This window comes from Pseudomonas sp. 22515, assembly GCF_052044625.1.
Classification (GTDB): Bacteria; Pseudomonadota; Gammaproteobacteria; order Pseudomonadales; family Pseudomonadaceae; genus Aquipseudomonas; species Aquipseudomonas alloputida.
On sequence record NZ_JBQENN010000001.1, the window covers coordinates 370874 to 426833 of the forward strand.

Here is a 55960-nt window from a genome sequence, read left to right on the forward strand (position 1 = left end):
GCCCAAGGATGTTGAGGACTCTAGCAGTGACTTCCTGGCAAAGGTCGACTCTTCTAATCCTGAATACACTGGATGGCCTGCTTGGCTGGTTTCAACAAATTTCCACAACACCGCTGATCGTCCCTATAAGCGGGAGACGGCATGGGAGTCCTTGATTCTAGGTTCAGTCTCCGAGTCTCTTGATTTCTATCGTATGCATGCGCGTGGGGAGTTTTATCAATCACGGCTACTGCGTGACGACATGACTGACAGGGTAGAACCAGGTACAGCCCTAGACCCGCGCTTAGCAGCGTACTTTGTCGCCGAAGTCATCGCGGTGGGCCTTCGTTTCGTGAGCGCATTGAGTTTCGACGTCGATGCCAAGCTTGGTTTCATGTTTCGCTGGAATAGGTTACGCGGACGTCATATTGATCATTGGGTTGATCAGGGTTCGTATTCCCGCAACAAGGTTACCCGGGAAGATTCCATCGAAAGCTATGTCGAGGTGCCGGCTGATACTCCAGCCAGTAGTATTGCCCCTTACGTTCAGCGTGCTACCTCAAAGCTGTTCGGAAGCTTTGCTGGTTATGAGTTGAAACCCGATGCGATCGAGACCGAGGTTAACCGACTGCTGAAACGTAGTTGAGCAGAGATCAGGTGCTGCGTTCAGGCTGAGTGCGGAGCAGTAAGATGGCAGCATTTGCAGGGCGCATCAGGAGAAAGTCAGTGGGAATGCGCGCTTAGGTGCAAGATCTCGAGGATGCGCCCTACAAAGCTCTGCGAATGACACCGTTATTTGCAGTGTCCCTCCGAGAGACCCAGCCATGCTGGGTTTCGCCCAATGCATCTGCATGAACGCGCATCTAAGCTTCCAATCCGTCTTTAAAGCGATATGAGAATCGCTACAGGAGGCCGGGCTCTGCCCGGCCTCCTGTAGCGGGGGAATTCGGCCTTGTCCCATCCTCTTTAATAGTTAGCCATCTGTCAATGAAAAAGTCAACTAAGGGATAAGGTTCAACTGCGTGAGCACTGTTTTAGTCAGAGCGGTGGCGACACGGTGCAGTCAGAAACGGCATTGAAAACTATGGCAAAATGGCTCAATGCCCGCATGGGACTTGCCACAGGATGAAGAACATTTGACTGCATTGATGCCCCTTGCGCAGTTGTTTGATTATGCGACCGAGGATAAAGAGGTCTGCGTGCCGCACCCAGTCACCGGCTTGCTCACCTATGGCTACATCGAACCCTACGCGAGCCGTAACCTTACAGTGCCTGGCGGTGAGATCTACTTGCGGGTAGGCAAGCACCATGGCTTCAGTAAGGGCTTTGGTGTTCGCCATATTTGGGAGGGGCATGGCCACGAGCTGGCAAAGGTTGGCTGCTCTGCGATCGAGGATGTTCCAACCTTTGTGGCCGGTATCTTGTCGCAAGGCGCGCAGATTCTGTGTGAGGGATACCAGACCCGTGATGGCTACCGTTTGACGATTGTCAGGGGCGCGAAGGGCGTGGTTATCCTGTCACCGCAGCTGGATGCAGCTGGCGAGAATTTCTACTCTGTGGTGACGGCGTACAAAGTCTTGAAGAAGCAGAGTGCGATGAAAGTCGGCACCCTGAAAGCAAAAAAGACGCCGTAGGCGCCTTTTTAGAGAAGTCATTGAGGGCTGGTAGTCGCAGCGCTTGCTTAGCACGTCCAGACAAAGCTGCCTGAAAGGGGTCGGAAGCTAACCATTGTTGCCGGTTACCGCTACCGCACAGGTGGCGACCTGCGCAATCCACACTGATCTGCCAATATCGCCATGAACCAGATCAGCCCTGCTCTTATTGAGCCCTCGTTGATCATTTTTGAGCAACGGGACTTACTATGTCAACCACTTAAAGTGGAAAAGCCCCGCTTGGTGCCGGCGCTTTAACCCTGCTTTAGTCTCGTCAAGCGGCTTGACATTACCCTCCCTGCAGGAGACGGAATCCATGGGTGAGCCGGCGAAATAAGGCCTGGAGGACTTTCGAAGGGCTGAACCAGATATGGTCTGAGCCGCGATTTAGACCCTGTGTGAGTTCTCCACATATCGTGGAGTCCAGCATCTCAATTGGCCATCATGCGCAGGCTGCTCTGGCCAGGCTGATGGAAGCACCGCTTGCGTTGCCGAAGCGTTTCGAAACGGCTGACATTAGCCTTGGTATCTCGCAGTACGAATCGTGCCGATCACCACGTACCTGACGACGCTTCCGAGGTCATCGGTCGGTTGATTGATGGCGTGCGAGATGCTCGGTGCTGCAGACGATGCGATGCCTAAGTCGCTACTACGGACACGAAGTGGCCGCCTACCTGCTTAAACGGGCATGCCATGGGCGTATGGTCGATGCTAGCGATCTGATGCTAGGGTTCGCATTCCACTGAATCCACAGTACGCAGGGAACGCTATGCGATCACTCGGAATCCGCGCAGAGCCCAAAAAGGCGACCTTCGTCATCTACGACGATGAAGCGAAGCAAATCTTGAACGTCGAATCCTTGGTTATCCCGCAAATCCTGAACAAGCCAGAGCAGCTCAAATTTGCTCGTCACAGCATCCTCGACATCCTTCGGGAGTACCAGGTCGACGTAGCTGGCATCCGGGTCGCAGAGGGCAATTCTCAGAACCAGGATGCTGACCGGCTGTACCTTGAGGCTGTTTTCATGGAGTCGTTCGCGAGCAGCAGCATCAAGGGCTACTTCGTGGGGCGCAAAACCAGCATTGGGGCCCGGCTGGGTATCACTGCCACAGAATTCGCCTCGATCGTAAAATGTGAGTCAGAGCTAGAGGACGTTGAGGGTTGGCCGCCTGGTAAGGCAGCCGCAGTTCGAGAGGCCATCCTCGTTGCTGTAGGAGCGACCCGATGATTCCGTATCAAGCGGCTCAGGTGTCGTTCAGGAAGCAACAGCGCATCGGCGAAAACGGCGAGAACTCTGAGGTGTACGTCGTCCATGACGAACACTTGGATGCCGAGCTCGTGATCAAGCAGGTGAAGACCGATGGCTTCAACGAAGAGCGTTTCTTGCTCGAGGCTCAGCTGCTTTACAAGAGCATCCATCCCTACGTCGTGCAGGTGCTGTACGCGTGCAAGGACGGCCAGCACATCTACATCGCCATGCCGTATTACAGCAGAGGCTCGCTGCACCAGGTTGCTGAGGAACAAGCCCTGACCTGCAGGCAGCTCATACGTTACGCCATCCAGTTCCTGAGTGGTCTCAACAACATTCACTCCAAGGGGCTGCTCCATTTCGACATCAAGCCAGACAACATCCTGATCTCCGACACCGACGAAGCACTGCTGTCAGATTTTGGTTTTGCCAAGAACATGGACATCGATGGATATGCGACACCCGAAGCTACCTATCGCTTCCATCTGCCGCCCGAAAGCGCGTTGACCCGTGACTTCAACAACAGCGCAGACATCTATCAGGTGGGCTTGACCTTGTATCGTTTGCTGGTGGGGCTTGACTCTCTGCAGCAGCAGCTAGGGGCTTACGCGACTGGTGCCGAATTGGCGCGCGCTCAGCGCCTGGAAACCTATCCGGATTTGACGCAAATCCCGCGTCATGTGCCGAAAAAACTCAAGAGCATCATCAAGAAGTGCTTGAGATACGACCCTGACTCGCGCTATCAATCAGTAATGGATCTACTGAATGATCTGTCGTCCATCGAAGATGTAGGCCTGGATTGGCACTTCTCCACCGATGGGGGCGTCCGGCGCTGGGAAAGCATTTCGTCGGATGGAACAGGTCTTTTGGTAGAGGTGGCCGATAATGGCAAATGTATCGCCTCGAAAAAAACGTCGGGCGGCACCTATCGCAAGAAGCCCAAGCTCTGCGAAGAGAACGTAACCCCGGAGCGGATTCATGAAATCCTCATGTCATCAGAGTGGTAAGCCGGCAGGCAGGAAGGATGGGGACGGTTACCTGACCAGATCCCAGATCTCCACGGGACGTAGCCAGACTAGCTCTGGTCGCGTTCGCTCGTCCGTGCCTCTGGTGAAGGTCGAAGACCTGATGGGCGATTCGAAGATCATCTATCACAGCCGATAGCTACGACAGGCCTGCGCGGTGTTCCGTGCAGGCCTTTCTCTGAAGGTGTGTTTCCGGACGCTTCCACCAATCACGCAGGCGGGCAGCCTCACCAGCCTGCGTAATGAGTTACGAGCAGTCCCCACTCCCTTATCGCCCTTCCATCTGCTCGCAAAACTCCAAGTGCTTCAGCTGCAGAAATCTTGGTCGGGCAGCCACCTATCAGGTAGAAATCGTCCTTTCCTGGGGAATATAGGTGAAGCAGCGTAAGTACCATCACGCGTTGTAAAACGCTCATTTCTCTGTACGCCTGGCGCATCGCCTTTAACCCCTCAGGATCAGGCTCTGACCGATCATGATCGAAGCCGCAAGGACGCATGCTGTAATGACTACCTTGTTGGATCCCCCACGGCTTGCTTTGAGTGAAGCAGGCACCCAACTCGTATTTCTTAACGATGTGCCAAGCGACCTCTCCGAACTTTTCCCCTCGTTCCTCGGTTGACCAGTCAATCGGTGGAGGTACCTGGCAAACCTTCGCCAATGCGGCGAGTTCAGCGCCGTCCATACAACTCACTTTTTCAACCAGGTCGATCAGGGTGTATCCGGGAAAGCGACCGGCTGCAAACGTCGGGTTGATGGCGGCGTACGCAGCAAGAGCAACCGGCTGCTTAGAGTGATGCACATGGCCGTGGCTCGCGACATCGATGTCTACGAACGCCCAGATCCCCGAAGACACTTCATGGACTCCCAGTCGGTGTAGCAATGCTGTCGCTTTTTCCGATGGGTCGGCGAAGATTTCCATCTTGGGAGTGCTCCTGATAAGGGTGAGAGATGCTGATCTGCCTTCGCTGGTAAGCCCTCGCGAGCCTAGTCGCCTGTAGGTCATTTGCCCCTGAGCAGATTCAGCTCTTGCTCAAGAAGGTCAACGGCATCCCGCAGCTTGCTGATTTCGGAGGCCTGCTCGTTGATTTTGGTAAGCCGTTCTAATGCCAGCTTCATGTAGAAATTGCGGCTTGCCTCCGTCTCTTTGCTCGTCTTGGTCAGCGATGTATTCGAGGTTCTCGCATCTTGCAGCTGGGTGAACCAGTAGATCACTTCCAGACGACTCAGCTCCAGCAGCTCCTCGGGAGACCTCTTATCAGCTTTCGAGGAGGCTTCCTCTTCTTTCTGCAGGGCTCGCTTAGCCTTGATCTCGTTTAGCTTCTCCAGCGGCCATTTGCGGTTGTAGATGGTGTTTCGGTGCACGCCAGACAGCTTGGCCAGCGATGAGGCAGAGGCAGATAGCGTGGAGTCTTTCTCCAGCCTGCGCAGTGCGTCGTTGAGCTGTTGAGTGATAGCCGCTGCCAGCTCGGCATTCTTATCGTCGTAGGGGGCCGAACTCATACGGTCAAATCCTCACCAAGACCCAACAGGACTGCCTCCGCTTCAGCGATCGCTGCCTTCATCTGCGCGATCGACTTCGCAAAGCCATCATGAATCATCTGCCCGTTGGCTCCAGTCTGGGACTCCAACTGTCGGAGCGCGATTGTGTTTTGCACATATACCTCCCGCCATTTGGGGGCGTTCGCTTTCGTGACCACTGCGTTTTTACACCGATAGGGGTTGCAACGAAGCGAGCCAATGCAGGGAAGCGAAGCGTCGAAATCTTCCGTAGCATCACCATAGCAGTAGCCCTGTCCGACGTTGATGATCGCAAAGCCAACCTCAACCATCCGATCAAAGATCTCGTCTTTGGAGTATCCCGCCTCCAAATAGCCTTGGAAGAAGCTCCTCAGTCGTTGTCGGTGAGCTTCAGCATTCTCGCCGACATACCCTCCATCGGGGTCGCAAGCGTTCATGACGAACTCTTTTTCTGCGTCATGTCGGATCGAGTTGGTCGCTTCTCGACCGGAATCGGAGGTGAGTGCGGAGCCAATGTTTCCGTAATCAATGGTTACGGCGCTAACGCGATTCTGCGCAATGCCGCTGACCAGATTGCCAAAGTGCTTAAGCTGATAGGAAATGAAAGGCAGACCCACAGAGGCACGGAACATTTGGTGGGCCAGCGAGTGCCGAAGCGTATACGCTGAGACATCCAGTTCTTCAAGCTCTTCAGGCTCAAGCGCTTCGGCCAGGAATGCGCACAGAATGTAGGTGAAATTTCCGATAGCTTTCGCTTTCTCTTGCTCGCCTGGCCGAACGGTAATCATATTCGTCAACAGATAAGGGTGTTGCTTGAATCGATTGAGTATCTGCAAGGCTCTCACAGCATCTCTTACGATTGGGATCGCAGCCCATTTATCTCCGAAGAGCTTGCCAACAACCTCCTGGTTTTTTATGACTGTACTTACTATGAGGTGATGCCCGAAATCGTCGGTAGTAAGGCACCCTTCCGCCATAATCCCGGAAAGTTCAGAAGGTCTCATGCCAGTATACTGGCCAATGATGTAATAGGCACTGTTATTGATGTGCGTTAGGTATTGGTAAAATTCATCATCGATTTTGGCCCTGGTTAGCTTCCGCAGTCCTTCCTCGCCTTTGAATAACCCATGGCGTTGCGGTGACCAATATTCGCTGTCAGTTTGATATAAAAATGGTTCGATATCTTTGCCCGCGTAATCTCTTGACGATAGTCGAACGGCTACATATATATCGAAGTTTCTTCTCGTGAGATTCACCCGATACGCTTCGCAATAATCGTTTAGCTTGGCACGCTCAAGCCCATCCTTATCATGAACAGGCTCTTTCAAGGCTTTAAGGAAGTCGACAACTGCGAAAGTCGCCTGGCGAGAGCTTTTTTCGAAGATATGGTTATCAAAGTGCTTTTGTCGTTCGCGAACTTTAGGGCTCTTGATGCTATTCTGTTTCCACTCCAGAGATGCCATTTCCACATATGGCAAAGGTTTCGGAAAAAGATTCTCCGTCAAAAAATGTGAGCGAAGAATTTTAAAGCCAAGATCAGTCACCCCGCGATATGCACGGTCAAAAACTTTTGCCTCCTCGGCATAATCTTCTTCGCTAAAATCGGCGAGGCTGTAGTAAGATAGTTCAAAAAATTCGTCGCCTTGAGCACGACGCTTGCGCTCGCAAAGTTTGTCTATAAATGGAATGGCCGACTTGAATATGTCGATGATTGTGTGCGGTTTCGAAAGGGATATTTTCTTTTTGCCATGACGAACGATCCCTGGCATTTGGAGGGCGCACATGAACGCAATGCGCAGTTCGAACAAGATTGTCGAGTTCAGGTTTTGGTAGATCCCGAAGTCAATCCTAGATTTCCCACCCTCAACATTTCTTGCGAGAAGATGCGGCTCAAAGTTAAAGTCCCACACCATGTCCTTGAGGATGCTAACTTTGCTCACTGGCAGATTCATGAGTGCGTCGAAGGTCGTGAGCGCATTATATGTTGCGCTCGAACTTTTCAGGCTGGTGCCCCCAAGGCCTGCCGCGAGCACGTTCTGGGCACTCAGCAGCCGTACGAACTCTTCTCTCACTGGTTTGATCTGATAGATCAGCGTATCAATTGTGGCCATCAGAGGGTCATTCCTTCTACCAGAGTGCTCGTAAGGATATGTTCAGACAGTCGCTCAGCATGCTCTAGCTGTTCGGCATCAAAGCCCTGTGGAGAAGGGGTAAGGATGCTGTCCAGAGTTAGGAGATTCTCCCGAATAATGCGACCATACGGCGTCTGTGCAACAGCACTGGTTTCCATCATCACCAGGTAATCTCGGCGCATAGCAAAAAGATCAGGCAGATTGGAGACCGTGATGATGCAGTTACGGCAAGACAGACACTTGTTCAGCAAAGAACAAGGGTTACCTTCTTTGTAACCAGGCAGCTTTCTGATCTCTGGTGGCGGATCGTACGCGTTTCGGCATTCCACCAGTCCCGTCCTGATGATGACTGCAGGGGAGTCTGGGTTGTTCTGGGTATCGATGTTGCTTTTGGGCGCACTCGCGGCACTCGCCTCAGCCAGTACATATTCCTTATGGATCTTCTGGAGAGCCTCATCTACCACCTTCCGGGCCGCTTTGCTGAACTCCAACTTGTCCAGATAACCCACGGTGGTGGTTAGATGCTTGTGACCGAGAATCACCTGAATCTCCCGAATCGAGGCGCCTTGGTCTACCAGCGCAGCTACGAGGCTAGGCCTCAGCCGGGACGCAGAGATGGCTAGGTCTTCCCCATTTTCATTCTTCAAGCCATGTTCTTGAGCAAATTTATTCATGATGATGTTGATGACAATGGAGTCCTCAAGGGACTTCACCTTTCGGTACTCATTGTTCTTGCGCGACTCATAAATAAAAAGCCTATTCTTTACAGCCGGCTCCGCCCTCTCACGAATATGGCGCGTCAAGAAAATAACGTCATTAAAGATCTTTTCGACCTCAATGCTCTGTGCGACGCTCAGCCAGTTAAAGTCCGCTTTCATCAGATCCAGATGCAGAAGCTTTTCGCCATCGGATCGCTCTTTCCAATAACGTAGATATGGGCGCTTGGTGATTTCATGGCTCTTGATGAAATCATCGATATCAAGAGTCTTTAGCGGATCCGCATTGAGCCCCGTGATCTGTGCCAAGCGTATGACGTAAGGGGCAAGCAGGCGTGAGGTATACTCATAAATAATGCCCCAGCTCTCGTAGATGTCAACAATGCCCTCAGATGCGTAACCTATGATTTGGCAAAAGCCTTTTTCATATGGATCGCTCATGTTCGCAAACTTTTTGCTCAAACGTTGGCAGTTCAGCTTGTTCTCAAAGATCCATCGAGCATTGTCCAGAGTTCCATCGCCCCGGCGGATATTGCCGAGCTCATCGACAGGATCTTGGCCTCCGTTAAAATGAACATAGTCAGATGCAAGCTCGTTTGTACGCTTCATCTCCCGCTCACACGCATTCTTGATCTCGTCACGAATGTGCGCAGGGTAGGGACGGTACTCATCAGTGTCTCGTTGAGTATCAAAGCCTTCTACATCGACAAAAGATGTAAATCCTATACCTTTGATTTTCAGGGCACGCTTCATCATTTTTCGCGTGGTGGCCATAACGCCGTGTGCCACATGTGAGCCAATTGCTCCGCTGGCCCGTTGCTCAGTCAGGAAGTTCCGCAAGCGTGTGAGGTAGTTTGGGCCAATACATTCTAGAGCGTGCTCGCTTCCCGAAAACCCGACATCCTTCAAATGCTGGCTGACGAACCTGAAGCCTTCAACAAAATTACGTTGGCCGTCCTCAGTTCTCGTCCCCATAGATCCCGCGGCGAACAAGTGGAAGATTTGCACAAACGGTCGAGCGGGATCTACAGGCACCAAGTCATCAATGTGCGAAAGGGGGATGGCTCGCAGATCCTTTAGCTGTTTTTCCCAACTATCACCTCGAGGTGATGACTCTCTCTTTTTTTCGACCTCAAGATTACGCTCAGCAACAGTCTTATAGTTCGGATCGATAACTCCACGCTTTTCCAGGTCTGCAAGGATTTCATTGAAAGTTTGCTCGACCAGTGGAAGATTCATGCGGGCCCACTTGAGATTGCCCATCCCGGGCACATCGTTAAGGCATCGCCGTAAGGAAATGGTGTTGGCCACAATTGGGATGGCTTGTTTTTCATTGTCGGTCAGGCTTTCATACCACGCTAATAGTTTGCGTCTCCACTCGTTGGAGATAGAGTTGTGGCCTGGAACTATAATGCGCTCGTCAATCATTCTCTGAGTGACCGAGTTAAGGATTTCGGTTCTCGACTTAAAAACGCTGTGTTCGCATTCTAGCTCTTTCTGAAGATAGGTGGGTGCAATAGCCGGCTCCCCTTTCTGGCAAAGCTGTACACTGAGCAGATTATTTCTGCTGGACTTAATGTTCGTAGCCCAAACATCAATCTCTCGCGTGATATCGCTTTCCAAGCGCTTGCGCTTGGCTGGCTTCACTACTTCTTCTTGAAGCGTATCTTTGGGAGTTTCGTATTTCATTTTTTATCTCCCAGACGGATACGCTTGGTAGTTCTATTGCGCAGAAGTTCCATCTCGCTGGCCTTTGTCCTCATCACGGAGTTCGGCTCAGCAAGCATCTGATAAATATCCATAGGAATTAGCGTGTATCCCTCAGAGGTCTCCGGGTTCTTATGCCCCCAAGACTTCATGAGCGTGCCCATACGATCCAAGTAATCCTTGCCCAAGTCAGGACTATGGAGAATTGCATAGGCGCCTCCATGCCTTAGCTTATGGGGCGAGATTTGCCGTCTGATCGTTCCTTTCTTCATGGCGCGCTTGCTCACTCGCTCAAAAAGCTTCTCAACATTCTTCTTCGTGTATGGCTCACCCAAGGCGTTGAAGAAGGCAGGCGTTTCTTCCGGAGTCGGGTACTCCTTGGCGAACCTTCGATAGAGCGGCGTCTTGTGGTACTCCTCAATCCGCTCCAAGGTCGTTCTGCTCACCAAGGTTATTCGGGGATTGATCTGGTTCTTTTTCCCCTTGCTCCCCTGGATATGCAGCGGGCAATACGGAGCCTTCAGGGGGGGCACATCGCCTGTGGTGATGAACAGAAGCCTCTGAAAGTTGAGTGCATCCCGCACCGCCTGCAGCGTGATTCGCGGGACTTCAGACTTCCGTACCCCTGTGTCGTAGATCGCCTGGATCACGCACCGCTCACGTTCCCACTCAGCATGCAGAATCAGCTGCTCGAGCTCATCCATGCTGCAGGGTTGAACAATGCCCAAGGCGTTTGCCTTACCGCTCCAGATAAAGCCATCTGCGTATGGGTTGTCCTCTCTGAACGGAGGCCTCTCATCAAAGCGCTTGCACAGGTACTTATGAAAGAAGTGATGGTGCGCTGCGTCCCGGCCTTGGACTGTCTTCGGAGCAAGCCCCGCTTTATTAAGGTCGGCCAGGTACTGCTCAAGCCTACCTACCGAAACGCTCAGCAGTGCTTCATCTCGATCGCTCCCTTCGAACTCAACCTGGGTTTTCAGGTAATCCAACAGGTAGGAGAGACGGCTTGCATAGCTCGTAGTGCTTTCATCGGCCAGCAGGTTCTTACGGAGGTTGCGGCACAGGTAGTCAGAGCTCAGGGGTTGCAGCTGCTCATCACTCCCTATCAACACGCACCCTGTTACCTCTACTCGAGGATTCTGGGCTTCGGGCTGAGCAAGGAACTGTTCCCGGTACTCTCCTTGAGCAAGGATTGAGTCACTCAGGTCTAGGGGTTTCGCTTTGACTGTGACCACCTTCATTTCGCACCACCTTTTGGATTCCGTTCCAGCCTTTTGGGGAACAGGCGATGTGCATTATGGGTGGGGAAGTATGATAGGGGAAAGGGGGTGGGGCGGGGTGTACAGAGGGGGTTGTGCAGTTTAGTGTAGGGGGGTAGAAATCACCGCCTCGGCGGCGTGGTCGGTTCCGATCACCAGACCTGCGCGGGCGCCAGCGATGGTGTACTGGGCGACCATCCGGGTACGTGCCTTGACGTTGCCAACCACGAAGTCCACCAACGTCGGCGAGCCATTCTTCAGCGCCGCCACTTCAGCTGCCAATGCACGCACTGCCGGGGCGATATCCACCGTGTGAACTTCATCTGCCTTGATCACATCCAGGCATGCCTGGGCGTCATGCTCGTCATGCTGTACCTGGTACGGCAGGCGCACGGCAATGAACGTGTAGGCCTTGTCGCCGGTCTCGGCGCGCAGCTCGTTGATGGCGCGCTGGGCGAGCAGGGCGGCAGTCAGTGAGTCGACGCCACCGCTGATGCCCAGCACCAAGGTCTTGAGTCGAGCATTGGCCAGACAGTCCTTGATGAACGCCACCCGTCGGGCGACTTCGGCCTCGAGCGCTGCCGCGTTGGCGAACGGCGGCTGTACCTTCAGCGCCTGGGCAATCTCTTGCTGAACCGCTTGCATGGGTTACTCCTTGCTGGGGACTTTGAATACGTGACGCATGTAGGCGACGAAGTTCTCGTCGCGGCACTGGGTCTTGGCGGCTTCGTCAGAGATCTTGGCCACCGGCGCGCCGTTGCAGTCGGTCATTTTAAGCACGATGCTCATGGGTGCCACACCAGGGATGTCGCAGGTCAGGTTGGTGCCAATGCCAAAGCTGACGTTGATGCGGCCGCGCAGGGCGCGGAAAATTTCCAGCGAGCGGGTCAGGTTGAGGCCGTCGGAAAACACCAAGGTCTTGGTCATCGGGTCGATACCCAGTTTCTGGTAATGGGCAATGGCCTTTTCCGCCCAGGCTACTGGCTCGCCCGAATCATGGCGCAGGCCGTCGAACAGCTTGGCGAAGTACAGGTCGAAATCGCCGAGGAAGGCATCCATGGTGATGCAGTCGGTCAGGGCGATGCCGAGCAAGCCGCGGTACTCGCGTACCCAGCAGTCCAGCGCGGCGATCTGGCTGTCGATCAGCCGGGGGCCGAGCTGCTGGTGGGCCATGATCCACTCGTGGGCCATGGTGCCCAGTGGTTTGATATCCAGTTTCCATGCCAGGTCGACGTTGCTGGTGCCGACAAAACGGCCGGGGAAGTCGTTGCGCAGCACCCTTACCACTTCCTCCTGCACGCGGCTGGAAAAGCGCCGGCGGGTGCCGAAGTCGGCCACCTGCAGTTCGGCCAGCTCGTCGTCGCTGGCATGTGCACGCAGCCAGTCAAACTTGCGGTACAACTGATCCCGCGCCTCGGCCAGGCGCATGTGCGGGTGCAGATTGCGGTTGCGTACTTCACTGATGATGGCCAGCAGCGGCACTTCGAACAGGATCACATGCAGCCACGGACCTTTCAGGCGCAGGAACAGCTGATCATTTTCGATGCCGACGTGCACGTAACGCAGGTTGAAGCGGAACAGGCGCAGAAAGCGTAAAAAGTCGGGCTTGAGGAAGCTGATGCGTTCGAGGAAGGCCAGCTGGCCATCGTCCAGGGTGAGGTCGCCAAGCCGCTCGAGCTCATTGCGAATTTCGCCGAGGTAGGGGCGCAGATCCTCACCGTTGCGGCAGCGGAATTCCCATTCGACGTCGGCGTCCGGGTAGTTGTGCAGCACGCCCTGCATCATGGTGAGTTTGTAGAAGTCGGTGTCGAGCAAGTTGTGCACGATGCGCTCGGCGAATGCGCTTTCGCTCATCAAGGGGGCTCCGGAAGCGGCGATTGGCGGCCATTGTGCCAGCCTTTTACCCCTTGTGTGGCTGTTCCGGCCTCTTCATGGCAAGCCCGCCCCTACACGGTGCGGGGACTTGTTCCTATTTTAGGCGCGGGCGTGCCCGCGAAGAGGCCGAAACAGCCAAAACAGAGGTGTTTTTCCGTGCACCAGCTAGCCTTGAAACGGTGCCGCCTGTAGCAGTCGCGCACCAGCGGTGTGCAGTTCGGTGACGTCCGCTGTTACAGGGCGGTTGCACGTAAACACTTGCCAGGGTTGCAATGATGGCACTCGACGGTTGCTCCTTGTCTGTACGTGTGGTGGCGCCTGCCGCGTGGCAGACGGTTGCACGCTCAATAAAGAAAAGGCCGCCCGTCGCCTACAGGCACCCTGCACAGTGTGTTTTCCCGGAAGACAAAACCGATGGCACGGCCCTTGCTCTGAGCACAGGGCTGAGTAGTTGTAGTGCCAACCAAAAAAACTCTAGGAGCACCACCTCATGTCGCAGACGTTTTACAAGAAAGGTTTCCTGGCTCTGGCCGTAGCTACGGCGCTGGGTGTTTCTTCGTATGTTCAGGCCGACGTCAAGATCGGTGTAGCGGGCCCAATGACCGGTGCCAACGCAGCGTTTGGCGAGCAGTACATGAAAGGTGCGCAGGCAGCGGCCGACAAGATCAACGCCGCCGGTGGCGTGAATGGCGAGAAAATCGTCCTGGTCAAAGGCGATGACGCCTGTGAGCCGAAGCAAGCCGTGGCCGTGGCCAACCGACTGGTCGACCAGGACAAGGTGATCGGCGTAGTGGGCCACTTCTGTTCCTCCAACACGATCCCGGCGTCCGAGGTATATGACGAGGCGGGCGTGATCGCCATCACCCCAGGCTCCACCAACCCAGCGGTCACGGAGCGCGGCCTGAGCGCCATGTTCCGCATGTGCGGCCGTGACGACCAGCAGGGTATCGTCGCTGGCGACTACATCGTCGACGTGCTCAAGGGCAAGAAGGTCGCGGTGTTGCACGACAAGGACACCTACGGCCAAGGCCTGGCTGACGCGACCAAGGCTCAGCTGAAGAAACGCGGCGTGGAGCCTGTGCTGTACGAAGGCCTCACCCGGGGCGAGAAAGACTTCAGCGCTGTGGTCACCAAGATCCGCTCTACCGGTGCCGACGTGGTCTATTTCGGCGGCCTGCACCCGGAAGCCGGCCCGCTGGTACGCCAGCTGCGCGAGCAGGGCCTGAAGGACGTCAAGTTCATGTCCGATGATGGCATCGTCACCGACGAACTGGTGTCTACCGCCGGCGGCGCGCAATACGTTGACGGCGTGTACATGACTTTCGGTGCCGACCCGCGCCTGCTGCCAGACAGCAAGGCGGTGGTGGAGGAGTTCCGCAAGGCCGGCACCGAACCTGAGGGCTACACCCTGTACGCCTACGCTTCGCTGCAGGCTCTGGCTGCCGCGTTCAATGGCGCGAAGTCGAACAAGGGCGAGGACGCTGCCAAGTGGCTCAAGGCCAACCCGGTGCAGACCGTCATGGGTGAGAAGAAGTGGGACAGCAAGGGCGACCTGACCGTGTCCGACTACGTGGTCTACCAGTGGGACAAGACCGGTAAATACCACCAGCTGGAAAAACAAAAATAACAACGGCCCGCGGCCCGGGCGGTTGCTCGGGCCCAAGCCCCGCGGTACCTGTCTTTATTCGTAGATCTGCACAGTTCTGCGCTGCGAGGGCCCCGCACAGGTGGCCCGCGCCGTGGTCGGCGCTCGTGCAATCTCAATCAGGTGAGATTGCGTTATGGATGGTATTTTCCTGCAGCAACTGGTCAACGGCCTGACCCTCGGGTCGGTCTATGGCCTGATCGCCATCGGCTACACAATGGTCTATGGCATTATCGGCATGATCAACTTCGCGCACGGCGAGGTGTACATGATCTCCGCTTACCTCGCGGCGATCAGCCTGGCATTGCTGGCTTACTTCGGTGTCGAATCGTTCCCCCTGCTGATGCTGGGCACCTTGTTGTTCACCATCGTCGTCACCGGCGTTTATGGTTTCACCATCGAGCGCATCGCCTACAAACCGCTGCGTAACTCCACCCGCCTGGCACCGCTGATCAGTGCCATCGGCATTTCGCTGATCCTGCAGAACTACGCACAGATCAGCCAGGGCGCCCGCCAGCAAGGCGTGCCAACCCTGCTGGAAGGGGCTATGCGTGTCGAAGTCGGGTCCGGCTTCGTGCAACTGACTTATACCAAGATCTTCATCCTGGTGGCGGCCTTTGTCGGCATGGGCCTGCTGACCTACGTGATCAAGTACACCAAGCTCGGCCGCATGTGCCGTGCTACCCAGCAAGACCGCAAGATGGCCTCGATCCTGGGTATCAACACCGACCGGGTAATCTCCTACGTGTTCGTCATCGGTGCAGTGATGGCCGCCCTGGCCGGCGTGCTCATCACCATGAACTACGGCACCTTCGACTTCTACGCCGGCTTCATCATCGGTATCAAGGCGTTCACCGCCGCTGTGCTCGGTGGCATCGGCTCGCTGCCTGGCGCGATGCTCGGCGGGATCATCCTGGGTATTTCCGAGTCGCTGTTCTCCGGCCTGATCAACTCCGACTACAAGGACGTGTTCAGCTTCTCGCTGCTGGTGATGATCCTTATCTTCCGCCCACAAGGCCTGCTGGGTCGCCCGCTCGTGGCTAAGGTGTGAACATGTCCGTTGCCAAAACTGCCTCTCTTAGCGAAACCAAGGGTTTCGACCTTAAACGCAGCCTGCTGGAGACCATTGTCGCTGGCCTGCTGGCACTTATCGTGTTTGGTCCGGTCGTTGGTGTGGTGCTCGACGGCTACACCTTCAATGCCGAGCCGCGCCGCGTGGCCTGGCTGGTCGGCGGTGTGATGGTGGGGCGCTTCCTGCTCAGCCTGTTCCTGCAGACTGCCCCTGGGCTGCGCATGCTCCAGGGCTTCGACAGCGGGGGATCGGGCGTGCATGTGAGCGCCCCGGACTACAAGTCACGCCTGCGCTATATCATCCCCGCGCTGATCGTGATTGCCATCGTCTTCCCGATCTTCGCCAACAAGTACCTGCTGACCGTGGTCATCCTCGGCCTGATCTACGTATTGCTGGGCCTTGGCCTGAACATCGTGGTCGGCCTGGCCGGCCTGCTCGACCTGGGTTACGTGGCGTTCTATGCCATCGGTGCCTACGGCCTGGCGCTGGGTTATCAATACCTGGGGCTGGGCTTCTGGAGCGTGCTGCCGCTGGCGGCCATCGCTGCGGCGCTGGCGGGGTGCATCCTCGGCTTCCCGGTGTTGCGCATGCACGGTGACTACCTGGCGATCGTGACGCTGGGCTTTGGCGAGATCATCCGCCTGGTGCTGAACAACTGGCTATCGTTCACCGGTGGCCCCAACGGCATGCCGGCACCTTCACCCACCTTCTTCGGCCTTGAGTTCGGCCGCCGGGCCAAGGATGGCGGGGTGCCGATCCATGAGTTCTTCGGCTTCGAATACAACGCCAACCTCAAGTTCGTGTTCATCTATGCGGTGCTGTTCATGGTCGTGCTGGCGGTGCTGTACATCAAGCACCGCCTGACCCGCATGCCGGTCGGCCGGGCCTGGGAAGCGCTGCGCGAAGACGAGATCGCTTGCCGTTCGATGGGCCTGAACCACGTATTGGTCAAGCTCTCGGCGTTTACCCTTGGCGCCTCTACCGCCGGCCTGGCCGGGGTGTTCTTTGCCACCTACCAGGGTTTCGTCAACCCGTCTTCATTCACCTTCTTCGAGTCGGCGTTGATCCTCGCCATTGTCGTACTGGGGGGTATGGGCTCGACCGTGGGCGTGGTCATTGCGGCGTTCGTGCTGACCGTGGCGCCAGAGCTGCTGCGCAGCTTCTCCGAATACCGGGTGCTGCTGTTCGGCGTGCTGATGGTGCTGATGATGATCTGGCGACCGCGTGGGCTGATCCGCATCAGCCGTACCGGTGTGACCCCGCGTAAAGGAGTGGCGCCATGAGCGACGATATCATTCTCTCGGTCGACAACCTGATGATGCAGTTCGGTGGCATCAAGGCGCTCAGCGATGTCAGCCTGAAGGTCCGGCGCAACCAGATCTTCGCCCTGATCGGCCCCAATGGCGCCGGCAAGACTACGGTGTTCAACTGCCTGACCGGCTTTTACAAGGCCAGTGGCGGGCGCATCGAGCTGAACGTGCGCGGCAGCCATACCAACGTGATCCAGCTGCTCGGTGAGCGCTTCCAGCCGGCCGACTTCGTTTCGCCTGCGCGCTTTGCCAACCGCATGTACTACAAGATGTTCGGCGGTACCCATTTGGTCAACCGCGCCGGCCTGGCACGCACCTTCCAGAACATCCGGCTGTTCAAGGAAATGTCGGTGGTGGAGAACCTGCTGGTGGCGCAGCACATGTGGGTCAACCGAAACCTGCTGGCAGGTGTGTTCAACACCAAGGCCTATCGCAAGGCGGAGAGCGATGCGCTGGACCACGCCTTCTACTGGCTGGAAGTAGTGGACCTGGTCGATTGTGCCAACCGCTTGGCCGGCGAACTGTCGTACGGCCAGCAGCGCCGCCTGGAAATTGCCCGGGCCATGTGCACGCGGCCGAAGATCATCTGCCTGGACGAACCGGCGGCGGGCCTGAACCCTCAGGAAACCGAAGCACTCAGCCGCATGATCCGTGTGCTGCGTGACGAGCACGACATCACTGTGGTGCTGATCGAGCACGACATGGGCATGGTCATGAGCATCTCCGACCATATCGTGGTGCTGGACCACGGCAATGTGATTGCCGAAGGTGCGCCGCAGGACATCCGCCACAACCCGACGGTGATTGCCGCCTACCTGGGTGCAGACGAAGAGGAACTGGTATGAGTGCACCCATTCTCGAGCTGAAAGACCTGGACGTGTTCTATGGGCCGATCCAGGCACTGAAGAAAGTCTCGATGCACATCAACGAGGGCGAGACGGTAAGCCTGATCGGCGCCAACGGTGCCGGCAAGTCGACCCTGCTGATGTCGATTTTCGGCCAGCCGCGGGCGGCATCTGGGCATATCGTGTACCGCGGCACCGACATTACCCGCAAATCCTCGCACTACATCGCCTCCAACGGCATTGCCCAGTCGCCGGAGGGGCGCCGGGTGTTTCCCGACATGACCGTCGAGGAAAACCTGATGATGGGTACCATCCCCATCGGCGACAAGCATGCCGACGAAGACATGCAGCGCATGTACGAGCTGTTCCCGCGGTTGAAGGAGCGGCGTAACCAGCGGGCCATGACCATGTCGGGTGGCGAGCAGCAAATGCTGGCGATTGCCCGGGCGCTGATGAGCCGGCCGAAGTTGTTGTTGCTGGACGAGCCCTCGCTGGGGCTGGCGCCGATCGTGGTCAAACAGATTTTCTCGACCCTGCGAGAACTGGCCAAGACCGGGATGACCATCTTCCTCGTGGAACAGAACGCCAACCATGCGCTGAAACTGTCGGACCGGGCCTATGTGATGGTCAACGGGCAGATTCGCATGACCGGGACCGGGCAGGAACTGTTGGTCAATGAGGAAGTGCGTAACGCTTATCTGGGCGGGCACTGAGTTGTATGCAGGGGCTGCAATGCAGCCCCCTTCTCAATGTGGAAAACTTGTCGTTCCCTTCTCCCGAAACACACCCATATTCCTTCGCAAGCCATTGTTTCCACAGGCCAACTCTTTTCCACGGATAGTGTGGAGCCGCCTGTGGAAAACATGGTGGCATATCGCTCAAGGCCTTGAGTATCAAGGCCTGTAGCGATTTGATCATTTTTTGTTCATATCCCCGTTGTGGATGATTTTCCCAAGCTTTCAAAATCTCTGCGTGCGCTTCAAGTGCAGTGCCAATCCTGTGGATAACTCTGTGTAAAAACCTTGGACAGACCGCTGCAGGCGGCATGTTTGAAAGCCTTGCGCCATCACCGCCAAGATATCCACCGACCACAATCCGCTGAAAGGGTTCCGTGCAGTGGACAAGTTGCCCCCAATCCGTGGGGAAAGCCTTGTGGATAACATGCGCATACCTGGCGGCGAGCCTTCTGCTGCAAGGGTTTGCAGAATATGAACAAAAAATGAACAGCCCCTGAACGGCTTGCTGCCAAGGCCAGGCGCGGGCATGCTGCAAAGCTGCCATGACAACCTACCGTGAGGAACACAGCATGACGTCCACCGTATTCATCACTGGCGCGACTTCCGGTTTCGGCGAGGCCACCGCCCGCCGCTTTGCAGAAGCCGGCTGGAAGCTGGTACTCACTGGGCGCCGCAAAGAGCGCCTGGACGCCCTGTGCGCTGAACTGTCGGCCAAGACCGAAGTGCATGGCCTGGTGCTGGACGTGCGTGACCGCAAAGCCATGGAGCAGGCTATTGCCAATCTGCCGGCCGGCTTTGAAAAAATTCGCGGTCTGGTCAACAACGCCGGCTTGGCGCTGGGTGTGGATGCTGCGCAGAACTGCAGCCTGGACGACTGGGAAACCATGGTCGACACCAACATCAAGGGCCTGATGTACACCACTCGCCTGCTGCTGCCACGGCTCATCGCCCATGGCCGCGGCGCGTCGATCCTGAACGTCGGGTCGGTGGCGGGCAACTACCCGTACCCGGGCAGCAACGTGTATGGCGGCACCAAGGCCTTCGTCGGCCAGTTCTCGCTGAGCCTGCGTTGCGACCTGCGCGGTACCGGCGTGCGTGTGAGCAACATCGAGCCGGGTCTGTGCGAGAGCGAGTTCTCGCTGGTGCGCTTCGGGGGTGACCAGGCCAAGTACGATGCTACCTACGCGGGTGCGGAGCCGATCCAGCCACAGGATATTGCCGAGACCATCTTCTGGATCCTCAACCAGCCGGCGCACATCAATATCAACAGCCTGGAACTGATGCCGGTGAGCCAGGACTGGGCAGGGTTCTCGATCGACCGATCAAAAGGCTAAGCAAGAGGCGCGAACCGGAAAGATCCGGTTCGCGAAGCAACGCATCGCTCAGTTGATATAGTAAAAGCTGGTTCTTTCTTTAGGAATGATGCCTAACGCTTGAAGGACATCGTTGATGGCGTCATGCCGGCCCATGTCCTCGGCCGTTGCTTTGCAATTGATGACACGGCGCAGGCTTAGCAGGTAGCTGAGTTTGCCATGGGAGTGCTCGTCATAGCGGTGGCCGTGATCGATTATCTTCTGTGCCGCTCGGTTGATCTGCTCTTCGACAAATGCCTTGAAGGCTTCTGCTTCCATGTTGGTTACTCCTGAACGTTCGAGAAAGGAGCACCAACATAGGCGTGGGGAGATGCTTCCGGCAGAGGGAAACGCTCACCCCTGACAGATTCTTTAGGTGTTCAACTGATTCAGCCCTTCCAGGCAGGTAGCCAAGTGATAAGGCGTGGTCGATGGCATGTCATCCCTGCTCACCGCGCCGTCACCCCCTCGGCACTCATACCAGCCGGCGTCACGCAGGAACCGCGCTGAAAGGGCGCCCAACTGCCCAGCGAGCTTTGCTTCACTGCCTTCACGCAATGTAAGCGCCCGCAGGTACTCGGCCTGCGCCCAGATACGCTGGGAGGCATCAAGCACCCGGCCATCCACATTCAGCATGGCCAGTACGGCCGCATCCTTCACCCCGAATTGCTCGGCAAAGCCGAAGGCCCGGTCTATCGACGCATGCAGCGGCGTGTCACGCAGCAGCGGGGAGGTATGCAGCAGATAGAACCACTCGAACTGGTGCCCAGGCTCGAACCAGTTATCCACAGCCCCGTGTGGCTTTTCCAGCATCAGGCCATGGGCCGGTTCAATGAAATGTGCCTCGAGCGCCTGACACAATTGCAGCAGTGACTGGCGGACATGTTCGTCGCCACGCACAGCCATTACTTGCAGGAACGCTTCGGCCAGGTGCATCTGCGGGTTTTGCAGCGGGCCACTGCCGAGGTCGGCCCAGTCTTCGCCCAGGCAGGCTTCGTACAGGCCATCGTCACGGGCGAACTGCTGGTCGATGATGTCCAGCGCGGCATTCAACGTGGACTCCACCAGGTTTTCGCGCACTTTGCCCCAGTAGTGCGCGCAGGCGAACACGATGAAGGCGTGGGTATACAGGTCCTTGCGCCGGTCCAGCGGCTTGCCGTGGGCGTCGATGCTGTAGAACCAGCCCCCGTGCTCGGCATCGTGGAAGTGCTTTTGCAGCGAGCGAAACAGGGCTGCGGCGCGTTCGGCGGCGCCCGGTTGCCCGATACGGCTGCTGAACACATACAGCTGGCGTGCACAGGCCATGGCCCGGTAGCGCTGCACCGGCAACGGATGGTGCTGGGCGTCCAGTGCTTCGTAGGGCAGGGCCATGTCGGCGTTCCAGCCCGGGCCTTGCCACAGCGGCACGATGCGTTCGGCGAAGTGCTGGTTGAAGCGGGCCAGTTCGGGCAGGGTGGGGCGGGGGTCGGACATTTCGGCGCTCGTCGCTGTCGGGCAGGGCGCCATGGTAGCAGAAGTGGGGTTTTCAGTAGCCTGGGTTGCCGAGCCCCTGCCAATGCCGCGCTCCGACAAAGATGAAGCGCAACTGCTGGGTGATCTTTTCCTGGGGCGTCAGGGCCTGTGGATAACCCGCTTCCGGGTTGTCGATAAGCTCGGGCAGGGTGGCGAACACGGTCTTCACCACCAGGTCGGCCATCACCGCAAGCGCGGCGCTGTCCAGGTGTTGCCAGCGCTTCATCCGTGCAAGGTCGGTGGCAAGGTCGTCGCTGATATCCTGGCGCAGGCGGGCAATGGCCTGGCGCACGGCCTGCGCACCGCCGTACTGCTCGCGGGCCAGGAACAGGAACTGCGCGCGGTGGGCGGCGACCACGTCGAGGAAGATGCGCACCGAGGCGTCGGTGATGCCGCCCAGTTCGAATTCGTTCTGGCGCACCAGGCGGATGGTCTGGCGGAAGGTGGTGTCGATTTCGGCGACAAGGGCCAGGCCCAGAGCGTCCATGTCGGAGAAATGCCGATAGAAGCCGGTCGGCACGATGCCAGCTGTCTTCGCCACTTCGCGCAGGCTGATACTGCCGAAACCACGGCCACTCTCCATGAGCAGGCAGGCGGCATCGAGCAGGGCCTGGCGGGTCTGTAGCTTCTGTTCGGCGCGCGGCAGCATGATGCGGGCTTCTGTAACGGTCAGGCTGGGCACTCTAGATAAAAAAACAAAGCCCGGTCAATGGACCGGGCCTGGAGGGGAGCAAGCGTTGTGACAGAAGTTGTTCTTTTCGGCCATGGCGATCAGCTCACACGGCTGAGTTCAACCAAGCGATCCGAGCCACCTTCAGCAACGCGGCCAGAACGTTCGATCAGGCGATCGGAGCCGCCTTCGGCAACACGGCCAGCTTGTTCGATCAGGCGATCGGAGCCACCTTCGGCAACACGGCCAGAACGTTCGATCAGGCGATCGGAGCCACCTTCAGCAACGCGGCCAGAACGTTCGATCAGGCGATCGGAGCCACCTTCGGCAACACGGCCGGAACGTTCGATCAGGCGATCAGAGCCGCCTTCGGCAACGCGGCCGGAACGTTCGATCAGGCGATCAGCGCCACCTTCGGCAACGCGGCCGGAACGTTCGATCAGGCGATCGGAGCCGCCTTCAGCGACGGTTTTCAGCGGCTGGGCGATTTCGGCAGCGCTGGAGCGCGCTTCGGACGTCAGGTGTTGCTCGGACGCCGGCAAGGCGAAAGCGTTGGCGGCCAGAAGGGACAGGGTTAGGGTCAGCAGATGGCGTTTCATGATTTCGGTGCTCCTCTCGGGGGCTGGAAAGTGGGTACGAAGCCAATGCTACGCCGCGTAACGCCAGAGAGAAGTTCATACGGGTAATGGTAACAATCGACCATATTGATAGAGGTTTTCAGGGCGTCTATTCCGGCCATTGCAGCCATGCAGACCATCCCCGTGCCCGGTTGGCGGTGGGTAACATGTGCAGTCTGGTAAGAAAAATTTCTGAGCAAGAGGCCAGGAAAAACTTCGCTATCATGGCGCCACCGATAAAACCTCACGGGTTTTCATCAGTCGGAGTTATTGAGGCCATCGCTGCGCCTGTTTTCTGTCATGCCGCAAGGAGAAATACGCAATGACGCGTCCCGCCAGAATCCTCGTCTGGACCCTCGCCAGCCTGCTTACCGTGCTGGCGATCCTGGTGGTAGTGATTGCCACCTTCGACTGGAACCGCGTCAAGCCACTGCTCAACGAGAAGGTCTCCGAAGCCTTGCATCGGCCCTTCGCGATCAACGGCAACCTCGCCGTGCACTGGCGTACCGAGCCCGAAGAGGGCGGTTGGCGTGCCTGGGTGCCTTGGCCGCACTTTATTGCCGAAGACCTGACGCTGGGCAACCCCGAGTGGCTCAAGGAGCCGAAGATGGTCGGCCTTGAGCGCGTGGAGTTTCGCCTGGCGCCGCTGCCGCTGGTGTTCCAGCAGATCAGCATACCCCGCATCAACCTCACCAAGCCCACTGCCAGCCTCACTCGCCTGGCCGATGGCCGCGCCAACTGGGTCTTCGACTTCGGCCCCAAGGATGAAAACGCTGAACCTTCCAAATGGCAGCTGGACATCGGCGCCATCGGCTTTGACCAAGGCAACGTCAGCTTCGACGACCAGACCCTCAAAACCAGCATGAAGGTGCAGATCGACCCGCTTGGCAAGCCAATCCCGTTCAGTGAGATTGTCGGCAAGGCCAGCGCCGAGAAGGCCAGCGGTGCGCAGGACTATGCCTTCGGCCTCAAGGCCCAGGGCCGCTACAAAGGCCAGCCAGTGTCCGGCACCGGCAAGATCGGCGGCCTGCTGGCCCTGCAGGACGCCAGCCAGCCGTTCCCGCTGCAGGCCGACGTGCGCATCGCCGACACCCATGTGGTGCTCGCCGGCACCCTCACCGACCCGCGCAACCTTGGTGCCCTCGACCTGCGCCTGCGTTTGTCGGGTGCCAGCCTGGGCAACCTCTACCCATTGACCGGCGTCACCTTGCCTGACACCCCGGCCTATTCCACCGACGGCCGCCTAAGCGCCAACCTGCAGGCGGCGCAAGGGGCGTCGTTCAATTACCAGGGCTTCAACGGCAAGATCGGCGACAGCGATATCCATGGGGACCTGGCCTTCGTTGCCAGCCAGCCACGGCCCAGACTGTCCGGCAACCTGGTATCGAACCAGTTGCTGTTCAAGGACCTGGCGCCGCTGATCGGTGCCGACTCCAATGCCGAACAGAAGGCCCGCGGCGGTGCCAGCAAGCAGCCTGCAGGCAAGGTGCTGCCAGTGGAGGCGTTTCGCACCGAGCGTTGGCGGGCAATGGACGCTGATGTCACCTTTGCTGGCAAGCGCATCGTGCACAGCGCGCAACTGCCGTTCACTGACCTGTCGGCCCATGTGGTGCTCGAAGACGGCCTGTTACGCCTGGAGCCCCTGCGCTTTGGCGTGGCCGGCGGCAGCCTGGCCTCCAACATCCGCCTGGACGGGCGCAGTGTGCCCTTGCAGGGGCGCGCGAAGTTGACTGCGCGTGGCTTCAAGCTCAAGCAACTGTTCCCTACCTTCGCGCCAATGCAGACCAGCTTTGGTGAGCTCAATGGCGACGCGGACATCAGCGGCCGTGGCAACTCGGTAGCCGCCTTGCTGGGTACAGCCAATGGCGACTTGCGCATGCTGATCAACGATGGCGCCATCAGCCGCAGCCTGATGGAAATTGCCGGCTTGAACGTGGGCAACTATGTGGTCGGCAAGCTGTTTGGTGATGAGGACGTGAAAATCAACTGTGCGGCGGCCGATGTGGGCATCAAGGATGGCCTGGCGACTACGCGGCTGTTCATCTTCGATACCGAGAACGCGATCATCTACATCGACGGCACGGCGAACTTCGCTTCCGAGCAACTGGATTTGAACATCACCCCGGAATCGAAAGGGCTGCGGTTGTTCTCGCTGCGTTCCCCCCTGTATGTGCGCGGACCGTTTGCCAAACCGAACGCCGGTGTGCAGGCATTGCCGCTGGCGTTGCGTGGCGCAGGCATGGTTGCGCTGGGTGTGGTGGCAGGGCCGGCGGCGGGGTTGCTGGCGCTGATTGCGCCCAGCAGCGGCGATGACCCGAACCAGTGCACACCGTTGTTGCAGCAGATGAAGGCAGGCAAGGCGCCGGCAGCGGTGAAAGCGCGGAAATAGCAAGGGGCCGCAAAAGCGGCCCCTTGAGGGTGTCAGAAATCAAAGGCCTTGCAACAGGTCGGACATATCGTCCGCGTGCTCCTCTTCCTGCGCCAGGATATCTTCGAAGATACGACGGGTAGTCGGGTCTTTATCCCCGATGTACTGAATGATCTCGCGGTAGCTGTCGATGGCAATGCGCTCTGCCACCAGGTCTTCCAGCACCATCTCTTTCAGCGAATTGCCGGCCACGTACTGGGCATGCGAGTGCTTGGTGAGGTTGTCGGGGTTGAAGTCCGGCTCCCCGCCCAGTTGCACGATGCGTTCGGCCAGCTTGTCGGCATGTTCGGCTTCCTGGTTGGCATGTTCCAGAAACTCCGCGGCAGCCACGCTGGCTTTAATGCCGCTGGCCATGAAGTAATGGCGCTTGTAGCGCAGCACACAGACCAGCTCGGTGGCCAGCGATTCATTAAGCAGGCGCAGGATCTGTTCACGGTCGGCGTGGTATCCCTCGGTCACTGCGCCTTGCTCCACATGCTGGCGTGCACGCTCGCGCAGGGTTTTCACATCGGTCAGTTCAACATTGCTCATGGTTATCTCCAGCAGGGGTCAGGGTCGGGTCGGAACACAGGCTTATGCGCCATGCAGGGCGTCGCTGTCCTCCTGGCGTTGCTTGCAGGTCTTGAAGCCTTTGGCATCGACATGGCCGGTGGCATCGAAGCGCACGTAATAGGGCTGCTGCTTGCCGTCGCGGTTGAGGATGTAGTCGTTGCAGGTGCCCCCGTGCGGCAGGTCGATCACGCTCGACGGGCTGCCGCCAATGGCGATGACCTTCTGCATGGTCATACCGTTCTCCACCTGCTTGACCAGCGGCTCATCGCGGTAGGTGACGTAATCCACCGGGTTTTCCGGGCGGCTGCCGCAGGCGGCCAGGGTGGCGCTTGCCAGAAGGATTGCCAGGGTCTGCTTGTACATGGTCCCGCTCCTTGCAAAGGGTCTGTGTGGTTTTGAACCACAACGCGCGCCGGGAGTTCGATTGCGATAGTCATGATGGCCGCTGTAGTGTTGGCCCGTCGTACAGCAAAGGAGCTGCGGGAATGCAGCAGGATTTGGCCACGCGATACCCGCTGGTGCTGGTGCCAGGCATGCTCGGGTTTGTCCGGATGGTGCTCTACCCCTACTGGTTCGGCATTGTGCCGGCCCTGCGCAAGGGCGGGGCGCAGGTGTTTCCGGTGCAGGTTTCGCCGCTGCATTCCAGCGAGGTGCGCGGCGAGCAGTTGCTGGCGATCATCGACGATATCTGCCAACGTACCGGCGTCGACAAGGTCAACCTCATCGGCCACAGCCAGGGCGCCCTGAGCGCGCGTTACGCTGCGGCCAAACGGCCGGGGCGGGTGGCGTCGGTCACCTCGGTGGCGGGGCCCAATCATGGCTCCGAGCTGGCCGACCACCTGGAACGTACGGCACCGGGCGATTCACCCCAGGGGCGCATCCTCAAGGCCGTGCTGCATGGGTTTGCCGTGCTGCTGGTTTGGCTGGAAACCGGCTGGCGTCGTGACCCGCTGCCTGTAGATGTGCACGCCTCGCACCAGTCGCTGACCAGCGCCGGGGTGGCACTGTTCAACCAGGCTTATCCACAGGGCCTGCCGCAAACCTGGGGTGGGGAAGGGGCCTATGAGGTCAATGGCGTCCGCTATTACTCCTGGTCCGGCACCTTGCAACCCGGCCTGACAGACCAGGGGCGCAACCGCTTTGACGGCAGCAGCCGCTTCTGCCGCCTGTTCGCACGCAGTTTCATCAAGGAAAAGGGCCATTGCGACGGCATGGTCGGGCGTTTCAGTTCGCACCTGGGGCAGGTGATCGGCGACGATTACCCGCTCGATCACCTGGACATCGTCAACCAGTCGCTCGGTGCCGTGGGCAAAGGCGCGGAGCCGGTGCGGCTGTTCACCGAACATGCCGCCCGGCTCAAGGCGGCGGGGCTTTAGCTCAAGTGCCTTGGCGGCGGATCGGCGTGGTCCAGCGTTCGGCCAGCACTACGCCGGCCAGGGTCAGCAAGCCGCCGACCAGGTGGTAACTGGCCAGTTGCTCGTCGAGCACCACGGCGGCGATCAGCGCAGTGACCAGCGGCAGCAAGTTGAAGAACAGTGTGGTGCGGCTGGGCCCCAGGCGGTGCACGGCCTGCATCCACACCAGTGGCGCGATCATCGAGGCCAGTACGCAGGCATACAGGACCAGGCCGATGTTGTGGCTGTTCAGGCCGGTCTTGTCCGACAGCAAGAACAGCGGTAGCAACACGACTATGGCCACCAGAACCTGCAGGTACAGCAGCTGCATCGGCGGCAGGCGCAGCTGCCATTTCTTCAGCAGGAAGCTGTACAGCGCATAGGCCAATGTAGCCACCAGCATCAACAGGTCGCCGCTGTTCAGCCCATGCTGCAGCAGGCTGGCGGGGTGGCCGGCACTGACCACTTCAAGCACGCCAAAGAATGACACCACTGCGCCCAGCAGGGCACCGTAGCTCAGGCGCTGGCCCAGCCAGGCGATGGACAGCGCCAGTGACATCAGCGGCATCAGCGAGAGGATGATGCCCATATTGGTGGCACTGGTGATGCCGGCGGCGAAGTAGGCCAGGCTCTGGTACATCGCCATGCCCAGCACGCCGAGCACGAACACCTGGGTCAGGTGCGGGCGGATGGCTGCGCGGTTGCGCCACACGGCGGGCAGCATGAACGGCGTGAACAGCAAGGCGGCCAGCAACCAGCGGTAGAAACCGATCTCCGCAGGGTGGATGGCGCCGGCGGACATCTTGGTGACCACGGTGTTGCCGGCCCAGATGAGGATGGCGGTGAGGGGGAACAGGTAGTTCATGCAGCAGGGTACTCGTTGGGGGCTGGATTGGGGCTGCTTTGCAGCCCTTCGCGGGTGAACCCGCTCCTACGGATACGCAGGCCTGGAGGCTGGCGCAGATCCTGTGGGAGCGGGCGAGCCCGCGAAGGCCTGCGAGGCAGGCCCTCGATAGGCCTGTATTATCGAATGTCTGTCCACAAGCCTATACTTCTATCCAGACAACCGACCCTGCAAAGCAGACAGCATGCCGCGCAAATACCTCGATATCCCCCAGTTCACCCAACTGCCGGCCCCGGTGTACTTCCGCCACGATGAGTTCGTTGCCGACACCCACAGCGCCGTGCACCAACACGCCTGGGGCCAGCTGAACTACACCGCCCACGGCGTAATGCATCTGGATGTGGCCGGCCAGCGCTTCCTGTCGCCGCCGCACTACGCCGTTTGGGTGCCGCCCGACACCGAGCATGGCTGCTACAACCCCCAGGCCATCGTCTACCGTTCTATCTACCTCGACCGCAGCCTGTGCGCAGCGCTGCCATCGCACCCGTGCAGCCTGATGATCAGTGACATCCTCAAGGCCATCCTCGGTGACTTCGCCCGGCGCAATCTCAAGGTGGCCGAGGACGAGCGTGACCAGCGCCTGGTACAGGTACTGCTTGACCAGTTGCTGCTGGCGCCCACCCTGGCCTGCTACCTGCCGTTTGGCCACAGCGATGGCTTGCGCCAGGTGCTCGACGCGCTCAGCGCCGAGCCGGGGGACAACCGCCCGCTGGCCGACTGGGCCGCCCGCGTGCACGTCAGCGAACGCACCCTGGCCCGCCAGTTTCTGCGCGAGCTGGGCATCAGCTTTGGCGAATGGCGCCTGCGCCTGCGTTTTCTGCGTGCCATCGAAGCGCTGGAAGCCGGCCTGCCGATTCAGGCCATCGCCTTCGACCTCGGCTACAGCAGCGCTTCGGCCTTCATCGCCATGTTCCAGCGTCAGGCCCGGTGTACGCCTGAGCAGTACCGCCGGCAGGCGCGGGCGGGGCGCTGAACATTCTTGGCTACACTCAGCTCGACCCCCGTGCATCGGGCGCGGAGCCAAGGAGACCACTCCATGAAAGTGCTGCAAATTCCGTTACTGGCGCTGGCGGTGTTGTTCAGTGCCCAAGGTTTCGCTGCCAATACCGCGCAGCAGGAAAAGATGAAAACCTGTAACGCCGACGCCACCGCCAAGGCCCTCAAGGGCGATGAACGCAAAGCGTTCATGAGCACCTGCCTGAAAAAGGATGTGCCACAAACCCAGCAAGACAAAATGAAGACCTGCAATGCTGACGCCACCACCAAAGCCCTCAAGGGGGATGAGCGCAAGGCCTTCATGAGCGATTGCCTGAAGAAGAAATGACCTGCGCCTATGCCTGCGCCGCCAAGGCTGGCAGACTGCGGCATTCCCGCTGTCTGCCGTCGAGGCTGTATGACCTTTACCCCCCGTCAGATCACTCTGGCCAGCTTGATCATCGTCATGGCTGGGCTGCTGCTGGCCTTGCCCCTGAAGTTACTGCCCAGCCTGCTGGCCGGTCTGCTGGTGTTCGAACTGGTCAACATGCTGACCCCTCGCCTGCAACCGCTGCTTGCTGGCCAACGCGCGCGCTGGCTGGCCGTGGCGCTGCTCGGCACGTTGGTGGTCAGCACCCTGACACTGCTGATTGCCGGTGCCTTCAGCTTCCTGCTGCACGAGGCGGAAAACCCCGGCGCCTCGCTGGACAAGTTCATGGCCTTGGTCGAGCGTGCTCGCGGCCAGCTGCCACCCTTCATCGAGGGTTACCTGCCTGCCAGTGCCGCAGAGTTCAAGGTGGCCATCGGTGACTGGATCAAGAGCCACCTGAGCGATTTGCAGCTGGTGGGCAAGGGTATGGCCCACATGTTTGTGACGATGCTGATCGGCATGATCCTCGGCGCCATCATCGCTTTGCAGCGTATTCCCGATATCTCCCGGCGCAAGCCCTTGGCGGCGGCGCTGTTCGAACGTCTTAGCCTGCTGGTGAAGGCGTTTCGCAACATCGTGTTCGCGCAAATCAAGATCTCGCTGCTCAATACGATCTTCACCGGCATTTTCCTGGCCGTGGTGATGCCACTGTTCGACGTGCACCTGCCGCTGACCAAGACGCTGATCGTGCTGACCTTCCTGCTGGGCTTGCTGCCGGTGATCGGCAACTTGATGTCCAACACCTTGATCACCATCGTCGGTCTGTCGCTGTCGATCTGGGTGGCGGCGGCGGCGCTGGGTTACCTGATCGTCATCCACAAGGTCGAGTACTTCCTCAACGCGCGGATCGTGGGTGGGCAGATCAGTGCCAAGGCGTGGGAATTGCTGCTGGCGATGCTGGTATTCGAGGCGGCGTTCGGGCTGCCCGGTGTCGTGGCGGGGCCCATCTACTATGCCTATCTGAAGAGTGAGCTGAAGCGGGCGGAACTGGTCTGATCATGCAGTGGCCTGTACCGGCCCTTTCGCGGGTAAACCCGCTCCTACGACGGCCTGTGGCCAATCACCGATGTGTGTCCACCCCCGATCGGTGTGGAGGAGCGGGTTTACCCGCGAATACGGTAGCGGCAGCAACGGTGAACGACTGGTGGAGATTGGCCAGCAGGCCCGGCCCGTTCGCGGCTACAAGCTAAACGACAAATCAGGCCGCGCCGTAACGCTTGCGCGCCTCGATGGCCAGCCCGCTACCAATGCTGCCAAAGATGTTGCCTTCCACATGCCGCGCATTCGGCAGCATCGCCGAAACACTGTTGCGCAGCGCCGGAATGCCGCTTGAACCACCGGTGAAGAACACCGTATCGACCTGGTCTTCGCTTACCCCAGCCTTGGCCAGCAGTTCGGTCACGCTACCGCGCACGCGCTCCAGCAGGCCTTCGATCGCCTCTTCGAACAGCGCGCGGGTCAGTTCCGCAGTCAGCTCGGGCTCGACGCGGCGCAGGTCGATGTGGCGGCTGTCATGCTCGGTCAGCTCGATCTTGCTGGCTTCTACTTCCATCGCCAGCCAGTGCCCAGCGCGCTGCTCGATCAGTTTGAACAGGCGATCGATGCCGAAGCTGTCCTCGATGTCATAGCGCATGCTACCCAGCGCCAACTGTGATTTCTGCGAATACAAGGCGTTGATGGTGTGCCAGGTGGCCAGGTTGAGGTGGTAGCTGGTCGGCATCAGCGCACCGCTCTTCATGCGGCTGCCGTAGCCAAACAACGGCATCACGCCCTGAAGGCTCAGTTGCTTGTCGAAGTCGGTACCGCCAATGTGCACACCGCCCGTGGCGAGGATGTCGCTTTGGCGCTCGGCGACCCGATGGCGCTCGGGCGACAGGCGGATCAGGGTGAAGTCCGAGGTACCACCGCCGATGTCGACGATCAGCACCAGCTCTTCGCGGCTGATGCTCGACTCATAGTCGAAGGCTGCGGCAATCGGTTCGTACTGGAACGACACGTCCTTGAAGCCGATTTTGCGCGCCACTTCGGCCAAGGTGTCCTCGGCCTCCTGGTCGGCAGCCGGGTCTTCGTCGACGAAGAACACCGGGCGGCCCAGCACCACCTGGTCGAATTCACGGCCAGCGGCCGCTTCAGCGCGCTTCTTGAGCTCGCCGATGAACATGCCCAGCAGGTCCTTGAACGGCAGGGCGCTGCCCAGCACGCTGGTGTCGTGCTTGATCAGCTTCGAGCCCAGCAGGCTTTTCAGCGAGCGCATCAGGCGGCCTTCGTAGCCTTCCAGGTACTCGTGCAGCGCCAGGCGGCCATACACCGGGCGCCGCTCTTCGATATTGAAGAACACCACCGAGGGCAAGGTGATCTTGCCGTCTTCCAGGGCAATCAGCGACTCGACGCCAGGCCGGTGCCAACCGACCGTGGAGTTGGAGGTGCCAAAGTCGATGCCCAGGGCGCGGGCCGGGGATACGTCAGACATGGGAAATGGGCTTCCGGAGGCAAAACGGCCGCGCAGTGTATGCCAGTTGGCTACAGAATCAAGACCAGTCGTCTGCCTTGAGGCAAACCCAAGTCGGTCTTGAAAGGCTATGCTTGACCCCTATCTTCAGTTGCAACACGCACATTCACATTGGTGATCCACAAATGGACTTCAAAGACTATTACAAGATACTCGGCGTAGAGCCCACTGCGGACGAAAAGGCGATCAAGGCCGCGTACCGCAAACTGGCGCGCAAGTATCACCCCGATGTCAGTAAGGAGCGCGACGCCGAGGAGAAATTCAAGGAGGCCAACGAGGCCTATGAGGTGCTGGGCGACGCGCAGAAACGTGCCGAGTTCGATGAAATCCGCAAATACGGCGGCCAGCATGGCCGGCCGTTCCAGGCCCCACCGGGTTGGGAAAACCGTGGCGGTGGCGGCGGCTTCGAAGGCGGCGACTTCTCCGACTTCTTCAGCTCGATCTTCGGTGGGCGCAGTGCGGGTGGCAACCCCTTCGGTGGCGCCCGGCAGCAGCAACGCAGTGCCGGCAGGCGGGGGCAGGACGTGGAGCTTGAACTGGCAGTGTTCCTTGAGGAGACCCTGAGCAAGGAGTCCAAGCAGATCAGCTTCCAGGTGCCGCAAACCAATGCCATGGGCCAGCGCACCGGCTTCACCACCAAGACCTTGAACGTGAGGATTCCGGCTGGGGTGACCGACGGCGAGCGCATCCGCCTCAAGGGCCAGGGTGCGCCGGGCAGCGGTGGCGGGGTCAACGGTGACCTGTTCCTGACCATCCGCATGGCACCGCACCCGCTGTTCGATGTCGAAGGTCATGACCTGATCATCACTGTGCCGTTGGCACCGTGGGAGGCGGCCCTGGGCGCCAAGGTGGCGGTTCCGACCCTGGATGGCAAGATCAACCTGACCATCCGTCCTGACAGCCAGAGCGGCCAGCGCCTGCGTGTACCGGGCAAGGGCCTGGTCAACAAGCAGGGAGCGCGCGGCAACCTTTATGCGCAGCTCAAGGTGGTGATGCCGCCTGCGTCGGACGAATCTGCCCGCGAACTCTGGACCAAGCTTTCCGAGAAAGCTGCGTTCAACCCGAGGACACAATGGAGTAAGTGATCATGAGCAGCACCCTGATCGTTCAACTGGACATGCGTACCCTGTGTCAGGAAGCCGATGTCACGGCTGAATGCGTGATCGAAATCGTCGAACATGGCATTGTCGAACCTTCCGGGCGAACGCCGGAGGACTGGCTGTTTGACGATCAGGCGCCGCTGGTGACCAAACGAGCGGTGAAGCTGCACCAGGAGCTGGAACTGGAGTGGGAAGGGGTGGCGCTGGCGCTGGAGCTACTGCAGGAGGTGCAGCAGTTGCGCAGTGAGAACAACATGCTGAAGCAGCGGCTGGGCCGGTTTATTCAGATGTAGGTTCCCTTGCCGGCATCTGTGGGAGCGGCCTTGTGTCGCGATGGGCTGTGCAGCAGCCCCAGATCTTTGCTCCACCNTGCTTTGCAGCCCGTTCGCGACACAAGGCCGCTCCCACAATGGACCGCATTTCAGGTCGGTCCGGCGCCCGGGTTCAACCTTCCGGGCGAACGCCGGAGGACTGGCTGTTTGACGATCAGGCCTTGCCGGTATCTGTGGGCCTTGTGTCGCGATGGGCTGTGCAGCAGCCCCAGATCTTTGTTTCACCGAAAAATTGCCAGGGCTGCTTTGCAGCCCGTTCGCGACCCAAGGTTGCGCCCGCAATGGACCGTATTTCAGGTCGGTTCGGCGCCCGGGTTCAGCACCAGTTGCATGAAGGTCAGATCAAGCCAGCGGCCAAACTTTACCCCCACCTGCGGCATCTGGCCGGTCACCACGAAGCCCAGCCGCTCATGCAGGCGAACCGACGCCGCATTGCCACTCTCGATGGCCGCCACCATCACATGCTTGCCGCACCCCTTCGCACGCTCGATCAGCGCGGCCATCAACACCGGCCCCACTCCCTTGCCCCGTTGGTCGCCACGGACATACACCGAGTGCTCCACAGTCAGGCGAAAGCCCTCGAACGGCCGCCAGTCGCCAAACGAGGCATACCCCAGCACGCCCGTCTCATCTGTAGCTACCAAAATCGGGTAGCCCTGCTGCGCCCGCGCTTCAAACCAGGCCTGGCGGTTGCCGAGGTCCACTGGGGTTTCGTTCCAGATCGCTGTGGTGTTGAGCACCGCGTCGTTGTAGATGTCCAGTATGCCCGGCACATCGGTGGGCCGGGCATCGCGAATTTCGTAGCTCATGACAGCGTCTCGCAAAGTCGTTGTTCGCAGATTAAATGGTTACCAGCCCGTGTACACCTTCGGCTTGCATGTTTTCGCCGCGGCCGCGCTGGATGATTTCGCCGCGGGCCATGACCAGGTACTGGTCAGCCAGCGCTTCGGCAAAGTCGTAGAACTGCTCCACCAGCAAAATTGCCATGTCGCCACGCTCGGCCAAGCGGCGGATGACCGCGCCGATCTCCTTGATCACCGACGGCTGGATGCCTTCGGTCGGCTCGTCGAGAATCAGCAAGCGTGGGCGGCTGGCCAGGGCGCGGCCGATGGCCAGCTGTTGCTGCTGGCCGCCAGACAGGTCGCCACCGCGGCGTTGTTTCATCTGCTCCAGCACAGGGAACAGCTCGTAGATGAAGGCCGGGACCTCGCGGGCTTCGCGGGCGGGGAAGCGCGACAGGCCCATCAGCAGGTTTTCCTCGACGGTCAGGCGCGGGAAGATCTCGCGGCCCTGGGGCACGTAGGCGATGCCGGCCTGCACCCGTTGCTGTGGTTTGAACGCGGTGATCGGCTTGCCTTCCCATTCGATGCTGCCGTCGCGGGCGGGCACCAGGCCCATCAGGCAGCGCAGCAAGGTGGTCTTGCCCACGCCGTTGCGGCCCAGCAGGCAGGTCACTTCGCCGACCTTGGCTTCGAAGGACAGGCCGCGCAGGATGTGGCTGCCGCCGTAGTACTGGTGCAGGGTGTCGATCTTGAGCATGTGAGAGTTCCTGAAAGGGATGCTGTGCCTAAGCCGGCCTTTTCGCGGGCAAGCCCGCTCCTACGACGGGAACCGCCCCATGGCATTACGCCCCCTGTAGGAGCGGGTTTACCCGCGAAGAGGCCGGCACAGGCGCCAAAAATTTCAAATCCGGTCACCGGCCCAGATACACCTCGACCACCCGCTCATCTGCCTGCACCTGCTCCAGCGAGCCTTCCGCCAGCACGCTCCCCTGGTGCAGCACGGTCACATGGTCGGCAATGCTGCCGACGAAGCCCATGTCATGCTCCACCACCATCAGCGAATGCTTGCCAGCCAGGCCCTTGAACAGCTCGGCGGTAAATTCGGTCTCGGCATCGGTCATGCCGGCCACCGGTTCATCGAGCAGCAGCAGTTGCGGCTCCTGCACCAGCAGCATGCCGATCTCCAGAAACTGCTTCTGCCCATGCGACAGCAAGCCGGCCTGGCGCTGCGCCAGCGGCAGCAGGCGCAAGGTGGTCAGCACGTCCTCGATACGCTGGCGCTGGTCACCGCTCAGGCGCGCGGCCAGGCTGGCCCACACCGACTTGTCGGTCTTCAGCGCCAGTTCCAGGTTCTCGAACACGGTCAGCGCTTCGAACACTGTGGGCTTCTGGAACTTGCGGCCAATGCCGGCCTGGGCGATCTGGTATTCGCTCATGCGGGTCAGGTCGAGGGTATCGCCGAAGTAAGCCGTGCCGCTGTCGGGGCGGGTCTTGCCGGTGATTACGTCCATCATCGTGGTCTTGCCGGCGCCGTTGGGGCCGATGATGCAGCGCAGCTCGCCCACCCCGATGTACAGGTTCAGCGCGTTGAGCGCCTTGAAACCATCGAAGCTGACGCTGATGTCTTCCAGGCTCAGCACCGTACCGTGGCGGGTATCCAGGCCGGCCTTGCGGCTGTGGCCCAGGCCGATGGCATCGCGCCCGGCGCCGAGGTTGTCGAATACCGGTTCCAGCATGAACTCCGGGTGGACTGGGGGCACGCCTCTCATGGCTGGCTCCTTTTCTTCAACAGGCCGACCACGCCCTTGGGCAGGTACAGGGTAACGAGGATGAACAACGCGCCGAGGAAGAACAGCCAGAACTCGGGGAAGGCCACGGTGAACCAGCTTTTCATACCGTTGACCAGGCCGGCACCGAGCAGCGGGCCGATCAGCGTGCCGCGCCCGCCCAAGGCTACCCAGACGGCGGCTTCGATCGAGTTGGTCGGCGACATCTCGCTGGGGTTGATGATGCCCACCTGCGGCACGTACAGCGCACCGGCCAGGCCACACAGCACGGCGCTCAGTACCCACACCAGCAACTTGAAGCCGCGCGGGTCATAGCCACAGAACATCATGCGGTTTTCAGCGTCACGCACCGCGGTGAGCAGGCGGCCGAACTTGCTGCGGGTCAGGCGCCAGCACAGGTACAGGCTGGCAAGCAGCAGGGCCACGGTCAGCAGGAACAACACCGCGCGGGTGCCCTGGGCTGCAATGTCGAAGCCGAGGATGGTGCGGAAGCTGGTGAAGCCGTTGTTGCCACCGAAGCCGGTTTCGTTGCGGAAGAACAGCAGCATGCCGGCAAAGGTCAGGGCCTGGGTCATGATCGAGAAGTACACGCCTTTGATCCGCGAGCGGAAAGCGAACCAGCCGAACACCAGCGCCAGCAGCCCGGGCGCCAGCACCACCAGGCACAGGGCCCAGGCGAAATGCTGGGTACCGGCCCAGTACCAGGGCAGCTCGGTCCACGACAGGAATGTCATGAACCCGGGCAGGCCGTCGCCGGCGGCCTGCCGCATCAGGTACATGCCCATGGCATAGCCGCCCAAGGCGAAGAACAGGCCATGGCCCAGTGACAGCAGCCCGGCATAGCCCCAAACCAGGTCCAGGGCCAAGGCGACGATGGCGTAACAAAGAATCTTGCCGACCAGGGTCAGGGTGTAGGCCGACACCTGTAGAGCATGGTCTGCCGGCAGCAGTGAGCACAGTGGCAAAGCCACCAGCAGCAGGACGACGACGGCACCGAGGGTAAGGGTCAGGCGTGGGCCGGCCTTTTGCGTAGCAGTGACAAGCAGTGGCTGGTTCATCAGTCGATTACCCGTCCCTTGAGGGCGAACAGGCCTTGCGGGCGTTTCTGGATGAACAGAATGATCAACGCAAGGATGAGGATCTTGCCGAGTACGGCACCGATCTGCGGCTCCAGCAGCTTGTTGGCGATGCCCAGGCCGAACGCGGCCCAGAGGCTACCGGCCAGTTGCCCGACGCCGCCGAGCACCACCACCAGGAATGAATCGATGATGTAGCTTTGGCCCAGGTCCGGGCCGACATTGCCCACCTGGCTCAAGGCCACGCCACCGAGCCCTGCGATGCCCGAGCCAAGGCCAAAGGCGAGCATGTCGACGCGCCCGGTGGACACGCCGCAGCAGGCGGCCATGTTGCGGTTCTGGGTGACTGCGCGCACGTTCAGACCCAACCGGGTACGGTTGAGCAGCAGCCAGGTGAGCAGCACCACGGCCAGGGCGAAGCCGATGATGACCAGGCGGTTGTATGGCAGCACCAGGTTGGGCAGCAGCTGGATGCCGCCAGACAGCCAGGCTGGGTTGCTCACCTCGACGTTCTGCGCGCCGAACAGCAGGCGGATGGCCTGGATCAGGATCAGGCTGATGCCCCAGGTGGCCAGCAGGGTTTCCAGTGGCCGGCCGTACAGGTGGCGGATCACCGTGCGCTCCAGCGCCATGCCTACCCCGGCACTGACGGCGAACGCCACCGGCAGGGCAATCAGCGGGTAGAACTCGATGGCGCCTGGGGCGAAGCGCTGCAGCAGTACCTGGACCATGTAGGTGCTGTAGGCGCCGAGCATCAACATCTCGCCATGGGCCATGTTGATCACCCCAAGCAGGCCGAAGGTGATCGCAAGGCCCAGCGCTGCCAGCAGCAGGACCGAACCCAGCGACAGGCCGCTGAAGGCCTGGCCGAGCAGTTCGCCTACCAGCAGTTTGCGCTTGACCTGGGCCAGGCTCGTTTCGGCGGCTGTGCGCACGCCCGGGTCGCGTTCCGCATCGGGCTGCAGCAGGGCTTCGAGGCGCGTGCGGGCCAGCGGGTCGCCGGTTTCACCCAGCAGGCGCACGGCGGCCAGGCGCACTGCTGGCTCGCTGGCGCCCAGTTGCAGGTTGGCCAGGGCCAGGCCGAGGGCGGCCTGTACAGCGGCGTCCGGCTCGGCGGCGAAGCGCCGGTCGAGGAAGGCCATTTGCGCGGGTTGTGCGCTTTTCTGCAATTGCTGGGCCGCGGCCAGGCGGGTGTCGCTGTTGTCGCTGAGCAACTGGTGGCTGGCCAGGGCGTTGTCGATCAGGCCGCGCAGGCGGTTGTTCAGGCGCACCTTGCGGGTGTCGTCGGCAGCGATGCGGCCTTGGCGCAGGTTTTCCAGCAGCGGCAGGCGCGCAGCATCGGGTTGTGCTGCCCAACCTTCGAGCAGGCGGCCTTGCTCGGCGGGCTTGGCGGTGAGAAAGAATTCGCCCTCGCTGGCGTGGGTTGCCAGGGGCATTAGCAGGAGAAGGGTGAGCAGGAGTCTGAGCATGCGGGCAATCCTGGAAATCGGTGTTGGATTCTTCGCGGGTGAACCCGCGCCTACACAGGGACGGTGCAAGGTTTGAAACCTGCGCGGTCCTTGTAGGAGCGGGTTCACCCGCGAATGGGCTGCAAAGCAGCCCCATGCACTCAGTTACCTTTCACGGCGTAATCTGGCCGCTTCTCATTGCCCGGAATGAACGGGCTCCATGGCTGCGCCCGCAGTGGCTGCTCGGTTTCCCACACCACGCTGAACTGGCCGTCATCCTGAATCTCGCCGATCATCACCGGCTTGTGCAGGTGGTGGTTAGTCTTGTCCATGGTCAGGGTGAAGCCCGACGGCGCCTCGAAGCTCTGCCCGGCCAGTGCTTCGCGGACCTTGTCAACGTCAGTGGACTTGGCTTTCTCGACAGCCTGGGCCCACATGTGGATGCCCACGTAGGTGGCTTCCATGGGGTCGTTGGTCACGGCCTTGTCGGCACCCGGCAGGCCCTTGGCCTTGGCGTAGGCCTTCCAGTCGGCGACGAATTTCTGGTTGACCGGGTTATCCACCGATTCGAAGTAGTTCCACGCCGCCAGGTGGCCCACCAGCGGTTTGGTGTCGATGCCGCGCAGTTCCTCCTCGCCCACCGAGAAGGCCACCACCGGCACGTCGGTGGCCTTCAGGCCCTGGTTGGCCAGTTCCTTGTAGAACGGCACGTTGGAGTCACCGTTGACTGTGGATATGACAGCGGTCTTGCCGCCGGCGGAGAACTTTTTGATGCTGGCGACAATGGTCTGGTAATCAGCGTGGCCAAAGGGCGTGTACACCTCTTCGATGTCCTTGTCGGCCACGCCTTTGCTGTGCAGGAATGCGCGCAGGATCTTGTTGGTGGTGCGCGGGTAGACGTAATCGGTGCCCAACAGGAAGAAGCGCTTGGCGCTGCCGCCGTCCTCGCTCATCAGGTATTCCACGGCCGGGATGGCCTGCTGGTTCGGGGCGGCGCCCGTGTAGAACACGTTCGGCGACATCTCTTCGCCCTCATACTGCACCGGGTAGAACAGCAGGCCGTTGAGTTCTTCGAACACCGGCAGAACGGACTTGCGCGACACGGAGGTCCAGCAGCCGAACACCACGGCCACTTTGTCTTGGGTCAGCAGTTGGCGGCTCTTTTCAGCGAACAGCGGCCAGTTGGACGCCGGGTCGACCACCACCGGTTCCAGCATCTTGCCGTTCACGCCACCCTTGGCGTTGATCTGCTCGATGGTCATCAGCGCCATGTCCTTGAGCGATGTCTCGGAAATGGCCATGGTCCCGGAAAGCGAATGCAGGATACCGACCTTGATGGTCTCGGCGGCCTGGATACTCCAGCTCAGGCCCATCGCCGCAATCGATGCGCTGAGGGTAAGGGCCTTGATCAGACTGCGACGCTTCATGTGCTCTCTCCGCTGAGTTTTTTATGGTGTTGGGCAAGCGGGGAGGGCGTTGCAAGGGGTGTGCCTAGTGGCAAAAGGTACGGTTTAGAGGGGCTGTGCGAGGTGTTGGGGCGTTGGTTGGATCCAGGTTGGTGCCTGATGGAATTGTGTGCACAGGATTGGGGCCGCGGTGCGGCCCATCGCGACACAAGGCCGCTCCCACAGGGAAGGCGCCAGCTTTTAGAAATTGAGCAAGACAGTTGCTCCCACATCGGACGGCGTACACCGTGCCTTCGTGGGAGCTGCCCCCGAGGCCATCAGCCGTTACGCACGGCCGTGCGGGGATGGCGCCTGCTGCGTACGAGCTGGTAGGTCACCGCCAGCACCACAAACCAGATCGGCGTCACCACCAGCGCTGAACGGGTATCCGCTTCCAGGCTCAGCAACACCAGGATGAAAGCGAAGAACGACAGGCACACGTAGCACATGAAGCGCCCGCCCGGCATCTTGTAGTTCGATGCCTGGTGCAGCGCCGCGCGGTCTTTGCGGTACTTCAGGTATGACAGCAGAATCAGCGTCCACACGAACATGAACAGTACCGCCGACACGGTGGTGACCAGGGTGAATGCCTCGACCACGTTCGGCACCAGGTAGATCAGCACCGCACCGAGCAACAGGCAGGTGCACGAGAAGTACAGGCCGTTGGCCGGCACCGAACGGCTCGACAGTTTTTCAAAGGCCTTGGGCGCGTCACCTTCCTGCGACAGGCCGTAGAGCATGCGGCTGGTGGAGAATACGCCGCTGTTGGCCGAGGAGGCTGCCGAGGTCAGCACCACGAAGTTGATGATGCTCGCTGCCGCCGGCAGGCCTGCCAGCACGAACAACTCAACGAACGGGCTCTTGCCTGGCACCACGTCGCGCCACGGGGTCACGGCCATGATCGCGATCAGCGCCAGCACATAGAACACGATGATGCGGATCGGGATCGAATTGATCGCCCGCGGCAGGGTGCGTTCCGGGTTCTTCGCTTCGGCGGCGGTGGTACCCACCAGCTCGATGCCGACGAAGGCGAACACGGCGATCTGGAAACCGGCGAAGAAGCCCATCAGGCCATGGGGGAACATGCCGCCGTCATTCCACAGGTTGGCCAGCTGGGCGGTGCGCCCGCTGGGCGAGGTGAAGCCGGTGATGACCATGTATAGGCCGGTCGCGACCAGACCGAGGATGGCAACGATCTTGACCAGGGCGAACCAGAACTCCATTTCGCCGAACATTTTTACGGTGACCAGGTTCAGCGACAGCAGCAGCCCTACGCAGGTCAGCGCCGGTATCCACTGCGGCAAGTCAGGGAACCAGAACTGCGTGTAGGCGGCGATGGCGACCACATCGGCAATGCCGGTGACCACCCAGCAGAACCAGTAGGTCCAGCCAGTAAAGTAGCCGGCCCAGGGGCCGAGCAGGCCGGCGGAAAAGTCGATGAACGATTTGTAGTTCAGGTTCGACAGCAGCAGTTCGCCCATGGCGCGCATGACAAAGAACAGCATGAAGCCGATAATCATGTAGACGAAGATGATCGATGGCCCGGCCAGGCTGATGGTCTTGCCTGAGCCCATGAACAGACCGGTACCGATCGCGCCGCCGATGGCGATCAGCTGGATGTGGCGGTTGGTCAGGTTGCGTTGCAGGTGCGGTTCATCTGTCGCTATGGGTGAGGTTTGCGTCATAGGCTGCATTCCCTTGTAAAGGCCAGTCTTCTTGTCAGAGGTAGCCGGCTAGGCTAACACGCGCGTTCCAGTTCGGGGCGCGACAGATCGACTCTCCATTTGCAGCTCAGCATTTGGCCTGGACCGGCCTCTTCGCGGGTAAACCCGGCCCTACAAAGNGAAGAGGCCAGCACAGGCAACACAAGGCTCAAGCGCTGGCCAAGACCCGGCGGCGCCTCACCACCAAACTATCCACCCCCCACATCACCACCATCGACACCCCTACCAGCGGGAACATCACCCCCAGCACCAGCATCACTGCCACCGCCGCCTTCCAGCGTGGCAGGTCATGACGCAAAGGCGGTACGCCCAGGCCGCCGTCCGGCCGGCGCTTCCACCACATCACCAGCCCGCTCACCGAACCCAGCAGGATCATCAGGCACACCAGCAGGATGATGATCTGGTTCAGCGCCCCGAACATCTTGCCTTCGTGCAGCATCACGCCCAGCTCGGTGGCGCGGGCAACCGGGCTGTAGTCCTGCCAGCGCACATCGGCCAGAACCTTGCCGGTGTATTGATCGACATGCAGGGTGGCGTCGTTGCGCGGGTCGTCGGCGAACACGGCAATGGTGAACACCCCGTCGGCAGTCGTGGGCAGGGTAATGCTGTAGCCCGGCTCGACCTGGCGCGAAGTGGCAATGTCTTCGACCTGTTGCACGCTCACCTGGGGCGCTGCGGGCAGGTCCGACATCATGTGGTGCCCGCCGTGCTCGGCGTGTGCACCGGACTGTGGCATCGGCGTGTTTTCCATGGCCCAGGGTACGGTCTGGCGGTGTGCGCTGTTCAGCTCACGCGCCTGCTGGTCCGACGTGGGCACGTCGTTCCACATGGCTGCCGGGAAGCGGTTCCACAAATCAGCGTACTGCTTGCCCCACAAGCCGGTCCAGGTCATGCCGCTGACCAGCATCAACAACAGCAAGGCCGAACCCCAGAAACCGGTTACCGCGTGCAGGTCACGCCAGAACAGCCGGCCGCGCGCCGACAGCCGCGGCCAAAGCACGCCAGCGCCACTGCGCCCGCGCGGCCACCACAGGTACAGGCCCGATACCACCAGCACGATGCCCCAGCCCGCCGCCAGTTCCACCAGCCGGTCACCGACCGTGCCGACCATCAGCTCGCCATGCAGGGCGCGGGCGATGGCCTGCAGGTTCTGCTTGCCGTCCTGTTCGCCGAGGACCTTGCCGCTGTATGGGTCGACGAACACGTTCAGTTCGCGCCCGCCGTCATGCACCACGAACTGCGCACTGCGCGCGGCGTTCAGTGGCGGCAAGTACTGGGCGATGTGGCCCTTTGGGTAGGCTTGGCGCACTTCAGCCAGCATCGTGTCTGCGCCCTGCCGGTGCTGGCCGGCCTCGACCACCATCAGCTCGCGGTACAGCAGCGGGTCGAGCTGGGGCTTGAACAAGTAGATGATCCCGGTGATTGCCAACAGGATCATGAACGGGGCCACGAACAGCCCCGCATAAAAATGCCAACGCCAGGCCAGGTTATAGAAAGAGACGCGTGTTCCTCTCATGGGAACCTCCTTTTTTGACCAGCTGAAAGGCGCAACCGAAGCTGCGCCCGTTGTTGTCAGAAGCTGAAGTCGACCTTGGTCCAGAAGGTCCTGCCTGGCTCGTTGACCGGCTGTGGATCTGTAGCCGGGTAGCCGAACCCGGCGTTCCCGGCCAGGTTCAAGTGCTCGGCGTAGGTTTTGTCGAACAGGTTGTCGACCCCTGCGCTGAGCTTGAGGTTGTTGTTCACCTTGTAGGCGCCGTTCAGGGAGAACACGCCGAAGCCGGCGCTCTTGTCGTAGTCCTTGCCGACGACGTTCCCTTGGTTTTCGGCAATGCGGTTTTGCGCCGCCACCAGCCGCCACAGTGCGCCGACGCTCCACACGTCGCGGCTGTAGGTCAGGCCCATGCGGCTTTCCAGGGGAGGCATTTGAGGTAGCGCTTTGCCGTCACTGCTGTTCTTGCCCCAAGCGTAGGCAAGCGTGGCGTCGGCCTTCCAGTTTTCAGTCAGCTGGTAGGCGGTGCCCAGTTCGCCACCCATGATGCGGGCGTCGATGTTCTGCGCCTGGGAGGTGCTCATGCCCATCATGCCGGTGCGGTAGTCGAACAGGATGTAGTCGCGAATCTGCCCGACATAGCCCGAAGCCCAGGCCTCCAGGCGCTCGGTGCGGTACTGGATGCCGAAGTCGAGCTGGGTAGTTTTCTCTGGCTTGATGCCGTCGAAGGCGTTGGCTGCCCCGGCGGGTGCCAGCTTGGGTGAGAACAGCTCCCAGTAGTCGGGGAAGCGCTGGGCGTGGCCGAGGCCGATGTAGGTGGTGGCCGGAATGGCTGCCAGGTCGTGCTCGTAGCGGATGAAACCGCTCGGCAAGGTGTCGGCACGGGTGTCGCCTTCGGTGGCGCTGGTTTTGCGGAAGTCACGCGCCGAGGCGCGGTCCAGGCGGGCGCCGGTAATCAAGCGGTCCTCACCGCTGACGTACCAGGTCAGTTCGCTGAAGGCGCCGTAGTTGTGGAAGTCGGCGTCCTTGGTCCAGGCCTGGCCCTTGTGTGCGTCCACACCCATACCGCCACGCTTGCGATGTTCGTTGGTTTGCGCGTCGATGCCGCTGATCAGCTGCACGTCGGCCCAGCGCCAGGTGGCCTTGATGCGTGCACCCATGGTGCGGCGGTCGACGTTGCTGACCATCGGCATGCCCATCATGCCGCTACCCGACGGCGTGCGCAGGCTGTAGTTGTCCATCACATGGTCGGCGTAGTTGTAGTAGACCTGCGCCTCGACCTTGTCGAGCACCTCGCCGAGGTTGGACTTTTCAAAGCGCAGGCCCAGGCTTTCGCGCTTGAACTGCGAACCGTCCATGCCGCGCCCGGCATAGCGGGCTTCGCCGTCACCCTTGCCGGCAGTCAGCTCCAGCAAGGTGTCCTGGTCGGGTGTCCAGCCGAGGGCGACATCGCCATTCCACTTTTCCCAGCGCGACGGCACGGTGTCGTTGTTGCCGTCGTGGTAGTCGTCCGAGCGTGACTGGTTGCCGACGAAGCGGGCATAGGCCTGACTGTTGCCGGCCGCAGCATCCAGCACCTTGTCGAAGCGGCCGTTGGAGCCGGCCAGCAGGCTTGCGTTGATGCGGCTGCCGAGGGTGCCGAACTTCTCTGGTTCGCGTTCGAAGAGGATGGTGCCGGCCGAGCCGCCGGGCCCCCAGATGACGCTCTGCGGGCCTTTGATCACGGTCAGGCGGTCGTAGGTTTCTGGCGAGATATAGGACGTGGGCGCGTCCATGCGATTGGGGCAGGCTCCAAGCATCAAGCCGCCGTTGGTGAGGATGTTCAGGCGCGAGCCGAACATGCCGCGCAATACCGGGTCGCCGTTGGTACCGCCAGCACGGATTGCCGAGAAGCCGGGGATGGTCTTCAGGTAGTCGGCGCCGTCGCTGGCCGGCACTGGCTGGCGCGGGTCTTTCGGGTTGGTGACCACGGTCAGCGGTGAACTCGGGGCCACGGCGGTGATCACCGTCGGGCTCAGCTCGGGTGCGTCGTGCACATGGCCTTCATGGCCAGGGTCGGCGGCCAGGGCCATGGGTGCGAGCAGCGAACCGCACAGGGCGGCGATGGTCCCACGCAGGGACAAGGCAAAAACAGGGGTGCAGCCGGACATAATGATTCCAGTCGATCAGTCATGAGTTAGCGCGAAGCCTCCTGGCTTCGTGCGCAAAATGTGGTTTCAGACGTTGATCGAAGAAGGCGGGGCGCGGCTGCGCGCACCAGGGAATACAGCCTGCCGGGCATGGCCCTGGTGCGTTGGCGCAAGCAGGTGGCTGGTGGGGACGATGCTGCCGGCGCTGAGCGGGCTGAGGGCCTGGGGCAGGGCCGGGCAGTTGAACAACAGGCTGCAGTAACCGCACTTTTCCCACATCACATGCAGCTGACCATCGCCGCCGTGACCGTGGTGGGCGTCGCCGCCGTGCTGATGGGCAGCCGCCATCGGCATGTCCATCGGCATGTTCATGCCCGCGTGGTGGTCCATCGGCATCGACTGGGAAATCAGCGGGCCGATGAAGATCATCCACATGGCGAACAGGCTCAGCCATCCGCCACCGGCGCGCCTGAGGTCAGGGCGGGTGGTACGGCCGATGCTGTGGCGCGGCAGGCTCATGGCGCGTGCCTGTCAGCAGGTATCAGTGCGCGTGTTCGTGGGCTTGCGGCTGGTCCGCTGGCGCCTGCTTCTGCACGGCCACTTCGACGGTGATGTCGCCGGCCTTCTCGAAGTGCAGGGTCAACGGGAAGCGTTTGCCGTCGCTGAGCAGGCTACGGTCCTTGGGCTGCATCAGCATCACGTGGTAGGCGCCAGGGGCAAAGGTCAGGTCCTTGCCGGCAGGTACTACCACACTGGGCACCTGTTGCATCTTCATGGCGCCAGTGGCGCTCATGGCATGCTCGTGCAGTTGCGCGTCATCGCTGATGGGGCTGTCGACGCTGAGCAGGCGGTCATCGGCCTGGCCTTTGTTGTGCACCACGAAATACGCGGCGACGTTAGGCGCGTTGGGTGGCAACTGCAGCGACCACGGGTGAGCAATGTGCAGGTCACCCACGCTGTATTCGTGGGCATTGGCAAAGGCGCCAGGCAGCAGCAGGGCGGCCATGACGAGGGCGTGCTTGAGCATGGTGAATCTCCGTTTCCGTTCTGGTTCAGGCAGACAGCGTGATGAACTCAGGCTAGCGGAGAGGCACGAGGATTCAGCCCAGGCCAGAGCTGGCGGGGCGTGGGTGTGTACTTGGCAGGTGGCGGCAGCAGCCCGCTGAGCAGTGTCGGCGGGTTGTGCAACTGTGGCGGGTAGCCGGGCAGGGCCAGCAACGGCACGGCACCAGAACAGCACCAGCAGTTCATCATGCCGGCGCTGTCGTCACCTTGCGGGCCGAGGTCGATCTTGGCCAGGGCCTGAACGTCGACGTTGGCCTTGTTGGCCATGCTGGAACAGAAAGCCCCCCACAGCAGCTGCTCGGCCGGGCCCTTGGGCGCAGCAGAAGACAGCGGCATGGCCAGCAAGTTGAATAGCACTGCAAGGCAGGCTATCCAGGCAATGTGCCGACGTGGGGGCATGGAGAGATCCGGTCAGGAATCGTGGTGGCTATTGTAAGGCGGAGTATAGGTAAAAATGCCGGGGTGCGGTGAAGTGACGCAGGTGGCCTGGTAATGGGGGCTGCTGTGCAGCCCATCGCGACACAAGGCCGCTCCCACAGAATTGCGTCAGCCTCGAATACTGCGCTGTCCTGTGGAAGCAACTGTCTTGCTCAATTTCTAAAAGCTGGCGCGATCCCTGTGGGAGCGGCCTTGTGTCGCGATAGGGGCGCAAAGCGCCCCCGACACTCTCAAACCTTGTTGCGGCCCATCAACCCGCGCACGGTCTCTTGCAGGTCAGCCGGCAACACCACCACCTTGGCATTGCTGCTGCCCGCCAGGTTCTCCATCGCGCCCACATAGCGTTCGCCCAATAGGTACATCGCCGGTACGGTCTCGTTGCCCACCGCTTCCTTCACCAGCGAAATCGAGCGCGCCGAGGCCTCGGCCAGGCTGATCTGCGCCTCGGCATCCAGCCTGGCCGCCTGCAGGCGCGCCTCTGCTTCAAGGATCGCCGCCTGTTTGGCCCCTTCGGCGCGGGTGACGTCGGCCTTGCGCTCACGCTCGGCTGCGGCCTGGCGTTCCATGGCCAACTGCATGTTTTCCGAAGGTTTGATGTCTTGAATTTCCACCGAGCGCACGGTCACGCCCCAGTCTTCGGTCTGCTCGGACATTGCATCGCGCAGACGGGCCTTGATCTGCTCGCGGCTGGACAGCGCCTCGTCGAGGTCCATTGCACCGACGATGGCGCGCAGCGAGGTCATGGTCAGGCTGGTGACGGCGAACGAGAAGTCCTGCACGCCATACGAGGCTTTCTGCGGGTCGACTACCTTGGCGAAACACAGGGCGTTGGCGACGATTACCGCGTTGTCCTTGGTGATGATTTCCTGCTGCTGCACATCGAGGATGATGTCCTTGGTCGGCAGGCGGTAGGCGACCACGTCCATGTAGGGGATGACAATGTTCAGGCCCGGCTTGAGGGTGCTGTGGTAGCGGCCCAGGCGCTCGACGATCCATTCCTCGCCCTGGGGCACGATGCGTACCCCCTTGAACACGGTGATTAGGACGAACAGGGCAATGGCGCCGACGACGATGAGGCTGGTCATGCTGCAAAATTCCTTTTAATGCGGATTCAGGCCCGGATAACGCGGGCGGTGTTCCCCTCGATGGCGGTCAGGCGTACCCGCTCGCCGGCAGCGATCTGGCCATCGGCGATGCAGGTCCATTCTTCGTTGCCGAGGATCGGCTTCTGGAAGCGTACGCGGCCTTTCTGGAACTCCGACACGGGAGCGGTCAGCAGGCCCACTTCGCCGATCACGCTGTCGGCGGTCCAGCGCACATCCGGCTGCTTGCGCCGAAACACTTTGAACCACAGCACAGTGGTGGCCGACGACAGCAGTACCCACAGCAGGACCTGCATGTCCAGTTGCAGGCTGGGTGCGGCGAGCGAGATAAGCGAGACCAGCACGGCGCCGATGCCGAACCAGAGTATGAAGAACGTTGGGAGGACCAGTTCAAGCAGGATCAGCGCGATGCCGAAGACCAGCCAGATCCACCATTGCATTTCCATATGGGTGAAACCTTCCGGGGGAGGGGCGTCGAGTTTAAGGCAGCAGAGCGGCAACGGGCCACTGGGTTAGTTGGAAGAAAAGTCTGAAATCTTTGTAGGAGTGCCTGTGTGTCGCGAAAAGGCAGCGCCTAGAGGGCGAGCGCTGTTGCCAGGTCCGCCAGTGAGTCGAATGTCCGGTCCACCTCCGGCAGTGTCGGACGTTTCAGGACAAGCACCGGCACGCCAAGCTCCCGTGCTACCTCCAGCTTCGGCTCGGTCGCCACACTGCCGCTGTTCTTGCTGATCAGCACATCGATGTGGCGGCGCTGGAACAACGCCCGTTCATCTTCGATATGGAACGGCCCACGTGCGCCAATCACTTCACAGCGCTCGTTGCCAGGGCACGCCTCCAGCGCACGCAAGGTCCAGAACTGCTCTGGCGGAATCTCGTCCAGGTGCTGCAGCGGCTCGCGTCCTAGCGTGAACAGTGGCCTGCGGAACGGCTTCAGTGCTTCGATCAACCCTGCCCAATCCTCGACTTCTCGCCAGTCGTCCCCTGCTTGCGCCTGCCAGGCGGGACGACGCAAGGCCCAGCACGGGATGCCGGCGTTGCGTGCGGCGCTGGCGGCATTGCGGCTGATTTGCGCGGCATAGGGATGGGTGGCGTCGATCAGCAGGGTGATACCCGCCTCGCGCAGGTAACGGGTCAAGCCCTCGACACCGCCATAGCCCCCGACCCGCACCTGGCACTGCAAGCCCTGCGGCACGCGGCCGATACCGGCCAGGCTGTAGACATGTCGAGGCCCGAGTTGGCGGGCCATCGCCAGGGCTTCAGTGACCCCTCCCAGCAACAGGATGCGCGCAGTCATTGCACACCCGCCTGGCCGACGATGCCGCCTTGGCGGTCGATGGCGAACACCTCCACGTGCACCTGCGCCGGCACGACGCTACGGGCGAAGGCCAGGGCGTGGGCACACACCGCGTCACCCAGGGCAATGCCGGCCGCATGAGCCAGGGCGAGCGCTTGCTGGCTGGTGTTGGCACCGCTGATGGCAGCCTGCAACGCCTCGTCAGCGCCAATGTCTGCGGCCCAACCTGCCAGTTGCGGCAAGTCGATGCTGGAGTGACGACTGTGCAGGTCCATGTGGCCGGCGGCCAGTTTGCTGATCTTGCCGAAGCCGCCGCACAGGGTCAGGCGCGGCACCGGTACCTTGCGCAGGTGCTTGAGCACCGCGCCGACGAAATCGCCCATTTCGATCAGGGCGATTTCCGGCAGACCGTAGACGCGGCGCATGGTGTCTTCGCTGGCATTGCCGGTGCACGCGGCTATGTGCGTGTAGCCATTGGTGTGGGCCACGTCGATGCCTTGGTGAATCGAGGCAATGTAGGCCGCGCAGGAGAACGGCCGGACGATGCCGCTGGTGCCGAGGATCGACAGCCCGCCGAGGATGCCCAGACGCGGGTTCATGGTTTTCAGGGCCAGTTGCTCACCACCTTGCACATTGACCGTGACTTCGAAGCCGCCAAGGTAGCCGTACGCGTCGGCCAGGTGTTGCAGGTGTTCACTGATCATGCGCCGAGGCACCGGGTTGATGGCCGGTTCACCCACCGCCAGCACCAGCCCCGGCCGGGTCACCGTGCCCACGCCGCTGCCGGCGACAAAACCAATGCCAGGTTCCGCCAGCAGGCGCACCTGGCTATAGACCAGGGCACCGTGGGTCACGTCCGGGTCGTCACCCGCATCCTTGAGGGTACCGGCTTCGGCGCACTCGCCGATCAGGCGGCAGAATTCCAGGCGCATCTGCACGACCTTGCCTTTGGGCAGGGTGATGTCCACCGCATCATCACGCTGCCCGGTGAGCAGCAGCTTGGCCGCTGCCAGGCTGGTGGCGGTGGCGCAGCTGCCGGTGGTAAGGCCGCTGCGCAGAGGCGCGGGCTGTTCGCGGGTTTCTTCACGCATCGGCGGGTTTCAGTACTTCCAGAAGGGTGATCGGCAGCGCCTGGCGCCAGGTGTCGAACGCACCCAAGGGCTGGGCATGAGCGACATGGATACGGGTCAGCTCACCACCGTGCTGTTCGCGAAAGTGCGCCAGGGCCAGTTCGCTTTGCAGGGTGACGGCGTTGGCCACCAGGCGGCCGCCGGGGCGCAGGCTTGCCCAGCACAGGTCCAGTACACCTGCGCGGGTAACGCCGCCTCCGATGAAGATTGCATCCGGTTGCTCCAGGCCTTGCAGCGCCGCTGGCGCTTTGCCGCGAACCAGTTGCAGACCGGGTACACCCAATGCATCGCGGTTATGCTCGATCAAACCCTGGCGGCCTTCGTCGGCCTCGATGGCCAGCGCGCGGCATGCCGGGTGGGCACGCATCCATTCGATGCCGATCGAGCCGCAGCCCGCACCGACATCCCACAAAAGTTCGCCGGGTTGCGGTGCCAGGCGCGCCAGGGTGATGGCGCGGACATCGCGCTTGGTCAACTGGCCATCGTGCCGGTATGCGGCGTCTGGCAGCCCGGCCAGTCGGTGCAGGCGGGGCGCATCGGGCGTAGCCAGGCATTCGACGGCGACCAGGTTGAGCGCCGCGATACCGGTGTGCGGCCAGTCCTGGGCGGTGCCGGCCAGTGCACGTTCGTCCACGCCCCCCAAGTGCTCGAACACCTGCAGGCGGCTTGGGCCGAAGCCTTGCCCGCGCAGCTGCGCGGCAATTGCCGCCGGGCTGTCGCCATCGTTGCTCAGCACCAGCAGGCGCATGCCGCTGTGCAAGTGGGCATTGAGCGCTGCCAGGGGGCGTGCCACCAGCGACACCACCTGCAGGTCCTGCAGCGGCCAGCCTAGGCGGGCAGCGGCCAGGGCGCAGGAAGAGGGCATCGACAGCACGCGCATTTCTGCAGCAGGCACCTGGCGCGCCAGGCTGGCACCGACGCCGTAGAACATAGGGTCACCGCTGGCCAGCACGCACACCGGCTCGCCGCGAAGGGCCAGCACCGGGGCCAGCGAGAACGGGCTGGGCCAGGCCAGCTGTTCCGCGGTCACGCAACGTGGCAGCAAGGCCAGCTGGCGTGGGCTGCCGAAGACCCGCCCAGCGCCCAGCAGGGCGCGCCGGGCCTGTTTGCCCAGGCCGCTGAAGCCGTCTTCGCCGATGCCTACTACTGTCAGCCAGGGTGTCATGTATTTCGATCCGCCATTTTTGGGGCCGCTTCGCGCCCCTTCGCGGGCAAGCCCGCTCCTACAGATACAGGGCAGCCTGTGCAGCCTGCAGTGATCCTGTGGAAGCGGGCGAGCCCGCGAAGAAGGCGACGCGGTCCTGAATTTCTACTTAATCGCCGAGGATGCTCGACCACCGGCTTTTCATGCCGCCGGACAAAGCAGGCATAATACCGCGCCTTCTACACTCAAGCGCATTTTCACAGACTGCCGGATGCCCCTTTGACGCAGGCCCATGCCCCCCACGTATCGCCCCGCCCCTCGGCCTGCCCGGGGTTGTGGCGCATTGTCAGTGCCCGTGATGGCGGTATCTGCCGCATCAAGCTGCTGGGTGGCCTGCTGCTGGCCGAGCAGGCTGAAGCCGTGGCGGCGGCGGCGGAGCGTTTTGCTGGCGGCGTGATCGAGGCGACCAACCGTGGCAACCTGCAGATTCGCGGCATTGGCAGCGAGCATCGCGCTTTGGTCGAGGCACTGCTCGCAGCCGGCCTGGGACCACGCGATGCCGCGGGTGACGATGTGCGCAACGTGATGCTCAGCCCGCTGGCCGGGCATGACCCGCTCATGCTGCTGGACGCCCGGCCGCTGGCCGGGCAGATCCTCGACCTGTTGGAAGGCACCCCGCGCTTTCACCAGCTGTCGGCCAAGTTCGCTGTGCAGCTGGATGCAGGCGAGCGCCTGGCGATGCTCGAACACCCCCATGACCTGTGGCTGTCGCCCCTGCACCTGGATCAGCAGGCCTGGCTGGCGTTTGGCCTGGCAGGTTGCCCGGCAGAGGGCCAGGCGCTCGGTGCGGTGCCGCTGGCGCAGGGCCTGATGCTGGTGCGCGCCGTGCTGGAGCGCTTCCTCGATCTGGCATCCCCGACGCAGACGCGCATGCGCCAGCTGCTTGAGGTGTACCCGCCAGCTGATTTTGTCGCTGGGCTCGGCCTGGACATCCGCCGCGATGCCGCCGTGCTCACGTGGCGGCGTGAACAGCACCGCGCCTCGTGGTTGGGCAGGTTGCCCCAGGCGCAGGGTGTTGCCCTTGGCGTTGCCCCGCCGCAAGGCCGCCTGACCCCCGCGATGCTGCGTGGCGCCGCACGTATTGCCCGTGAAAAGGGCGATGCCAGCATGCGGCTTAGCCCCTGGCAAAGCCTGGTGCTGACCAACCTGCAAGCGCAGCACATCGATCAGGCCCTGGCCGAACTGTCTGCGCTGGGGTTGCTGTGCCACGACCGTGAACCCCTGGCGCGTATCAGCGCCTGCACCGGTGCCAGCGGCTGCGCCAAGGCCCTTGCCGAGACCAAGGCTGACGCCGTGGTCCTGGCCGCGCTGCTGGGCCCTGGCGTGCCGGCCAGCGTGCACCTGTCCGGCTGCCCCCGTTCCTGTGCTGTGGCCCATGTTGCCCCGGCCACCTTGCTGGCCCGTTCGCCGGGCCGTTACGACTTGTATCTGCGTGATGCGCGCCAGCCGGGTTTCGGTGCCCTGCGCGCCACCGACCTTACCTTGAATGAAGCAGGCGCCATGCTCGACCTGCCGACGGAGCACCTTGATGATTGACTACATCCGCGATGGTCAGGAGATCTATCGCAACTCCTTCCGGATCATCCGTGAGGAAGCCCGACTCGAGCGGATCCCCGCAGACCTTGAAAAGCTCGCCGTGCGCGTGATCCACGCCTGTGGCATGGTCGACGCCATCGATGGCCTGCAGTTCTCCGACGGTGCCGGCCGGGCCGGGCGTGAGGCGCTGCTCAACGGCGCGCCGATCCTGTGCGATGCGCACATGGTGGCCGAAGGGATCACCCGGGCCCGCTTGCCAGCTGACAACAAAGTCATCTGCACCCTGCGTGACCCCAGCGTGCCGGGCCTGGCCAAAGACGCCGGCAACACCCGCTCCGCCGTAGCACTGGAACTGTGGCGCCCTTACCTGGAGGGCAGCGTGGTGGTCATCGGCAATGCCCCGACTGCGCTGTTCTACCTGTTGGAAATGCTCGATGCCGGCGCGCCCAAGCCGGCGCTGATCCTCGGCTTCCCGGTCGGTTTCGTCGGCGCTGCCGAGTCAAAGGCCATGCTCGCCGCCGACAGCCGTGGCGTGCCGTTCGTGATCATGCAAGGCCGCCTGGGCGGCAGCGCGATGGCCGCCGCGGCGGTCAACGCCCTGGCCACGGAGGTGGAATGATGGCCCCGCGCGGACGACTGCTTGGCCTGGGCGTGGGCCCTGGCGATCCTGAACTGATTACCCTCAAGGCCCTGCGCCTGTTGCGTGAGGCACCGGTGGTCGGCTACTTCGTGGCCAAGGGCAAGCGTGGCAATGCCTTCGGCATTATCGAGGCGCACCTGCAGCCCGAGCAGACCCTGCTGCCGCTGGTCTACCCGGTCACCACCGAAGTGCTGCCGGCGCCGCTGTCCTATGAGCAAGTAATCAGCGACTTCTACGACGAAGCCAGCGTACAGGTGGCCGAGCACCTGGATGCCGGCCGCGACGTGGCGGTGATTTGCGAAGGCGACCCGTTCTTCTATGGCTCCTACATGTACTTGCATGACCGCCTGGCGCAGCGCTACGAGGCAGAAGTGATTCCCGGTGTCTGCTCCATGCTCGGTGGCGCTTCGGTGCTGGGGGCGCCGCTGGTGTACCGCAACCAGAGCCTGTCGGTGTTGTCTGGCGTGTTGCCCGCTGAAGAGCTCAAGCGCCGTTTGGCCGATGCCGATGCAGCGGTGATCATGAAACTTGGGCGCAACTTCCCCAAGGTGCGCGAAGTGCTGGCCGACCTGGGCCTGGATGGGCGTGCGCTGTATGTGGAGCGGGCAACCATGGCCAACCAGAAGATCGTGCCGCTGGACCAGGTCGACCCGCAGTCGTCGCCGTACTTCTCGCTGATCATCGTGCCGGGGGAAAAATGGCAGGGCTGAACATGCACAGGGCCCCGGCCATCGTCATTCTCGGCCCGGGCAGCCTGACGACGGCGCAGCGTATCCAGGCCTGTTATCCGCAGGCCACGATCCATGGCCTCGAGGGGCGTGTCGAGGGTGCGGACCAGTCGTACGTGTCGTTCGGCGATACCCTGCGCGGGTTGTATCAGCAAGACACGCCGATCATTGCGTTGTGCGCCGCGGGTATCGTTATCCGTAGCCTGGCCGCTCTGCTCAGCGAGAAGGGCAGCGAGCCGCCGGTACTGGCCGTGGCCGAGGATGGTAGCGCGGTAGTGCCGTTGCTCGGAGGCCTCGGTGGGGTGAACGTGATGGCGCGGGAAATCGCTGATGTGCTGGGCGTTTCCGCGGCCATCACCACCAGTGGCGAGCTGCGCTTCGGTACTTGCCTGCTGAACCCGCCGCAGGGCTATGCATTGGCCGATATCGAGCAAGGCAAGCGCTTTGTATCCGACCTGCTGGCGGGTGAGTCCGTGCGTATCGAAGGTAACGCACCGTGGCTGCAGCTGGCGCAGTTGCCCGCCAGCGAAGCGGCGCAGCGCACCATCCATGTGGGGCATCAGGCGCGCCCGGCCAACCGCGACGAGCTGCTGATCCACCCGCGCCAGGTGGTCGTGGGCGTTGCAGGTGGCAATCTGCACAGTATTCGCGCAGCACTGCAGCAGGCCGGCATCGCCGAGCCCTCGGTAGCCTGCGTGCTGGCAGACGAGCGAACCATGGCCGACAGCGCGTTGCACGAAGCTGCGCAGGCCCTGGGTGTCCCTTTGCGCTTCGCCCCCCGCTCTGGCGATGTGGCCAGCATGGTCGCTGCGGCGGTGCCCGATGCCGAGTTGATAGCGCTTGAAGAAGTCGTGGTCGCGGTGGCGCCTGCCCCGGTCGACGTGGCGCAGGTCGGCCGCCGTCGCGGTCGCCTGGCGGTCATCGGCCTTGGCCCAGGTGCGGCGGAACTGATGGTGCCGGCGGTCAAGGCCGAACTTGCGCAGGCCGAAGATGTGCTCGGTTACGAAACCTACGTGCGCATGGCTGGCCCGTTCCGCGACGACCAGGTGCTGCACTGCACCGACAACCGCGAAGAGATGCAACGCGCCCGACATGCCTTCGAACTGGCGGCCCAAGGCCGTTCGGTGGTGGTGGTGTCGTCAGGTGACCCGGGCGTTTTCGCCATGGCCGCTGCGGTGCTCGAAGCATTGCACGAATCCAGCGACCCCACCTGGCACCGCGTTGACCTGCAGATCTTGCCGGGGGTTTCAGCCTCGCTGGCAACCGCCGCCCAAGCAGGTGCACCGCTGGGGCATGACTTCTGCGTGATGTCGCTGTCGGACAACCTCAAGCCCTGGTCGATCATTGAAAAGCGCCTGGACCTGGCTGCCCAGGCCGACCTGGTGCTGGCCTTCTACAACCCGATCTCCAAGGCCAGGCCGCACCAGCTCGGTGTCGCCCTGGAG

General features: G+C 61.2%; 53 protein-coding genes and 1 pseudogene (2 of these 54 cut by a window edge). 21 read left to right on the plus strand and 33 right to left on the minus strand.

Annotated elements, in window-relative coordinates; all coding sequences use genetic code 11:
• The 4 genes from ACTJJN_RS01630 to ACTJJN_RS01645 all read left to right on the plus strand — a co-directional run.
• On the plus strand, positions 1-625 hold the 3' end of the coding sequence (locus ACTJJN_RS01630; RefSeq protein ID WP_440780811.1) for a hypothetical protein. Its footprint begins 737 nt before the window's first position; the window shows 625 of its 1362 coding nt (coding positions 738-1362); its start codon lies off the left edge, out of view; it ends in the stop codon at positions 623-625.
• 454 nt (positions 626-1079) lie between these two features.
• Positions 1080-1613, plus strand: coding sequence for a hypothetical protein (locus ACTJJN_RS01635; protein WP_440780813.1), 534 nt, complete (start codon positions 1080-1082; stop codon positions 1611-1613).
• Positions 1614-2400: 787 nt separating this feature from the next.
• Positions 2401-2859 carry a hypothetical protein gene (locus ACTJJN_RS01640; protein ID WP_440780815.1) on the plus strand — a complete coding sequence of 153 codons (459 nt, stop codon included), beginning with the start codon at positions 2401-2403 and terminating at the stop codon, positions 2857-2859.
• Positions 2856-3887: a serine/threonine-protein kinase gene (locus ACTJJN_RS01645; RefSeq protein ID WP_440780817.1), complete on the plus strand. Its 1032-nt coding sequence runs from the start codon at positions 2856-2858 to the stop codon at positions 3885-3887. Before ACTJJN_RS01640 ends, ACTJJN_RS01645 begins: the two co-directional genes overlap by 4 nt.
• Positions 3888-4132: 245 nt before the next feature.
• On the opposite strand, the gene ACTJJN_RS01650 is transcribed toward ACTJJN_RS01645, so the two are convergent.
• From ACTJJN_RS01650 to pncB, 7 genes and pseudogenes are all read right to left on the minus strand, one after another.
• Positions 4133-4825 (minus strand): hypothetical protein, encoded by a 693-nt coding sequence (locus ACTJJN_RS01650; RefSeq protein WP_440780819.1) that lies wholly within the window; start codon positions 4823-4825, stop codon positions 4133-4135.
• An 80-nt stretch (positions 4826-4905) separates the two neighbouring features.
• The gene (locus ACTJJN_RS01655; protein WP_440780820.1) at positions 4906-5406 is read right to left on the minus strand and encodes a hypothetical protein; all 501 of its coding nucleotides are present in this window, start codon (positions 5404-5406) and stop codon (positions 4906-4908) included.
• Entirely contained in the window at positions 5403-7535 is a 2133-nt protein-coding gene (locus ACTJJN_RS01660; protein ID WP_440780822.1) for a site-specific integrase, read from the minus strand. The genes ACTJJN_RS01655 and ACTJJN_RS01660 overlap by 4 nt, the downstream gene beginning before the upstream one ends.
• Positions 7535-9961, minus strand: coding sequence for a tyrosine-type recombinase/integrase (locus ACTJJN_RS01665; protein WP_440780824.1), 2427 nt, complete (start codon positions 9959-9961; stop codon positions 7535-7537). The genes ACTJJN_RS01660 and ACTJJN_RS01665 overlap by 1 nt, the downstream gene beginning before the upstream one ends.
• Positions 9958-11220 (minus strand): tyrosine-type recombinase/integrase, encoded by a 1263-nt coding sequence (locus ACTJJN_RS01670; RefSeq protein WP_440780826.1) that lies wholly within the window; start codon positions 11218-11220, stop codon positions 9958-9960. Before ACTJJN_RS01670 ends, ACTJJN_RS01665 begins: the two co-directional genes overlap by 4 nt.
• Before the next feature lie 138 nt (positions 11221-11358).
• Positions 11359-11883: pseudogene (gene nadE, locus ACTJJN_RS01675) on the minus strand (NAD(+) synthase); the annotation flags it as partial.
• Positions 11884-11886: 3 nt separating this feature from the next.
• A complete protein-coding gene (gene pncB, locus ACTJJN_RS01680; protein ID WP_440780827.1) occupies positions 11887-13092 on the minus strand; it encodes a nicotinate phosphoribosyltransferase in 1206 nt (401 codons plus the stop codon).
• Between the two features lie 511 nt (positions 13093-13603).
• Here pncB and ACTJJN_RS01685 point away from each other — a divergent pair.
• The 5 genes from ACTJJN_RS01685 to ACTJJN_RS01705 all read left to right on the plus strand — a co-directional run bounded on the left by ACTJJN_RS01685 (position 13604) and on the right by ACTJJN_RS01705 (position 18698).
• The gene (locus ACTJJN_RS01685) at positions 13604-14740 is read left to right on the plus strand and encodes a branched-chain amino acid ABC transporter substrate-binding protein (protein ID WP_014860425.1); all 1137 of its coding nucleotides are present in this window, start codon (positions 13604-13606) and stop codon (positions 14738-14740) included.
• Positions 14741-14894: 154 nt separating this feature from the next.
• Entirely contained in the window at positions 14895-15809 is a 915-nt protein-coding gene (locus ACTJJN_RS01690) for an ABC transporter permease subunit (RefSeq protein ID WP_003249590.1), read from the plus strand.
• Positions 15810-15811: 2 nt separating this feature from the next.
• Positions 15812-17113 (plus strand): high-affinity branched-chain amino acid ABC transporter permease LivM, encoded by a 1302-nt coding sequence (gene livM / locus ACTJJN_RS01695; protein ID WP_221099807.1) that lies wholly within the window; start codon positions 15812-15814, stop codon positions 17111-17113.
• Positions 17110-17985 carry an ATP-binding cassette domain-containing protein gene (locus ACTJJN_RS01700; RefSeq protein ID WP_003249594.1) on the plus strand — a complete coding sequence of 292 codons (876 nt, stop codon included), beginning with the start codon at positions 17110-17112 and terminating at the stop codon, positions 17983-17985. Before livM ends, ACTJJN_RS01700 begins: the two co-directional genes overlap by 4 nt.
• Positions 17982-18698 carry an ABC transporter ATP-binding protein gene (locus tag ACTJJN_RS01705; RefSeq protein ID WP_004576969.1) on the plus strand — a complete coding sequence of 239 codons (717 nt, stop codon included), beginning with the start codon at positions 17982-17984 and terminating at the stop codon, positions 18696-18698. Before ACTJJN_RS01700 ends, ACTJJN_RS01705 begins: the two co-directional genes overlap by 4 nt.
• Here the strand turns inward: ACTJJN_RS01705 and ACTJJN_RS01710 are convergent.
• Positions 18658-19266, minus strand: a complete 609-nt coding sequence (locus tag ACTJJN_RS01710; protein ID WP_155295219.1) for a hypothetical protein — start codon at positions 19264-19266, stop codon at positions 18658-18660. The two genes, ACTJJN_RS01705 and ACTJJN_RS01710, sit on opposite strands and share 41 nt — an antisense overlap.
• A 25-nt stretch (positions 19267-19291) precedes the next feature.
• Between ACTJJN_RS01710 and ACTJJN_RS01715 the strand changes: the two genes are divergently transcribed.
• The gene (locus ACTJJN_RS01715; RefSeq protein WP_003249597.1) at positions 19292-20056 is read left to right on the plus strand and encodes an SDR family oxidoreductase; all 765 of its coding nucleotides are present in this window, start codon (positions 19292-19294) and stop codon (positions 20054-20056) included.
• A 48-nt stretch (positions 20057-20104) separates the two neighbouring features.
• Here the strand turns inward: ACTJJN_RS01715 and ACTJJN_RS01720 are convergent, their stop codons facing one another.
• The 4 genes from ACTJJN_RS01720 to ACTJJN_RS01735 all read right to left on the minus strand — a co-directional run bounded on the left by ACTJJN_RS01720 (position 20105) and on the right by ACTJJN_RS01735 (position 22855).
• Complete coding sequence (locus tag ACTJJN_RS01720; protein ID WP_012053847.1) at positions 20105-20353, minus strand: hypothetical protein; 249 nt, start codon at positions 20351-20353, stop codon at positions 20105-20107.
• Between the two features lie 93 nt (positions 20354-20446).
• On the minus strand, positions 20447-21547 hold the full coding sequence (locus ACTJJN_RS01725) for an AGE family epimerase/isomerase (protein WP_440780829.1): 1101 nt from the start codon (positions 21545-21547) through the stop codon (positions 20447-20449).
• Positions 21548-21599: 52 nt separating this feature from the next.
• Positions 21600-22235: a TetR family transcriptional regulator gene (locus tag ACTJJN_RS01730; RefSeq protein ID WP_003249603.1), complete on the minus strand. Its 636-nt coding sequence runs from the start codon at positions 22233-22235 to the stop codon at positions 21600-21602.
• 122 nt (positions 22236-22357) lie between these two features.
• The gene (locus ACTJJN_RS01735) at positions 22358-22855 is read right to left on the minus strand and encodes a phage infection protein (protein ID WP_440780831.1); all 498 of its coding nucleotides are present in this window, start codon (positions 22853-22855) and stop codon (positions 22358-22360) included.
• A gap of 340 nt (positions 22856-23195) precedes the next feature.
• Between ACTJJN_RS01735 and ACTJJN_RS01740 the strand changes: the two genes are divergently transcribed.
• Entirely contained in the window at positions 23196-25262 is a 2067-nt protein-coding gene (locus tag ACTJJN_RS01740) for an AsmA family protein (RefSeq protein WP_221099800.1), read from the plus strand.
• 39 nt (positions 25263-25301) lie between these two features.
• On the opposite strand, the gene ACTJJN_RS01745 is transcribed toward ACTJJN_RS01740, so the two are convergent.
• Both ACTJJN_RS01745 and osmE read right to left on the minus strand, forming a co-directional pair.
• Positions 25302-25832 carry a ferritin-like domain-containing protein gene (locus ACTJJN_RS01745; protein ID WP_014754602.1) on the minus strand — a complete coding sequence of 177 codons (531 nt, stop codon included), beginning with the start codon at positions 25830-25832 and terminating at the stop codon, positions 25302-25304.
• A gap of 42 nt (positions 25833-25874) precedes the next feature.
• Positions 25875-26216: an osmotically-inducible lipoprotein OsmE gene (gene osmE, locus ACTJJN_RS01750; RefSeq protein WP_014592574.1), complete on the minus strand. Its 342-nt coding sequence runs from the start codon at positions 26214-26216 to the stop codon at positions 25875-25877.
• 122 nt (positions 26217-26338) lie between these two features.
• On the opposite strand from osmE, the gene ACTJJN_RS01755 reads away from it, so the two are divergent.
• Entirely contained in the window at positions 26339-27229 is an 891-nt protein-coding gene (locus tag ACTJJN_RS01755; RefSeq protein ID WP_012053841.1) for an esterase/lipase family protein, read from the plus strand.
• Position 27230: 1 nt separating this feature from the next.
• Here ACTJJN_RS01755 and ACTJJN_RS01760 read toward each other — a convergent pair whose 3' ends face one another.
• The gene (locus ACTJJN_RS01760; RefSeq protein WP_070096399.1) at positions 27231-28112 is read right to left on the minus strand and encodes a DMT family transporter; all 882 of its coding nucleotides are present in this window, start codon (positions 28110-28112) and stop codon (positions 27231-27233) included.
• Between the two features lie 223 nt (positions 28113-28335).
• Here ACTJJN_RS01760 and ACTJJN_RS01765 point away from each other — a divergent pair, with 223 nt between their 5' ends.
• The 3 genes from ACTJJN_RS01765 (at position 28336) to ACTJJN_RS01775 (ending at position 30552) form a co-directional block, all read left to right on the plus strand.
• On the plus strand, positions 28336-29124 hold the full coding sequence (locus ACTJJN_RS01765; protein WP_440780833.1) for an AraC family transcriptional regulator: 789 nt from the start codon (positions 28336-28338) through the stop codon (positions 29122-29124).
• 63 nt (positions 29125-29187) lie between these two features.
• Entirely contained in the window at positions 29188-29475 is a 288-nt protein-coding gene (locus ACTJJN_RS01770) for a PsiF family protein (RefSeq protein WP_003249621.1), read from the plus strand.
• Positions 29476-29544: 69 nt separating this feature from the next.
• Positions 29545-30552, plus strand: a complete 1008-nt coding sequence (locus ACTJJN_RS01775; RefSeq protein WP_003249623.1) for an AI-2E family transporter — start codon at positions 29545-29547, stop codon at positions 30550-30552.
• 202 nt (positions 30553-30754) lie between these two features.
• On the opposite strand, the gene ACTJJN_RS01780 is transcribed toward ACTJJN_RS01775, so the two are convergent.
• Positions 30755-32026: an Hsp70 family protein gene (locus ACTJJN_RS01780; RefSeq protein ID WP_003249625.1), complete on the minus strand. Its 1272-nt coding sequence runs from the start codon at positions 32024-32026 to the stop codon at positions 30755-30757.
• 164 nt (positions 32027-32190) lie between these two features.
• Between ACTJJN_RS01780 and cbpA the strand changes: the two genes are divergently transcribed.
• Both cbpA and ACTJJN_RS01790 read left to right on the plus strand, forming a co-directional pair.
• Positions 32191-33150, plus strand: a complete 960-nt coding sequence (gene cbpA, locus ACTJJN_RS01785) for a curved DNA-binding protein (RefSeq protein WP_440780834.1) — start codon at positions 32191-32193, stop codon at positions 33148-33150.
• Positions 33151-33152: 2 nt separating this feature from the next.
• Positions 33153-33458, plus strand: a complete 306-nt coding sequence (locus ACTJJN_RS01790; protein ID WP_003249630.1) for a chaperone modulator CbpM — start codon at positions 33153-33155, stop codon at positions 33456-33458.
• A 332-nt stretch (positions 33459-33790) separates the two neighbouring features.
• On the opposite strand, the gene ACTJJN_RS01795 is transcribed toward ACTJJN_RS01790, so the two are convergent.
• The 17 genes from ACTJJN_RS01795 to ACTJJN_RS01875 all read right to left on the minus strand — a co-directional run bounded on the left by ACTJJN_RS01795 (position 33791) and on the right by ACTJJN_RS01875 (position 51572).
• On the minus strand, positions 33791-34306 hold the full coding sequence (locus ACTJJN_RS01795) for a GNAT family N-acetyltransferase (RefSeq protein WP_088513274.1): 516 nt from the start codon (positions 34304-34306) through the stop codon (positions 33791-33793).
• Positions 34307-34337: 31 nt separating this feature from the next.
• On the minus strand, positions 34338-35036 hold the full coding sequence (urtE, locus tag ACTJJN_RS01800; protein WP_440780837.1) for an urea ABC transporter ATP-binding subunit UrtE: 699 nt from the start codon (positions 35034-35036) through the stop codon (positions 34338-34340).
• Positions 35037-35190: 154 nt separating this feature from the next.
• Positions 35191-36048, minus strand: a complete 858-nt coding sequence (gene urtD, locus ACTJJN_RS01805) for an urea ABC transporter ATP-binding protein UrtD (protein WP_003249637.1) — start codon at positions 36046-36048, stop codon at positions 35191-35193.
• Complete coding sequence (urtC, locus tag ACTJJN_RS01810; protein WP_012053836.1) at positions 36045-37124, minus strand: urea ABC transporter permease subunit UrtC; 1080 nt, start codon at positions 37122-37124, stop codon at positions 36045-36047. The genes urtD and urtC overlap by 4 nt, the downstream gene beginning before the upstream one ends.
• On the minus strand, positions 37124-38611 hold the full coding sequence (gene urtB, locus ACTJJN_RS01815) for an urea ABC transporter permease subunit UrtB (RefSeq protein ID WP_004576469.1): 1488 nt from the start codon (positions 38609-38611) through the stop codon (positions 37124-37126). Before urtB ends, urtC begins: the two co-directional genes overlap by 1 nt.
• A gap of 140 nt (positions 38612-38751) precedes the next feature.
• Complete coding sequence (urtA, locus tag ACTJJN_RS01820) at positions 38752-40017, minus strand: urea ABC transporter substrate-binding protein (protein WP_012053834.1); 1266 nt, start codon at positions 40015-40017, stop codon at positions 38752-38754.
• Positions 40018-40313: 296 nt separating this feature from the next.
• A complete protein-coding gene (gene cycA / locus ACTJJN_RS01825) occupies positions 40314-41720 on the minus strand; it encodes a D-serine/D-alanine/glycine transporter (protein WP_014754594.1) in 1407 nt (468 codons plus the stop codon).
• A gap of 187 nt (positions 41721-41907) precedes the next feature.
• The gene (locus ACTJJN_RS01830) at positions 41908-43275 is read right to left on the minus strand and encodes a PepSY-associated TM helix domain-containing protein (protein ID WP_004577041.1); all 1368 of its coding nucleotides are present in this window, start codon (positions 43273-43275) and stop codon (positions 41908-41910) included.
• A 56-nt stretch (positions 43276-43331) separates the two neighbouring features.
• Entirely contained in the window at positions 43332-45398 is a 2067-nt protein-coding gene (locus ACTJJN_RS01835; protein WP_440780838.1) for a TonB-dependent copper receptor, read from the minus strand.
• 66 nt (positions 45399-45464) lie between these two features.
• Positions 45465-45896 (minus strand): DUF2946 domain-containing protein, encoded by a 432-nt coding sequence (locus tag ACTJJN_RS01840; RefSeq protein WP_003249651.1) that lies wholly within the window; start codon positions 45894-45896, stop codon positions 45465-45467.
• A gap of 22 nt (positions 45897-45918) precedes the next feature.
• Positions 45919-46404, minus strand: coding sequence for a copper chaperone PCu(A)C (locus tag ACTJJN_RS01845; protein ID WP_004577044.1), 486 nt, complete (start codon positions 46402-46404; stop codon positions 45919-45921).
• 47 nt (positions 46405-46451) lie between these two features.
• Positions 46452-46841: a DUF2946 domain-containing protein gene (locus ACTJJN_RS01850; RefSeq protein ID WP_012053831.1), complete on the minus strand. Its 390-nt coding sequence runs from the start codon at positions 46839-46841 to the stop codon at positions 46452-46454.
• 269 nt (positions 46842-47110) lie between these two features.
• Entirely contained in the window at positions 47111-47965 is an 855-nt protein-coding gene (locus ACTJJN_RS01855; protein WP_012053830.1) for an SPFH domain-containing protein, read from the minus strand.
• Between the two features lie 26 nt (positions 47966-47991).
• Entirely contained in the window at positions 47992-48429 is a 438-nt protein-coding gene (locus ACTJJN_RS01860; RefSeq protein ID WP_012053829.1) for an NfeD family protein, read from the minus strand.
• Positions 48430-48557: 128 nt separating this feature from the next.
• Positions 48558-49277: a cobalt-precorrin-6A reductase gene (locus ACTJJN_RS01865; RefSeq protein WP_088513271.1), complete on the minus strand. Its 720-nt coding sequence runs from the start codon at positions 49275-49277 to the stop codon at positions 48558-48560.
• On the minus strand, positions 49274-50368 hold the full coding sequence (locus ACTJJN_RS01870) for a cobalt-precorrin-5B (C(1))-methyltransferase (protein ID WP_014754589.1): 1095 nt from the start codon (positions 50366-50368) through the stop codon (positions 49274-49276). Before ACTJJN_RS01870 ends, ACTJJN_RS01865 begins: the two co-directional genes overlap by 4 nt.
• Positions 50361-51572 (minus strand): bifunctional cobalt-precorrin-7 (C(5))-methyltransferase/cobalt-precorrin-6B (C(15))-methyltransferase, encoded by a 1212-nt coding sequence (locus tag ACTJJN_RS01875; RefSeq protein ID WP_012053827.1) that lies wholly within the window; start codon positions 51570-51572, stop codon positions 50361-50363. Before ACTJJN_RS01875 ends, ACTJJN_RS01870 begins: the two co-directional genes overlap by 8 nt.
• Positions 51573-51815: 243 nt before the next feature.
• On the opposite strand from ACTJJN_RS01875, the gene cobG reads away from it, so the two are divergent.
• The 4 genes in view from cobG to cobJ are tightly spaced (each overlapping or abutting the next) and all read left to right on the plus strand, a layout consistent with a single transcriptional unit that may run on beyond the window.
• Complete coding sequence (cobG, locus tag ACTJJN_RS01880) at positions 51816-53147, plus strand: precorrin-3B synthase (protein ID WP_440780898.1); 1332 nt, start codon at positions 51816-51818, stop codon at positions 53145-53147.
• Complete coding sequence (locus tag ACTJJN_RS01885; RefSeq protein ID WP_003249670.1) at positions 53140-53766, plus strand: precorrin-8X methylmutase; 627 nt, start codon at positions 53140-53142, stop codon at positions 53764-53766. The genes cobG and ACTJJN_RS01885 overlap by 8 nt, the downstream gene beginning before the upstream one ends.
• The gene (locus ACTJJN_RS01890; RefSeq protein WP_026031823.1) at positions 53766-54497 is read left to right on the plus strand and encodes a precorrin-2 C(20)-methyltransferase; all 732 of its coding nucleotides are present in this window, start codon (positions 53766-53768) and stop codon (positions 54495-54497) included. Before ACTJJN_RS01885 ends, ACTJJN_RS01890 begins: the two co-directional genes overlap by 1 nt.
• Positions 54485-55960: the 5' portion of a precorrin-3B C(17)-methyltransferase gene (gene cobJ, locus ACTJJN_RS01895; RefSeq protein ID WP_440780840.1), read on the plus strand. Its footprint extends 222 nt past the window's final position; the window shows 1476 of its 1698 coding nt (coding positions 1-1476); the start codon lies at positions 54485-54487; the stop codon falls past the right edge of the window. The genes ACTJJN_RS01890 and cobJ overlap by 13 nt, the downstream gene beginning before the upstream one ends.

Coding starts and splice junctions, on each gene's coding strand:
- ACTJJN_RS01635 (WP_440780813.1), top strand. CDS start 1,080: ATGCCCGCATGGGACTTGCCACAGGATGAAGAACATTTGACTGCATTG.
- ACTJJN_RS01640 (WP_440780815.1), top strand. CDS start 2,401: ATGCGATCACTCGGAATCCGCGCAGAGCCCAAAAAGGCGACCTTCGTC.
- ACTJJN_RS01645 (WP_440780817.1), top strand. CDS start 2,856: ATGATTCCGTATCAAGCGGCTCAGGTGTCGTTCAGGAAGCAACAGCGC.
- ACTJJN_RS01650 (WP_440780819.1), bottom strand. CDS start 4,825: ATGGAAATCTTCGCCGACCCATCGGAAAAAGCGACAGCATTGCTACAC.
- ACTJJN_RS01655 (WP_440780820.1), bottom strand. CDS start 5,406: ATGAGTTCGGCCCCCTACGACGATAAGAATGCCGAGCTGGCAGCGGCT.
- ACTJJN_RS01660 (WP_440780822.1), bottom strand. CDS start 7,535: ATGGCCACAATTGATACGCTGATCTATCAGATCAAACCAGTGAGAGAA.
- ACTJJN_RS01665 (WP_440780824.1), bottom strand. CDS start 9,961: ATGAAATACGAAACTCCCAAAGATACGCTTCAAGAAGAAGTAGTGAAG.
- ACTJJN_RS01670 (WP_440780826.1), bottom strand. CDS start 11,220: ATGAAGGTGGTCACAGTCAAAGCGAAACCCCTAGACCTGAGTGACTCA.
- pncB (WP_440780827.1), bottom strand. CDS start 13,092: ATGAGCGAAAGCGCATTCGCCGAGCGCATCGTGCACAACTTGCTCGAC.
- ACTJJN_RS01685 (WP_014860425.1), top strand. CDS start 13,604: ATGTCGCAGACGTTTTACAAGAAAGGTTTCCTGGCTCTGGCCGTAGCT.
- ACTJJN_RS01690 (WP_003249590.1), top strand. CDS start 14,895: ATGGATGGTATTTTCCTGCAGCAACTGGTCAACGGCCTGACCCTCGGG.
- livM (WP_221099807.1), top strand. CDS start 15,812: ATGTCCGTTGCCAAAACTGCCTCTCTTAGCGAAACCAAGGGTTTCGAC.
- ACTJJN_RS01700 (WP_003249594.1), top strand. CDS start 17,110: ATGAGCGACGATATCATTCTCTCGGTCGACAACCTGATGATGCAGTTC.
- ACTJJN_RS01705 (WP_004576969.1), top strand. CDS start 17,982: ATGAGTGCACCCATTCTCGAGCTGAAAGACCTGGACGTGTTCTATGGG.
- ACTJJN_RS01710 (WP_155295219.1), bottom strand. CDS start 19,266: ATGGCAGCTTTGCAGCATGCCCGCGCCTGGCCTTGGCAGCAAGCCGTT.
- ACTJJN_RS01715 (WP_003249597.1), top strand. CDS start 19,292: ATGACGTCCACCGTATTCATCACTGGCGCGACTTCCGGTTTCGGCGAG.
- ACTJJN_RS01720 (WP_012053847.1), bottom strand. CDS start 20,353: ATGGAAGCAGAAGCCTTCAAGGCATTTGTCGAAGAGCAGATCAACCGA.
- ACTJJN_RS01725 (WP_440780829.1), bottom strand. CDS start 21,547: ATGTCCGACCCCCGCCCCACCCTGCCCGAACTGGCCCGCTTCAACCAG.
- ACTJJN_RS01730 (WP_003249603.1), bottom strand. CDS start 22,235: ATGCTGCCGCGCGCCGAACAGAAGCTACAGACCCGCCAGGCCCTGCTC.
- ACTJJN_RS01735 (WP_440780831.1), bottom strand. CDS start 22,855: ATGAAACGCCATCTGCTGACCCTAACCCTGTCCCTTCTGGCCGCCAAC.
- ACTJJN_RS01740 (WP_221099800.1), top strand. CDS start 23,196: ATGACGCGTCCCGCCAGAATCCTCGTCTGGACCCTCGCCAGCCTGCTT.
- ACTJJN_RS01745 (WP_014754602.1), bottom strand. CDS start 25,832: ATGAGCAATGTTGAACTGACCGATGTGAAAACCCTGCGCGAGCGTGCA.
- osmE (WP_014592574.1), bottom strand. CDS start 26,216: ATGTACAAGCAGACCCTGGCAATCCTTCTGGCAAGCGCCACCCTGGCC.
- ACTJJN_RS01755 (WP_012053841.1), top strand. CDS start 26,339: ATGCAGCAGGATTTGGCCACGCGATACCCGCTGGTGCTGGTGCCAGGC.
- ACTJJN_RS01760 (WP_070096399.1), bottom strand. CDS start 28,112: ATGAACTACCTGTTCCCCCTCACCGCCATCCTCATCTGGGCCGGCAAC.
- ACTJJN_RS01765 (WP_440780833.1), top strand. CDS start 28,336: ATGCCGCGCAAATACCTCGATATCCCCCAGTTCACCCAACTGCCGGCC.
- ACTJJN_RS01770 (WP_003249621.1), top strand. CDS start 29,188: ATGAAAGTGCTGCAAATTCCGTTACTGGCGCTGGCGGTGTTGTTCAGT.
- ACTJJN_RS01775 (WP_003249623.1), top strand. CDS start 29,545: ATGACCTTTACCCCCCGTCAGATCACTCTGGCCAGCTTGATCATCGTC.
- ACTJJN_RS01780 (WP_003249625.1), bottom strand. CDS start 32,026: ATGTCTGACGTATCCCCGGCCCGCGCCCTGGGCATCGACTTTGGCACC.
- cbpA (WP_440780834.1), top strand. CDS start 32,191: ATGGACTTCAAAGACTATTACAAGATACTCGGCGTAGAGCCCACTGCG.
- ACTJJN_RS01790 (WP_003249630.1), top strand. CDS start 33,153: ATGAGCAGCACCCTGATCGTTCAACTGGACATGCGTACCCTGTGTCAG.
- ACTJJN_RS01795 (WP_088513274.1), bottom strand. CDS start 34,306: ATGAGCTACGAAATTCGCGATGCCCGGCCCACCGATGTGCCGGGCATA.
- urtE (WP_440780837.1), bottom strand. CDS start 35,036: ATGCTCAAGATCGACACCCTGCACCAGTACTACGGCGGCAGCCACATC.
- urtD (WP_003249637.1), bottom strand. CDS start 36,048: ATGAGAGGCGTGCCCCCAGTCCACCCGGAGTTCATGCTGGAACCGGTA.
- urtC (WP_012053836.1), bottom strand. CDS start 37,124: ATGAACCAGCCACTGCTTGTCACTGCTACGCAAAAGGCCGGCCCACGC.
- urtB (WP_004576469.1), bottom strand. CDS start 38,611: ATGCTCAGACTCCTGCTCACCCTTCTCCTGCTAATGCCCCTGGCAACC.
- urtA (WP_012053834.1), bottom strand. CDS start 40,017: ATGAAGCGTCGCAGTCTGATCAAGGCCCTTACCCTCAGCGCATCGATT.
- cycA (WP_014754594.1), bottom strand. CDS start 41,720: ATGACGCAAACCTCACCCATAGCGACAGATGAACCGCACCTGCAACGC.
- ACTJJN_RS01830 (WP_004577041.1), bottom strand. CDS start 43,275: ATGAGAGGAACACGCGTCTCTTTCTATAACCTGGCCTGGCGTTGGCAT.
- ACTJJN_RS01835 (WP_440780838.1), bottom strand. CDS start 45,398: ATGTCCGGCTGCACCCCTGTTTTTGCCTTGTCCCTGCGTGGGACCATC.
- ACTJJN_RS01840 (WP_003249651.1), bottom strand. CDS start 45,896: ATGAGCCTGCCGCGCCACAGCATCGGCCGTACCACCCGCCCTGACCTC.
- ACTJJN_RS01845 (WP_004577044.1), bottom strand. CDS start 46,404: ATGCTCAAGCACGCCCTCGTCATGGCCGCCCTGCTGCTGCCTGGCGCC.
- ACTJJN_RS01850 (WP_012053831.1), bottom strand. CDS start 46,841: ATGCCCCCACGTCGGCACATTGCCTGGATAGCCTGCCTTGCAGTGCTA.
- ACTJJN_RS01855 (WP_012053830.1), bottom strand. CDS start 47,965: ATGACCAGCCTCATCGTCGTCGGCGCCATTGCCCTGTTCGTCCTAATC.
- ACTJJN_RS01860 (WP_012053829.1), bottom strand. CDS start 48,429: ATGGAAATGCAATGGTGGATCTGGCTGGTCTTCGGCATCGCGCTGATC.
- ACTJJN_RS01865 (WP_088513271.1), bottom strand. CDS start 49,277: ATGACTGCGCGCATCCTGTTGCTGGGAGGGGTCACTGAAGCCCTGGCG.
- ACTJJN_RS01870 (WP_014754589.1), bottom strand. CDS start 50,368: ATGCGTGAAGAAACCCGCGAACAGCCCGCGCCTCTGCGCAGCGGCCTT.
- ACTJJN_RS01875 (WP_012053827.1), bottom strand. CDS start 51,572: ATGACACCCTGGCTGACAGTAGTAGGCATCGGCGAAGACGGCTTCAGC.
- ACTJJN_RS01885 (WP_003249670.1), top strand. CDS start 53,140: ATGATTGACTACATCCGCGATGGTCAGGAGATCTATCGCAACTCCTTC.
- ACTJJN_RS01890 (WP_026031823.1), top strand. CDS start 53,766: ATGGCCCCGCGCGGACGACTGCTTGGCCTGGGCGTGGGCCCTGGCGAT.